Below are 57,671 nucleotides of genomic sequence, written 5' to 3'. Positions count from 1 at the left end.
CGGGGTACCTTGTCGCAGCTTTTGGCCCCCTGCTGCTCGGCGCGGACTTCGCCCTTAACGCCGCAGGAATGATTGCTGTGATCGCGTGTGTTTTCCAGGGAATCTCCATGATATTTGCCCCAGACCATGGCAAACTGGGCCGGGTTCTGAAACAACGTCATGCCCTGAAGATGAAACAGAACCTGCCCTGAAAAATTGAGGAGCAGGCTTTTCTCTATTTCAGAACACCTTCGATCACGTCCAGTGCCTTGTTTGTCAGAATGTCGATCAGCACAACATCATCATCGACTCTGACAAATTTTGTATTCTTCCGTTTTGGTAAACGACTGAGCAGATCATCAGGCAAGTCACGTTTTGCCAGACCCGGAGGCAGAGTTCCATTTTCATCGAGGTGTTTTTGCAAACCCGGAGGCAAGTTCCCCTTTTTTGCCAGCCCCGGTGGCAGACCTTTCTGCTTCTCCTTTTGCTTTTTGGATTTGCTATAGGTCGTATCCTCTTTGCCGAAATAGCGGTTGATGATTGCTTTTTCGACTTCCTGTACCACGTCCTCCAGCACATCGCTCTGGCTTTGTGATGCCTGGGCCACTCCCCCGCTTTCGCCTGATGGCAGGACAAGATAACCCGCCCCTGCCACGAAGAATGCCACGGCCCAAATTACAGATTTCCTGATCATCATCTGGCTTCTTTCTTGATGGAATAAATCTACTGCCAGAAGTATAGAACAAATAAGGCAAAGGTGAGATTGGGAATACCCCTGAGCAGCCAGGTTCGCCTAGAAGTTTACACTGGGCCCGGCTCATCGGGGTGGGAGACGGCACTTTCCTTGCCAGGAAGCTTGCGCTCTGACAAGGGAGTACAGCCAAAGAAATTGCGGTAACATCTTGAGAAATGTGCGGAAGAATTAAATCCGCAAGCCAGGGCTATTTCAATAATCCGCATCTTTGTCTGCATGATCAGCTGGCGGCTGCGATAAAGCCTGAGCTCGCTGTAGTAGCGCGCAGGAGATTTATTGAACTGCTTGCTGAACATACGCTCAAGCTGGCGACGGGATGCGCCAGCGACTTTAGCCAGTTGCTCAAGCTCAAGCGGCTCTTCCAGATGCTCTTCCATGATCTTGATGACCCGGAGCAACCGTTGATCCTGGATTGAATAACGGGCGGAAAGGCCAAAATACTGAAACTCGCGGCGGTCTCTGATCCGTTCATGCACGAACTGGTCTGCCACCATCCGGGCCAGTTCAAAGCCATGCAGGTCGGCAATGAAATTCAGCATCATGTCAAGACCAGCCGTGCCGCCGACACAGGTAAAGCGCTTGTTTCCAACTTCAAAAAGCTCATTCGACGTTTCAAGATCCGGGAAGTTTTCATTAAAAGCAGAAAGATATTCCCAATGAACCGCACACTTGCAATCATCGATCAAGCGGGCTTCAGCCAGATAATGAGATGCGGTATAGAGAGCCCCGATGACCTTGCTTTGTCGACCAAGCATCCGAAGCCAGGCAAGCAGTTCTCCCGAGGGGAAAGCCTTGATGTCATGGCCGCCACAAAGGATAATATTCTCCGGCAGTGCTGCGGCTTTCAGGTCCCCGAGAACTTCAAGACGGAGCCCGTTCGAGGCCTCCACCGTCTCGCCGTTGATTGAGAAAACCGGGCAGGCATAGAGTGGTTTTCGCGCAACCTTGTTGGCGACCCGGAGCGGCTCCATGGCAAAGGTAAAGGAATTCATCGAAAACCCAGGCAGGAGAACAAACCCTACCTGTCGGGTAATACCTTCTTTTGGCTCTGGAAACACCGCTTGCTTCTCCCCGACTCGATCATGAAGATGTCGCTTTGCCTCCAAAACGACATCTTCCTGTTCTAAGCCCAGTCAGGGAAAGACTCAAGCGTTGTTAAAGAAGCACCTCTTTGAGGTCGTCAGCTATTCTTCCGCCAGTACTCAACCGCAGCACCGACACCTTTGCCCGGCTCAATCGCCATTCCCATATCACGCATGACCATTTCTGCTCCTCCAAGAGCACTGAACAGCATACATTCGTTCAGGTCTCCCAGATGCCCGATCCGGAACAGCTTTCCGGCCATCCGGGCCAGGCCTGCCCCTAGGGACAGGTTGAAGTCATTGTACGCACGTTTAATCAATTCCTGACCATCGATCTGCTCGGGTACCATAATCGCTGTCACAGTATCGGATTGCCATTGGGCTTTCTTGGCACAGGTTTTAAGCTCCCAGGCTCGTACTGCCCGACGGACACCCTCGGCCAGATGATGATGACGATCCCAGACATTCTCCATACCTTCTTCCAGCAACATGTCGGTCGAGGCGCGCAATCCTCGCAGCAACCCCATCGCCGGTGTATAGGGACCGTAACCGGTCCGGTTCTGATTGATCATCATCCTGAAATCAAAATAAAACCTCGGGCAAGTTGCCGTTTTCCCTGCATCGAGTGCTTTCTGACTCACCCCCACCAGGCCAAGCCCGGCGGGTAGCATGAAGCCCTTCTGTGATCCGGCAACAGCGAGATCAACACCCCAGGCATCCATCTCGAATTCAATCGCCCCGATGGAGCTGATCCCGTCGACGTACAAAAGAGCCGGGTGGTTACTGGCATCCATCGCCTGACGCACCCCTTTGATATCCGAGGTGACCCCTGTTGCCGTTTCATTGTGGCAAACAATCACACCCTTGATTTCATGCTTTTTGTCTGCGGCCAGACGTTCGGCGATAATCTCAACGGGGACACCCTCGCCCCACTCGACATCAATGTCTTCAACAATAATTCCCAGTGCCCGACAGGAATCAACCCATAGGCTCGAAAACTGACCGATTTTGGCCGTCAGAACCCTGTCACCTGGAGACAGCGTATTGGTAATGGCCGCCTCCCAGCCGCCTGTTCCGGAAGAGGGGAAAACAATAATCTCACCCGTTTTGGTTCGGAATACTTTTTTCAGATCCTCAAATAGCGGCATCATGAATTCAGGTGCCGAACCGGCCCTGTGGTCTTCCGTATAGATATCCATTGCCAGGCGAACCCGCTCTGGCATGTTGGTAGGCCCAGGAATAAAGAGTGAATTACGACCAGCCATGACTAACAATCCCGACAAAAGTTTCCAGTAAATAAACTGGAACGAGCTTATCCGAGCCGATATATCATAAAAATACGGAATAATTATCAGGATTTATTCCATTTGAGAATAAATAAGATACATACTCTGCCAAACGCTCACCAGTCCTGAAGGGATCTGGTCCGGAATATCCGTGATATCCCCTCGGCGTTGCCCGGACGTTATCCCGTAGATTACTCGGGCATCACCCGGCTGGCATCGTCACCCGTATAATAAGCCTTGTTCTTGCCCGAAGCGGCGAGAAGTATGCGACGCAGATCAGCAGGTGAAATCGGTTTTGAGAGATAATCATCCATTCCTGCAGCCAGATAACGTTCTTTATCCCCGGCCATAGCATTCGCCGTTAAGGCAACAATAAACATGCCGGATGAATCCAGCTCACTACTGCGAATTTTTTTCGTAGCTTCAACACCATCCATTTCCGGCATCTGGATATCCATAAAGACCAGATCGTAACTTCGGTGCGTCACTGCATTCACGGCTTCAAGGCCGTTGGTCACCAGATCTACATCATGACCGGCCTTTTTCAGCATGGCGCTCAAGACAAAGCGATTGATCTCGTTATCCTCGACAACCAGCACCCGGAGTGAGGAAATCTGGTCCTGCGGTTGCAGAAGATAGCTGATATTGCCGTCAAGAGAATCATCGATTTCAGCAGGATTTCCTAACGCACAGGGCAAGAGCAGTGAAAAGGTACTTCCCTTTCCTTCCTGGCTTTCGACCAGAATATCTCCCCCCATTAGTCTTGAAAGCTCTTTACAGATCGCAAGTCCAAGTCCGGTGCCGCCAAAACGCCGGGCATGCTGTGCACGCTGTGCACTCCCTTGAGTGAACTTGTCAAACAGACGGGTCAGTTCCTCCTTGGCAATGCCGGGGCCTGTATCCTGGACCGAGAGCAGAAGATCGATCCGGCCATCAATCCTATTTTGAAAGCCGATGGATATTTTTACGGCCCCCTGATCGGTGTAATTAATCGCGTTACTGATCAGGTTGTAAAGAATCTGTCGTATACGTACAGGATCGGCCTTGAGGACCCGGGGCATATCAGGGGCGACAACAAGATCGAGCTCCAGCGATTTACTTGCCGCCCGCGGCTTCCAGAGGTTGTAGGCCGCCTTGACCAGATCCAGAAAATCAAAGTCATGCTCTTCCACCCGTAAAAGCTTTGCCTCGATCTTGGAGATATCAAGTATATCGTTCAGTAGTCCCATCAGGATCGAGCCTGATTCCCGAATAATCTCCAACTGATCCTTTAATTTGGAATGCGGTTCTTCGGCCAAAAGAACATGGGTCATCCCCAGAATACCGTTCATCGGGGTTCGGATCTCGTGGCTCATCGTGGCCAGGAATTCTCCCATCGCCAGATTGGCACGATCAGCCTCTTCTTTTGATCTCTGGATCGTCTGCATTTGCCGGATCATGAGGAAAAACATGAAAGCAAGAACCCCGAACAACAGAACAAAAGAAACAAGAACCCAGCCATATAACTGAGCTACCTTGGCCCGACCTTTGTAGTTGTTCTGGTTGAGGATACGACGACTGTCAGAGACAAAACCGCGAACAACACCATCATAGGCAGTCAATTCACGAAGCATGATCTCAAGATACTCGTCTATAGGAAGGGTTTCATCATTTGATACCGGATCAAGATTCCTGATCAGTTCATCAAACCGGCTGATCGCATCCTTAAAAAAAACTTCGTCTTGCAGACTGCGGGAAACCGTGCCCCGTTTTATGTCATCTACCCGGCTATAGAACACATCAAATCGGGTTTTGATCGTCTCACGGGCGTCAGTCCGCCGATGTTCAGCTTCATGTAATGCATCCAGCAGCCGGTAATACTCCGACTGGACCGTATAGATATCCCATCCCGTATTCTGATAGCCCGACTCTTCCAATTGCCGCAGCGACAGTACCGAGGACACCAAAAGCCCCCCCGCAAGAACGGCCAAAAGCAAGGAAGCGACCAGTGCCAGAGCCACGCGTCGCTCGATAACTACTAACTGCCGCATCCATCCCCCAGCGCTCTGTTGTCTCAACAAGCCTGAAATTCTTTTACTGAAAAGAAGGCCAGGAATTCAACTTATAGCACAAATTCAAAGGAACCACCTTGTACGTCACGCAAAACGCGCAAACAACAGGCACAACACTACCCTGATTTGGTAATGTTTTTATTAAGCACCATTGTTAGAAATTTTGCTCGACAGCCCCAGCGCCTGAAGTATTTTCGATGCAAATCAACCCAGCAGATACAATCTACCACCCCATCCGGTCAGCAAAATCATGCCAGCGAATCATAAAAGGCATAAACCACGGATTTCCATTATAGAGCGGCCGGCTCTTGAACGAGAGATCATCCAGCGCCGTTCGTCCCTCGGGAGAGCCAAGAATTTTAAGCGCCGCTTTCCGTCCAAAATACACAGCTCGTCCAACGCCTGAGCCACAATAGCCAATCGCGTAATGAACCCCCTCGACCTCGCCGACATGGGGGGCATGATCAAAGGTATAGGCCACAACGCCGGACCAGCCATATTCAACAGACGCATCGCCAAGCTGGGGGAAAACCCGACGCATGGATTTGCTCAGATAACTGACATACTCAGCCGGATTTTCCTTCAGCGATTGTGCCCGCCCGCCAAAAATCATCCGTCGGCCATCAGCAGAAGGTCGATAATAGAACACCAGTCGATGCGTGTCCCCATGCCCCCTTAACTTAGGAGAAAGTTCACGAATTTTTTCTTCACTCAAAGCCTCCGTCGCAATAATGGCCGAGCGGATCGGGATCAATCGACGCCGGAACCATTTCAGATTTTTGGATGTATAGCCATTGGTTGCCACAACCACATTCCTGGCTTTAACCGTCTGGCTGGCAGTACGAACTTCCAGCGCACCGGTCTGTCCGCTGATATCCAGCACAGCCTGTTTGCTATAAACTTTTGCACCTGCGGCGACGGCCCGCTCCAACAACCCCTGAACCAGCAATCCCGGCTGCAGGCTTCCGTCATCCTCGTATACAGCTCCGCCATGATAGAGATCAGAGCCAATTTCCTGATGCTGATTAGCCTTCGAGACCATATAGGCATTTAGCCCAAGGTCTTTCTGTAAGCTCTCAACCTGTCGGGCCAGAGAATCATAATGTCCAGGATGCGCAACACCCCGAAACCGCCCCACCATGTTCAGTTCGCAATCAATCTTCTCGTCCCGGATAAAGGAAACCAGAGAGTGCATACTCTCCATACTCTCACGCATGATTGCACGGGCCTTCTCGGCACCATAGGCCTGGGACAGACCCGCCAGACCCAGTTTATGAAAGCTCGGTCCCAACAGACCGCCATTGCGCGCCGAACACCCCCACCCTGGACGTTCCGCATCCAGAACCACGACAGAACGCCCCGCCCGCGCCAGCGTCAAAGCTGCTGACAAGCCTGTATAACCAGCTCCGACAATGACAACATCGGCCTGCACTGGCGGCAGTCCTTTTTCAGAAAAACGGTCTGGTTCAAAACGGGCATCTGCCCACCAATAAGGGCGATGTGTAAAAGACTTCACTTCAGTCATTTCTCTTCTCTCATCAGCGGAATGGCTATGGGGGGATGAAGTGATCGCATGCTGCCATGGGCAGTGGGATAGAGGAAGGGAATTCTGGTCCTTCAGCGGCTATCTTTTATCCAGCGGAATCTCTGTTGTTTCCTTGATCCGCTCCATGGAAAAATAGGAAGTCACATCATGTAATGGCACTGTACGGATAATTTTTTTATAGACCCGGTCGTAATCAGCAATGCTTGAAACAATAATTTTCAGCAGATAATCAACATTTCCATTCAGGCGGTGAAATTCAACCACTTCATCAATCTGACTGACCCCTTTAGAGAAACGCTCCAACCAGGCTTCATCATGTTGGGATGTCCGGATTTCGACAAAGACAGTCAACCCCATATCGACCTTCTCGGCATCGACCAGCGCGACCTGTTTTCGGATAATCCCTTCTTCTTGCAGAAGCTTGATCCGGCGCCAACAGGCATTGGTCGACAGATTGACGATCTCTGCAATCTCTGATGCCGGTCGCCCCGCATCCCTCTGCAACTCTTTTAGAATGCGTCGATCCGTTGCATCAAGCTTCATAAAACCCTCATTTATTGTGAAATAATCTCAATAATTTTATAATAGTGATGATATTATGAGAAAATATTTCCCTGTCATCAAGTTATACCATTAGGAGTCAATAATAAAAAACAGGGAGGCTGTTATGACCAGCTTGTGGAGCAAACTATTTATCACTCACCCTTTATCTGTCCATGAAAGCTATCTGGAACACATGGGCCAGGCGCTTTATTTTTCCTTCTACCTCGGACTGGGGTGTTTCGTCTGTTTCTGCCACGCCCTCGTTCCCGGGGCTTTTGAAAAAACCGGAAGCCGCCTGGTCGAGAAACTGCATGACCGGATGATCAAAAATCGCCTGCGACACCAGCCAGTACAGGAAAAAAGCAGAACCTTTTCGACTCTGGGTATTCAGAACACCCCTGAATAAAACACCACCTTCACTATTGAATAGATCTTTTGCGTTCTTGCCGACTATACTCGCGCCAGTTCCGAATTTCTATTCAACCCACTTGATTCCAGAGTAAGCCATGTCTCTTCTTGCCTCAGGCGCAGCGCGTTTCCCCCTGATTACAGGCAGAATTCCCGGTGTGATATTAGCTCTGGTGCTCGCCTTTGCCGCCACCTTCATCTCCGATCATCATGGCGGGCCAACTTTACTCTATGCTCTCCTTCTAGGCATGAGCCTGAACTCTCTGATTGAAGGCTCATCGGCAAAAGCAGGGATCGACTATACCAGCCGATCAATCTTGCGCATCGGGGTTGCGCTTCTCGGGATCAGGATCGGCTTTGAACAGATCGCCCAGCTGGGCCTAGACGCAGCCCTGATCCTGGTTCTGGCGGTGGTGATCACAATTATTGCTGGCGTTCTTCTTGCCGGTTTTTTTGGTTTCAACAAACGGTTCGGCTTGTTGACCGGAGGGGCAACAGCCATTTGCGGGGCCTCCGCGGCTTTAGCAATCTCTGCTGCAATGCCAAATTCTGATGATTCTGAACGGACCACACTGTTTGCCGTCGTTGCAGTGACCACCCTCAGTACCATCGCCATGGTCCTCTATCCCCCCGTTGCCCTCTGGCTTGGCATGTCCGACACAGAGGCTGGTTTTTTCCTTGGGGGCACCATTCATGATGTCGCCCAGGTTGTGGGTGCGGGCTATTCCATCTCGCCAGAATCAGGAGACGCCGCCACTGTTGCCAAACTGTTCCGCGTGGCTTTGCTTGTGCCGATTACACTATTCGTCACGGCAATATTCAGGCAGGCAGGCCCGGCCAAAGCCTCTACCTATCTGCCGCCACTTTTTTTGATCGGTTTTGTCTTTTTTACCGGGCTCCGTTCTACAGGCCTGCTGCCAGAGCTGATCATCAGCAGTCTCTCAGAGCTTTCCCGCTGGTGCCTGGTTACAGCCATCGCAGCCGTTGGCCTCAAGACATCTCTGCGCGACGTCTTGAAAATTGGCCATCAGGCCCTGTTCCTGGTCGTCATCGAAACCCTGATTATCGCCGGTTTGATTATCGCGAGCGTTTTTTTCCTGCGCTGACATTCAGGACTGTTCAAGAGCAGAAATAACAGGAGGGGCAGAATAAACTCCCGCCCCTCCTGTTTTTCAGAACACAACAGAGTTCTCTGTAACGCACGTCTTAACGCGACAGGGCCTCAATAATCCGAACCCAGGAGCGAATGCCTTTGTGGAAGGATTTCAAATCATATTTTTCATTGGGGCTGTGTATCCGGTCATCATCCAGAGCGAAACCAACCAGCAAGGTTTCCATTTCCAGAACCCGGCGGAATTCTGTGGTAATGGGAATTGAACCGCCAGAGCCGATCAAGGCGGCTTCTTTCTGCCATTCATCAGACAGGGCCTGCTTGACCTTCTGCATAAAGGGCATATCGGTATCCACACTCAAGGGACCAAATTCGCCGCCAACAGATTCATATTCAACACTGCAATCTGCCGGCAAGCGGGCCTCGACAAACGTCCGGAAAGCCGCACGGATTTTTGCCGGATCCTGCGTGCCAACAAGGCGAAACGTCAACTTCGCATTTGCCTCAGCTGGAATAACAGTCTTTGAGCCCTGACCGGTATATCCCCCCCAGATGCCATTGACTTCACAGGTCGGCCTTGCAGTCAGTTGTTCAAGAACATTATAGCCCTCTTCGCCAGCAGGAATGGACAACCCCACTTCCTTGAGATAGGCGGCACCATCAAAGCCGAGGCCGTCCCACTGCTGTTTCATCTCCGGCGACAGTTCTTCGACGCCATCATAGAAACCGGGAATCTGCACGCGCCCTTTGTCATCACGCAGATCTGCAAGAATTCTGGACAACACATGAATAGGATTGCGCGCCGAGGAGCCATAGGCACCAGAGTGCAGATCCCGGCTGGCGGCCTTGATAACCAGGTTTTCTTTCATCATCCCGCGCAGCTGGACCGTGATCGCGGGGGTATCGCGATCCCACATGGTTGTATCACAAACCAGCGCCAGATCCGCGCGCAGCTCATCCCTGTTTGCTGCCAGAAAAGCATCCAGACTCGGGCTCCCGGTTTCCTCTTCTCCTTCAAACAGGATCGAAGCATTCAGCGGCAACTTGCCCGTCACGGCCCGCCAGGCTCGGCAAGCTTCAACAAAGGTAAGCAGTTGGCCCTTATCATCTGAGGTGCCGCGCCCCTTGAGTTGCTTGGAACCATCAGGCTGCTCGGAAATATAAGGTTCAAACGGCGGTTCATCCCACAGCTCGAGTGGGTCAACCGGTTGCACATCATAATGTCCATAAAACAGAACATGCGGCCCTTCGCTCTGATCCGGCGTATGCGCCACCACCATCGGGTGTCCCGGGGTTGGGCGAACCGATGCGTCAAACTGCAGGCCTTTCAGCTCACGTTCCAGCCATTGGGCCGCCTTGAGACATTCTGCCTTGTAGGCCGGATCTGTAGAAATACTCTCGATCCGGACAAGATCAAAAAGTCTCTCGATACTCTCTTCCAAGTGATTATCAACATGAGAGAGCACCTGCTCCAGAGCACTCATTCCTAGCTCCTTACTTTTCTTTGGTTATTTTTATAGGCCTCCCGCCGTGGCAGAGCTGTTCAGCTCAAACCTGAAATTTATCCTGAAACGGGGACAAAATCTGCGGGCTGGAAATTGAGAATACACGCTAGCAGAACCTAACTGAGATAGGCAACATATGTTTACTATTCCTGTATTTGCAAAATATTCCAAACGTATCACAGGCAGAATCAAGACTGGTCGCGAAGCCCAAGAGCGATATAGACTGAAACACCAGTTACCTGTCGCCCCCCACCTCCGATCTTGTCAGGACGAGACCATGCCCAAACCCGCCTCTCCTCCTTCCCAGCAAACCGCCAATCTCCTCCGACAGGATCTTCATCCCGCCTTGCCTGTTTTGGGAATTCTGGGCGTGGGACACTTTGCCAGCTACACCCTTGCAGGATTACGCCGTGGTGGCTTTTCCGGACAGGTCGTCCTGTCACCACGCAATGCAGAAGTCGCGCGAACACTGGCAAAAGAACAGAGCTGTCTTGTTGCAGGCAGTAATCAGGAAGTCATTGACCGCGCCAGCATGCTGCTGCTTTCCGTTCGGCCTCACCAGCTGGCTGATCTGCTGAAAGATCTTACCTTCCGGTCAGACCAGATTGTAATTTCAGCAATCGCAGGTATCTCTTTGGATGAACATCGTGCTGCAGGGCCCTTGCCGGAGCAACTGGTTCGCATGATCCCGGTTTGCTCAATTGAAGCTGGCGAAGGCATCATCCCGATTTTCCCTTCCCACCCTCTCGTCGAGGCGCTGGCCCGTTTCACCGGAACGCCTGTCGCCCTCGAAAGTGAAGAACAGTTTGACCTCGCCCTGGTTGCTTCTTGCATGAACGGCTGGCTCTATGAGTTTTTTGGCGATCTGGCAGACTGGCTTACAAACAAGGGTCTGCCCGAGGACAAAACCCGTGAGATGATCCTGCACAACATCCGCGGCGCGACTGCCTATGGTTTGTTAAAAAAGAACGAGACGCTACAAGACATCACCCAGGGCATCGCCACCCCCGGCACCTTCACCCTCGACGGGCTGAAACAGCTCCGCAACCAGCAGGGGATCAGCGCCTGGACCAAAGCGATGGACGGAGTATTGGGGAAGCTGAAAGCATAAATTCTAAGGTCCCCTTCAAAAACACTCCATTATCAAGCATATTTCTGCATTGCTACGGGTTTACAATGTTCGTGATGCCACGCCTGTAACATCAAGACATCCCACAAAAGATACTGCCAGTTCCGTCGCCCAGAGAGATGCTCTTGCCACTTCTTCTGGACAGGTGCTGATTCCAGCAAGCCCGTACTCTGAAGGGCAGCCGGCGACAATAGCTCCTCAGCCCATTCACGCAGTGGTCCGCGTAACCAGGCATCAATCGGCACACCAAAGCCCATCTTGGGACGCTCAACCATTTCTTTTGGGACATATTTGTAAAGAACCTGACGCAACAACCATTTCCCCTGTCCGTTTCGGATCTTCATATGGCGGGGAAGCCTCCAGGCAAAATCTACAACCCTGTGATCCAGCAGTGGAACCCGGGCCTCAAGAGAGACAGCCATAGAAGCACGATCCACCTTGGTCAGAATATCATCAGGCAGATAGGTCATGGTGTCGAGATACTGCATCCGGTCAATGAAGTCGGGGACTCTCTGCTTGACCGCTTCATCCCAGACCAGGCCTCGTGGCTCGACGCCACCGATAACCAGATCATCTGGATTGTGCCAATGACTAATCAATCCACGATAAAAATCGTCTCGTTCACCATTCAGCAAATTTGCTAGCTTATAGAGCTTATCACCAAACAGGGAAGGACGACGACTGGCCGGAATAATATTGCTTAAACTATCCCAGGTTGATGGCGATAAACTTCGGATAGCGTACGCCTCTAAATTCCGCAACGCTTGCGGCTGCCCAAACAGCGACCTGCCGTATTTCTCTGCCGTAAAATACCGCGTATAACCACCAAACAGTTCATCCCCCCCATCGCCTGACAAGGCAACGGTGACATGTCCTCTCGTCATCTTGGAAACGAGATACGTCGGTATCTGCGAAGAATCAGAAAAGGGCTCGTCAAAATAGAATGGAAGTTGAGGAATCACATCCCGCGCTTCCGATGGAGAAACATAAAGTTCCGTATGATCTGTTTTCAGATGACGCGCCACTTCGGCTGCATGCCTGGCCTCGTTATACCCTTCTTCATTAAACCCGATAGAAAAGGTTTTGACTGCTCTCTCACTCTGAGCTTGCATCAAGGCAACAACGGTTGAAGAATCGATTCCTCCGGACAGAAATGCCCCCAGTGGCACATCTGCCATCATTCTTCGACCAGTAGCATCCATCAAAAGGTCATGAAGCGCGTCAACGGCCTCTGTGTCACTACCCGTAAAAGGCTTGGCCTGAGCCTCGGCGACAACATCATCCAGTGACCAGTACCGTTCCAGAACGGGTTCTTCCCCTGCTCGCACGCTTAACATCCATCCGGGTTCAAGTTTATTGACCCCCTGGTATATGCTGTTCGCTCCACCGATATAGTTGTGCCGAAGAAAACCCGCAACAGAATTACGGTTAATTTCTCCAGGACAGTCAGGATGTGACCTCAGGGCCTTGAGCTCGGAACCAAACAAAAAGCTTTTTGAGGTTTGTGCCCAGTAAAGAGGCTTGATTCCCAAACGATCGCGGACAAGTGTCAAACGCCTTTCATGGCGATCCCACAAAGCAAAGGCAAACATGCCAATCAACTTCCGAACTGTGGCCTTAATACCCCAACGCGCACAGCCTTCGAGAATTACCTCTGTGTCGGAATGTCCACGAAATTTGATTCCGTTTTCTTCCAGTTCTGGGCGAATATCATTGTGATTATAAACTTCGCCGTTATAGGCAAGAACATAACGGCCACAGGCAGAAACCATTGGCTGAGCCCCGGCCGAAGACAGATCAACAATAGCCAGCCGCCGATGCGACAGCGCAATACCGGTTGATGCTTCCGCCCAGGCATCACCACTATCCGGCCCACGATGCAACAGTGCGTTTGCCATTGCCATGGCCAGCCGGGACAGACCTTCGTCACTACGATCCGCAGCGTTTTCTAGAAACCCGGCAATGCCACACATGGGTTATACTCCTGATAGCCTATCACCTCACTTTTATAGAGGTAACTTGCCTATAAATTCAGATCATTAGGCCAAACACATAAAGCTATCGAGCCATTCTAAGAATACTTTATAAGTAGCTGTTTTCCACTAAAAAGGCAACTTTCGTTCAAATTGTGACGTTCACAACATGAACGAAAGTTGACCCCCTCAAAAAATGTCGATAGATTGAATCTATATTCTACTAGGAAGTACCCGTATGCCACCTAAGTCGGACATCAAAACAGACATCGAATTTCTTCACTCTCTTGAGGAAGGCGAAGTTATGTCACAGATGACCTTGTCAAAACGGATAGGGGTTTCGATCGGCTTTACAAACGCCCTTTTAAAACGAGCCATCAACAAGGGTTATGTCAAAGCAAAATCTGCACCTTACAAAAGATTTGCTTACTACCTGACACCGAGGGGTTTTAGTGAAAAAAGTCGACTCGTTGTGGAATATCTGGACAGCTCACTCGGGTTTTTCAAAAATGCCCGTAGACAGTATGTTGAAATATTCGAACAAGCTCATATTCGCGGCCAAAACAGGATCATATTGCTTGGCGCAGGAGAGTTGGCAGAAATAGCCATTATGGCGGCTTGGGATTCAAAAATTGAACTAGTTGCCATCATTGATGCAAAATCTCAGCGCGAGGCTATTGGAAACTTAGTTGTACTAAAAACACTGGATGAAGCCACCTCATACGATGCTCTTGTTCTCACAGATTCAGATGAACCTCAGGCAACTTTCGAGAAAGCCCGCCGACTTAAGGTCAACGCTCAATTAATTGTTCCGGATTTTCTCCGCGTCCATTCTCCTGATATCTTGGGCAAGGAAAACTCATGAAAAAGTGGTACGTGGTCAACACTCAAGCTAATCAAGAAATCAGAGCTGAAATAAACCTTGCCCGGCAAGGATATCAGGTGTTTCTGCCTTACTTCATGAAGTCCCGCAAACATGCCAGGAAAATTGACATCGTCAAAAAGCCTCTATTCCCCGGATATATATTTGTAGCACTAGATGTGACAATTGACAGTTGGAGTCCTATAAATAACACTTTTGGCGTTCGCCGCCTTGTTGCGAATGGCAACCATCTGCCGAGTCTACCCGATCAATTTGTTTCCTGCTTAAAAGATACAAGTAACACCCCAGAGCATGCTGACCCAGATTTGCGAATAGGCACCAAAGTGAAATTTCTAACCGGCCCATTTGCAAATGTAATCGGGACTCTATCACAAATGATTGACAAAGAACGAATTAGCATCTTATTGGATTTACTTGGTAGAGAAGTTACTGCAACGACCTCACGTCTCAATGTAACACCTGCTACCTAGGCAGCAAATGTTGGCAGCAAAGATAACCGGGCAGAATAGTAATTCACCCGAAGTGCGGTAGCATGAAGATATCGAGCATGAACAACACGAAATATAACTTCTATGAAGCATCCTTTTAAATGACACAAACATTTGCCCTGATTGGTGCAGCTGGATATATCGCCCCGCGCCACATGAAAGCCATCAAAGAAACAGAAAATAACTTAATCGCCGCACTGGATCCCAGCGATAGCGTAGGCATTATTGATAGCTACTTTCCACAAGCTCGTTTTTTTACAGAATTTGAGAGATTTGATCGACATATAGACAAGTTAAGACGACGTGGGGATTGTGTTGATTATGTGAGCATTTGTTCACCCAATTACTTGCATGATGCCCATTGTCGTTTTGCGCTGAGATCTGGTGCTCACGCTATATGCGAGAAGCCCTTAGTATTAAACCCATGGAATATAGACGGCTTACGAGAGATTGAGAAACAAACAGGCCGCAAGATTTATTCCATCTTACAGTTGCGTCTCCACCCTGCCATTATTGCCTTAAAAGAAAAAGTCGCTGCCAACCCAAACGAGATCTATGATGTTGACCTCAGCTATATTACATCTAGAGGAAAGTGGTATCATGTTTCTTGGAAAGGTGCTGACGAGAAATCTGGTGGAATTGCAACAAATATAGGTGTACATTTTTACGATATGCTCGGCTTCATATTTGGCCCGCTACAACAAAATCAAGTTCATATCCGAACAGGAGAGCGTGCTGCTGGATACCTTGAGTTCAAGCAAGCACGGGTCCGGTGGTTCTTGTCAGTAGACCAAGCAGATTTACCCCACCAAGTTAGGGGACAGCAGCCCACCTTTAGGTCAATCACCATTAATGGTGATGAAATAGAGTTCTCGGGGGGCTTTACTAATCTTCACACGGATAGCTACACACATATCCTTGAAGGTGGTGGCTTTGGGTTGGAAGAAGCCCAAACATCCATTGAACTTGTATCAACAATCCGATCACTGCCCATTACTCCCCATCTCGGCGAACACCATCCCCTCACATACTCACATACTTAAAAGCCCCCAAACATGCCCGCTCCATCATCAACCTATATTCATGAAAGTTCATACATTGATGCCAATGTTAAAATTGGCGAAGGTACAAAAATATGGCATTTCAGTCACATCCTTGGTGATGTAACGATCGGGAAAAATTGTACTTTAGGACAAAATGTTATGATTGGGCCGTCTGTAAAAATCGGGGACAATTGTAAAATTCAAAACAACGTAAGTATCTACAAAGGAATTACAATTGAAGACGGTGTATTTTGTGGACCTTCTTGTGTTTTTACGAACGTCAACAATCCGAGGGCGGAAATAGAGCGAAAGGAAGAGTTTCTGGATACGACGGTTCGCAGAGGCGCCACAATAGGAGCTAATGCGACGATTGTATGTGGCCACGAACTTGGGGAATACAGTTTTATTGCCGCTGGTGCGGTTGTGACAAAAAACGTCAAACCATTTGCCCTGATGGCTGGCGTTCCAGCAAAGCAGATCGGCTGGATGAGTAAAGCCGGATCAAAACTAGAGAAAAATCTCGTATGCCCAATTGACAATACAGAATACGAAGAAAACCTAGACGGCTATCTTGTGATCAAAGTCAATTTTACAGAAGTTCCGATATGAAAAGCATCCCCTTTATCAACCTAGATGCGCAACGTTTGAACTTAAATGGCGCAATAGAAGCTGCAATTCAGAAAGTAATACATCACGGCCAATTTATTATGGGCCCCGAAGTCCGTGAATTCGAGATCGCTTTAGAAAAATACACAGGGGCACATTACGCCATAAGCTGTGCAAATGGAACCGATGCACTTTCTCTCGCCCTGATGGCTATGGATATTCAGCCTAATGATATTATTTTCGTACCAGCCTTTACTTTTGCTGCCTCCGCAGAAGCGGTCGCCCTTTTAGGAGCTGTACCGTACTTCGTTGACGTTGATGAAAAATCATTTTTATTGGACCAGACGAGCTTAAAGCGCTCAATTCTTGACGCCAAAACCCGAGGCTTTCGGCCACGCGGTATAATAGCTGTAGACCTCTTCGGCTCCGTCCCTGATTACGAAACAATTCAAACTATCGCAAAAGAAAACAATCTTTTTGTAATAGCAGATGCAGCTCAAAGTATTGGCGGTGCTCGTGGCAGCAAACAAGTCGGCACGATGGCAGACATAACAACAACGAGCTTCTTCCCCAGTAAACCGTTGGGCGCATATGGTGACGGTGGTGCAGTTCTGACCGATAATGCAGAAATTGCCGAAAGTATCAAATCTTTACGTATTCATGGCAAAGGAAAAAATAAGTACGATAATATACGGATTGGCATGAACAGCCGCCTAGATACGCTACAGGCATCTATACTTATAGAGAAAATCCAGATCCTTTCTGTTGAAATATTAGCCCGGCAGAAAATTGCTGATTATTATTCTACAAGGCTTCCTCTCGCGCTTACAAGACAAGCGATACCTACCTGTGTAAGATCAGCATGGGCGCAATACACTTTATGCTGCAAAAATCGTAACAGGATTAGAGATCACCTAGACCAAAAGGGTATTCCAACAGCAGTATACTATCCAACGCCTCTTAATAAGCTTCAGGCTTATAAACATTTTCCCATGGACTCTGCTGGTCTTAGCACATCTGAAAAGCTTTCGTCTCAAGTGTTCAGCTTGCCTATGCACCCCTATTTAGCAGAGGCAGATCAGAATAATATCTGTGCTGCAATAGAAGAAACATTTCCATATCAATGAAAAATAAATTTTTAAATTTACTCAGTCTGCTTGACCCTCAGACAAGACGATTAACCCCTTTGATAGTCCTTTCAGGGGCAACGTTGTCTGCTCTTGAAGTATTAGGCTTAGGCCTGGTTTTCCCACTTATACTCATGCTACTAGATGATGATGGCTTGGATAAAAACTCTATAGTGAAAATTATTTACGTTTTTTTCTCAGGCTATGATCGTGAACAAATTTCAATTTTTTTAGCAATTTCTATTTTTGGGCTCATTGTATTCAAAAATATCGGGTCCTTAGCGATTTATCATTGGCAAAACAATACGTTAGTACGATTCGAGGCATCTCTCGTATCATCTATATTCTCCAGTCACCTCAAAGCTCCATATTCTAAGGTAAAAGTACGAAGCACGTCAGAACTCATAAGAAATGTTTATGCATTGAGTCGACAAATAGTTTCAATGATCATTCTTCCTGCTACAGCGATTGTAATTGAACTCATTACAGTCCTCCTTGCCCTGATTGTACTAGTAGCAATTGATCCCCTTTCCTCTGGCATTGCCTTTGTTGTTTTAGGAGGCGGAGGCTTTGTTTTTTATCTGTTGCTGCATAAAAGACTTGGAATTTTAGCGAAATCTTATCAAAGCATTAACATCAAGCAATTGACTTGGATTAGACAAGGATATGGCGCCCTGAAAGAATTGCACATTCTCAATAGACAAAAATATATAATTAATCTTGTTGATAACTATACCAAAAATCTTACAAAAATCTCAGCGGAACAGAGATTATATCAAATAGCCCCTAGGTTTATTCTTGAGATACTCATCGCTGTTAGCCTTGCTCTAATTATTCTAATCCTTTCAACACAACGGTCTTCTAGTGAAATTATTGCCAGCTTAGCATTGCTTGGCGCTGCAAGTTTAAGAGTGGCATCCTCAACTAACAGAATGTTAGTAGCGGCTCAGCAAATCCGGGCTGGAGCAGTCGCGATAGATTGCTTAACTGAAGAAATTAAATTCATTAAAACGGTACAAACTCCAACAGCCTTCACTACTAATAATAAACTTAGCTATAATGCTTCTATTAAATTCAATTCCGTTTGGTATAGACATCCCAAACAAGAAAGCGGGCAGATCGAAAACATAAACCTTACCCTTAATAAGGGAGAGAACATTGCTATTGTAGGCAGCTCGGGGGCTGGAAAATCAACGCTAGTTGATTTATTGCTGGGTTTCCAATGCCCCCAAAAAGGTGAAATTCTTTGCGATACGAACAATATTTTTTTCGATTTACCCTCCTGGCGAAAAATGATCGGATATGTTCCACAAAAAATTTATATTAATGACGATAGTATACGCCGTAACATAGCCTTAGGGATAACCGACGAGGAGATTGATTCGGCAGCCGTGAACCATGCAGTCCTCAATGCTGGTTTAACAGAATTTATCGCTGCCTTACCTGACGGTTTAGATACAATTGTAGGAGATGAAGGTTCTCAACTTTCTGGCGGACAAGCTCAGCGAATTGGAGTTGCAAGGGCACTCTACAATAGGCCAGAAATTCTGATCTTCGACGAAGCAACTTCAGCATTAGACTTAAAGATTGAAAAATTCATTATCGATGAACTACTATCCCAGCACTCAACAAGTACGCTAATATTTGTTACTCATAGGCTAGGCGCTCTAAAGTCTTTTGATAAAATTGTATATATGGAGCATGGAAAGGTTGTTGATTGTGGCCACTTTTCAGATATTATTTCACGAAATGCTTCGTTTCGAGATCTCGCGATTACTGGTAACGTGATGACATAATCCGAACTTACAGAAGAGTATGCAAAAGCTGCACCGCTTACGTATAAAGCCGGTTCTTTAGAAAACAGCAATTTATTAAGCAACAATCACAGAAAATCTTTCTCACACGATAAAAAGATTGAATGAAAACTCAATGAAATGGTTAATTACCGGCGCCAGTGGCTTGTTGGGCAGCGCTCTATGTGCCGAATTAAATAATAAACATTCAGTAGCTATAGGGCTTATCAATCACCACAAAATAAAAATAGACAAGGCACTTATAAAGAAATGCGACATTACAGACAAAAATGCCATAAGCCATGTATTAGAAAGCGCTGCCCCTACGATAATAATCCACTGTGCTGCCCTTACAAATATTGATCAATGCGAAACAAATCTTAACTTGGCTACAGAGTTGCACGTTACAGCTCCCACACTGATGGCCAAATGGGCTTATAACAATTCTTGCAAGATGGTTTATATATCTACCGACCATTTATGGGACGGCACACAGAAATACGTTCCAGAAACCTTACAACCCGTTCCCCTGAACAATTATGCGGAAACGAAAAGCAACGGGGAACAACAGGTACTTGCAGCAAACCCCAAGGCTCTCATTGCTCGCACGAATTTTTATGGTAAAGGCCTCGAATGGCGCCCCTCGTTCTCTGACTGGATCATAAGCTCACTGCAGAAGAGGGAAGATCTAAACGGCTATACTGATATACATTTCACCCCTCTCCACAGGAAGCAACTCATTAATCTTTTACTAGATCTGATCTCACTTGATGCGAGGGGAATTTACAACGTCGTCAGTAGTGAGAGAATTTCCAAATACGACTTCATCAAAAAAGTAGCCACTAAATTTGGTTTACCCGAAGAGAAGGTTAAGGGTATAAAAAGCTGTGAAACAAAATCGCAAACACCACGGCCTAAAGATATGTCATTGAGCTCACAAAAAATTTCGACGTTCCTTGGCCGAAAGATGCCTTCAATTGATGAAGGTATAGACGATTTATATACAGAAATGAATGGTTAGCAATATGAGCATTTTTAATGAAAAGTCGATACTTGTAACAGGTGGCACAGGCTCCTTTGGTAAAGTTTTTATTTCAAAATTACTGAAAGATCATAACCCAAAACGCCTGATAGTCTTCTCACGGGATGAGCTCAAGCAGTTTGAAATGGCACAGACAATATCTCATCCAAATCTTCGTTACTTCCTCGGAGATATCAGGGATGAGGCTCGGCTAGAAAGAGCTTTTAAGGGTGTTGACTATGTCATTCACGCAGCAGCTTTAAAACAGGTGCCCGCGGCAGAATACAACCCTATTGAATGTATTAAGACTAATGTTTTGGGTGCTGAAAACATAATTAACGCCGCGATTAATACCGGAGTAAAAAAAGTTATCGCCCTATCAACAGATAAGGCGGTAAACCCCCTCAACTTGTACGGCGCAACAAAGCTTTGTTCAGACAAATTATTTGTTGCAGCAAATCACCTCTCAGATATTGGCGGAACCAGATTTTCAGTCGTTAGATACGGGAACGTCATCGGATCTCGGGGAAGCGTCATTCCCTTCTTTAGGGAGAGGGCAAAAGAAGGAGTACTCCCTATTACGGATCCCCGAATGACTCGTTTCTGGATTACTCTTACCAGCGGTGTACAGTTTGTAATCGATTCAGCAGAGCGTATGAGAGGGGGAGAAATTTTTGTCCCCAAAATTCCATCAATGAAAATTACAGATCTCGCCTCTGCAATCGATCCGAACTGTAGGCAAGATATCGTTGGCATTCGCCCAGGCGAAAAGCTGCATGAGATGATGATTCCAAAAGATGAAGCTCGCAATACCCTTGAATTTAAAGATCACTACATTATTAGGCCACAATCTACGTTCTGGGATTACGATGAAAGCCCCGTATTCAATGGCGAAGAAGGTAAACCCGTTAGACAAAATTTTGAATATGCCAGCGACACAAACACAGAGTGGTTTAATACTGAACAGTTACGCTCAGTAATTGAATCCGACGTATAATATACTCAAAAATCTTATATTTGAAGAAGATCAACGGACACTAAGCAATGAACATTTCAATTGGGAAAAATACTATTGGTATGGAGTACCCAACTTATTTTATTGCTGATATCGCTGCAAATCATGATGGATCTCTTGAAAGGGCTAAGGAACTAATATTTCTTGCAGCTGAAGCCGGTGCAAACGCTGCAAAATTTCAAAATTTTATAGCTGAAACAATTGTGTCCAATTATGGCTTCGCCAATTTAGATACTGGTCTCGGGCATCAATCAAAATGGAAAAAATCAGTTGTCGAGGTATATAGAGAAGCATCTCTACCAATCGAATGGACAGAAGAACTCAAAAAATCATGCCTAGAAGCAAAAATTGACTATTTCACGACCCCTTATGACCTTGGATTAGTCGATTATTTAAGCGAACACGTTTGTGCATGGAAGCTTGGTTCTGGTGACATAACATGGCATGAAATGATTTCAAAACTAGCCTCAGATGACAAACCACTCTTGCTGGCAACTGGCGCGACAACTATGAACGAAGTTGTTTTGGCGATGGATGTTGCAAATAAAGAAACAGATAAACTTGTTCTAATGCAATGCAATACTAACTACACTGGTAACATTGATAATATAAGTTATTCTGCCCTTAACGTCTTAAAAACCTATAAAAAATTCTTCCCAAATACAGTTCTCGGACTTTCCGATCATACCCCAGGAGACATGACTGTTCTTGGTGCCGTTTCTTTGGGGGCACGTGTTATTGAGAAACACTTCACTGATGATAATAATCGTGAAGGACCCGATCACCTATTCGCAATGGATCCTAAATCATGGTCCTTAATGGTTGAGCGAACAAGATGGTTAGAGGCAGCACTAGGTAGTCATGAAAAGACTATAATGCCGAATGAACTGGAAACCGTTGTCGTACAAAGACGCGCAATACGCACAGCCAAAAACCTAACAGCTGGATCAATTATCAAACCAGAGGATTTGGTTGTTCTGCGCCCTTGTCCAAAGGATGCTCTAGAACCTTATAAAATACATACCCTAATTGGCCAAAGATTAACCCGAGATATCCCTGAAGGGGATTGTGTACGTAGCAAAGATATCGAATGCCCAAAGTAGCAATAATCATCCCGGCTCTCAATGAAGCCAATACAATATATGATATTGTAAAAGGCCTAACAGGAATAGGTTTGGTTATTGTTGTTGATGATGGCTCTATAGACGGAACATCGACAGAAGCGCTACGTGGAGGTGCAACTGTAATCAAGCATGACAAGAACCGTGGATATGATAAAGCTCTCGCTGCTGGCTTTGTCGCAGCGATTGAACGAGACGCACAAATCCTGTTAACCTGCGATGCAGATGGACAACACAGTTTAGAATCCGTTCATAGCGTTCTAAAAGCAATGTCAGACGACAATACTTCTATAGCTATCGGTGCACGAAATTATTTTCCACGGTTTTCCGAGTATCTTTTTGGTTATTATACAAAAAAACGTTTTTCAATTCCAGACCCTCTGTGTGGATTGAAAGCGATAAAATCAGATGTATATAAAAAATATAACAACCCCAAGACCAGAAAAACTATCAATACAGGCCTCTTGCTAGATGTTGCCAGGGACGGGGGAAAGATATCAAGTGTACCGATTAATATAATTTCCCGCCAAGACAATCAGGCTCGAATTGGTGGGGTACTCAAGGCGAATTATCGTATTTTACGTGCTTGGGCAAAGTGTATCGCGAACGACCTTAGATTTTATTATTTATAACAAAAGCTTGGGGTAAGAATGGTACAGCCAACAGTATTAATATCCGGCCTAGGCTCCATTGGCCTTCGGCACGCCAGAAATTTAAAGTCCTGCGGAATCACCGATATTATCGGGTATGATCCTAACGCTGAAAGGCGGGCATCTTTTGAAGCAGAGATGGATTCAGATAGCAGTGATGACTTCGAAAACTGTTTAAAAAAAAAACCCGATCTGGTTGTAATTGCAAGCCCTAATTCATTTCATATTCAGCAATCCATACTTGCAGCAAGACATGGTTGCAATCTGCTCATCGAAAAGCCATTAGGAACCAATAATACCAACGTGCCCCAGTTAATCAGAACAATCGAAGAAAAGAAGCTGTTTGTACACGTAGGCTCGAATTGGAAATTTCACCCTGCATTTATAAAGATGAAACAACTCATTAATGATGGAGATATTGGCAATATCTTCTCTTCAAGAGTACATGGGGGATATTGGCTACCCGACTGGCATCCTTGGGAAGATTATCGCAAAACTTATTCCGCTCGTAAAGATTTAGGGGGAGGCATCGAGTTCGATGCACACGAACTTGATGCTATCGCTTGGCTTTTAAGTCCTATCAAGTCGATTAAATCCATGGCAAAGAATACCGGAAATCTTGAAATCGATACCAACGATATAGCTATTGCCTGCCTGCATCATGAGAACGGAAACTTCACAACACTCCAGATGGATTATCTTTATCCCGTTTACCGTCGGAGATATGAAATCGCAGGAACGAAAGGTGTTATAGAGTGGGATTTCCATGATGGACTTAAACTCATTAGAAAAAATAATGAAACCGTTAATTTTCCTGAAGGAAAATTAGATGATCTCAATGAAATGTATGTTTTACAAACACAACATGTTCTTGATGGGATTAAAGGTCTCTCCTCCCCGGTTACTTCTGTAAAAGATGCTAATCGAATAATGAACCTCCAGATTGAGATATCAGAAACGTGACGAGTTTAAAAATCATCGCCGAAGCTGCACAGGGTTATGAAGGTAGCGTTGACTTAGCGAAGCTGCTTATACGTAGTGCAAAGGAAGCAGAAGCTGATGCTGTAAAGTTCCAAATAGTTTTTGTCGATGAACTGGCTGCTCCGGGAAATATCCACTATGATATATTTAAGTCTTTGGAAATGCCTCTCGAAAGCTGGCAAGAGGTAAAAGACTATGCAGCAGAGCTTGGCATTGAATTTTATGCCGATGTTTTTGGGGATAGATCTTTTAGTATTGCAAAAAAAATCAATGTTGATGGCTTTAAACTCCACACCACAACATTTTTCGATAAGGATCTTACTCAAAAAGTCCTAAACGAATGCAAACCCGTATTGATTGCTTTTGGCGGAATTACTCTCGAGGAATTACAAGAATATACTCATTATTATAATCTAAAAACTCGTCCAGATGTGACCTTGATGTACGGGTTTCAGTCGGAACCAACCCCTCTTAATTTAACCAATCTTGCCCGTATTCCAGCCCTATCACATTCTTTAGATACTGAAATAGGCTTTTTAGATCATGTTGATGGAGCATCAGAAGATGCAGCAGCAATAACTGCCATGTCACTCATACTGGGTTGCCGGATCATAGAAAAGCACATCACCCTAGATAGACTTCTAAAAATAGAGGACTATGTCTCTGCGCTAGCCCCCAAAGAATTCAAGGCTTATGTCCATTCAATTAAACGTTCGTTATCCGCCATTGGCAGTAGTGATATAGTACCCACACCACAAGAACTAGAGTATCGCAATAAAGCGGTTAAAAAAATTGTCCTAATCCATGACTTGCCTGCAGGTCACACTCTTCAGACCTCAGATATAACCCTCATTCGCCCGAATATACCATTGGGGATGGAGAATCCTGATCTTGTCATCGGTAAAAAATTAACTACAGCAGTAAAAAAATCTCAGCCCTTAAAACAAAGTGATATTGAGTAATAGAAGTGAAAACCAACCTACCTGCAATAAAAGAACAACGTCTTGTAGCTGCTCTCGCTTGCAGGGCTGGGGGCTCCCGGCTTTTCGGAAAACCCCTTCAAAATTTGGATCAAGGAATCACAATTCTTGATCACATTATTGAAGAAATGAAATCCACAAATGAAATAGACGCCATCGTGCTCGGTATTTCAGAAGGCATAGAAAACCAAATATTTGTAGACGTAGCCAAGCATCATGAGATTAGTTACATACTTGGTGATCAAAAAGATGTGTTAAAGCGCCTAGTACAATGTGGTCGCCATGAAGCAGCCACTGATGTTTTCAGGATTACAAGCGAGTGCCCTTTTACGTCTTGGGAGATGCTTCCTGAAGCTTGGCGAGAGCATAAAAAGAATAATAATGATATTACAGTTACAGAATTTTTGCCTGAGGGTTTGAATTTTGAGATTTATTCTTTAGCTGCGCTTGTAAAGTCTCATCAAAAAGGAAATGACAACGAAAGAAGCGAGTTCTGTTCTGCCTATGCAAGACGTTGTCACGATCAATTTAAGATCCAAGTAATTCCGTGTCAAAAAGACTGGGCGCGTCTTGACATACGGCTAACTGTAGACAATCCAGAGGATTTAATCCTATGCCGCGCGGTATATAAAAACCTAAAGGGCACAAAACCTCATATACCAACAGGGGCAATATTGAAATTTGTCGATCAGCACCCAGAACTCCACAAATTAGTAGAACCCTACGTTGATATGACACCTCTATGGGCTCATTGCCAAAAAGAAGTTCACGACCATGAAAAATAGTAAACTGTCTTTTAAAAAATCACATGAATTCACTAAGCGTATAGAAAGGGTAATTCCTGGGGGAGCACATACCTATTCAAAGGGCAGTGATCAATATCCGGAATTATCATCATCAGGGATAGTCAGAGGTTTAGGAACACACCTTTGGGATGCGGATGGGAATGAAATCATTGACTGGTCTATGGGCTTGGCATCTGTTTCTATTGGGCATGCTACGCCTGATGTTAATCAAGCTGTAATTAACACTCTTTCACAGGGCGTGAACTTATCCAGACCAAGTAGCATTGAGCTTGAAGCAGCAGAAGTATTCCTGGAGACGACAGGAACTGACATGGTGAAATTTGCTCGCCATGGCTCCTCCGTTACCACAGCAGCAGTTAAATTATCCCGTGCCTTTACTGGTAGAAAGATTGTTGCTGTTCCCAAAGAACATCCCTTTTTCTCCTTTGATGACTGGTTTATAGGCGTCACCGCCGCCAATTATGGTATCCCGGATGAACTGAAGAAATTTACGATAACATTTTCCTATAATGATCTTGATTCATTGAAGGCACTATTTACTCAGTACCCCGGTCAAATTGCTTGTGTTCTAATGGAGCCTGTAAAATTTGACCCTCCGAAAGAAGGTTTCTTGGAGGGTATACGAGAGCTTTGCGATCGAAATGGAACCTTGTGGATCCTAGATGAGATGATAACTGGTCTAAAAATGGGAATTCCTGGCGCTTCTAGTTATTACGCCGTAGTTCCAGACCTGAATACTTATGGAAAAGGCTTTGCCAATGGTTTCCCGTTCGCAGCACTAACTGGTCGTTCAGAAATTATGGAACTTGGGGGGATCTCAAGAACGGGTGACCCAAAGTTGTTTCTATTATCCAGTACTCATGGGGCAGAATCTGTAGGATTAGCTGCTATGATGAGCACGATTAAGCTATTTAAACAGAAAAATTACATTTCAAAAATTTGGGATACAGGAATACTCCTAAAAAATAGCCTTTCAAATATTATTGTAGATAAAGGATTAAACGATTATCTCCAAATAAGTGGATATCCTTGTAATATGTTGCTCAATATTTTAGGGCCAGACAAGAAACTCGACTGGACTTTCAGGACCTTATTCATGCAAGAAATGGCTTCTTACGGAATATTATTCCAAGGTGTCTTTATAGTTACACCTAGCCACTCAGAGCGGGATATAAGGTTGACATGCCAGGCCTTTGAAAATGCATGCGATATATATTTAATGGCTTTGGATAATCGGAATGCAAAAAATTTATTAGTAGGTCCAGAAATTAAGCCTGTATTTAGAGCGATTATCTAACGATGACAATATCATCACAAAATTTCCATAAAACCAGCGTTCCGATCTTATATATTAATGAGGATGTATTACTACGGCCTCTAAAAATCGAAGATATTCATCAGAATTATATAGATAGTTTAAACCATCCTCACGTTAGAAAATACCTAGCAGCTCATACGGGGAGTCAATATACCCGTAAAAATGTCACTCAATTTGTACTAGAGAACGATGAGGATCGTAGCGCTATACTGTTTGGATTTTTTGTCCGAGGAAAGCACTCTGGCACCTGTCGATTACATGACATTACACAAAACTGTGCATGGCTAGGTTTGGCTATTTTTGACATATCACTTTGGGGGCAAGGGTGGGGGAACAAAATTATTACTACTGTTAGTAATTATGCGCTACTCCAACTCAATATAGAACAAATCAGAGCCGCAATAGATCCTCTAAATATTGGATCAAAAAGTGCTTTTACAAAATCAGGATTCCATATTCTCCCTGACGAAAAATTGGAAAGAGAGGACGGAGTTCTTACTGATATTTGGCAACGAAGAGGGGATCCGGGGTACTTATGGAATTCAAATTAAATATTGGGCAAATAGCTCAAGGGTGCGCAATCAGCAGTAATACCTTAACGAGCCTGTATTCGTCTCCATACTTCAGCGCCGAAGGAAATGGCGCAACCTCAATCTCTACCTTAGCCGGTGATAAGTTATTTTGCTTTGGTAACATTCTTGGATGGCGAGACAAAACACACAAGCTACACCCGTACCCTACAACTATGTCTGCTCTTCAGGATATAAGTGGGAAAACTGAGATTAATATTCAGGAGCACCTTGAAGGGCGGTTTTTACTGGTTTGGGTTCAAGCGAATGGCAAAACTAATATTTACCGAGATCAATTTGGAAAAATAGACGTCTATCTTCAGCGATCAAACGAAATCGTAACTGCAGCAAGTGATTTGTCGCTTTTACCTGAAAATCCAGCTAGAGACGGGTACGACCAATGCGCATTAGCGCACACACTAACTTATTACGGACATCGACCGCCCAAAAAGCATACCATATATAAATCAGTAACCCGTTTAGGTGTTGGGGAAACTATTTCTATCAATCATAACAATTTCAAAATACACCACAGGCCTATGTATGCCAAAAAACAACAAGAAGACTTTGGTATACATGAAGAGAAAAATTATGTTGATTCTTTTCTGGACCATCTCGAAGCGAGTTCTTCTTCAGATGGCAATGCGATATTCCTCTCCTCGGGATGGGATTCCACTTCGATATTAGCTGGCTTGGTCCATTTACGAGGTCCCCAAAAGGTACGTGGCGTAATCGGGCAAATGAAATATTCGGAACGTAGTGGTATTTGCAACAGATATGAGATCGAACGAGCAAAGAAATTTTCTGAACATTATGGGGTTAAAATCGACATCGTCGATCTCGATCATTTAAATAATGCCCCACAGACTATTAGTGACGCTAAACCTATATTTAAAAAACACAACTTTCAAAGTATTACCGGTCTAAACCACTATTTATTAGCACAAAAAATTAAAGACACTGCATGTGGGGAAGAGACAAGTTATATTGGAGAGATTAGTGATGGTGCTCACAATCTAGGCTTCAGTCAATACGCTACAATTTTCCACCCCTCATACGATTTTCGCGAATATGCAGATAAGATGGCCTCTTATTTATTTGGGCCAACTTTCATAAAACAAATAAAAAATAAATCCTATAACCAAGACCCTATCTTTCAACTATTCAAGTCAAAGGCCGGCGCAACCAATTTTGATGATCCCGACAGCACCTATGGCGGTCAGATGCGCCAAATGCTCACGAGTTTTTTCCTTCGCAATGGGCGGATGCCTTTTTGGTCAATAACGAACTCAAAGCTGTTAAAGCCATCAGGAGCAGAAAAATACACCAGGAACATGCAAGAATGCTATTTTCAAGGCATAGAAAACTCAGTGGAAGAGGAAATTTATTCTTGGTACCTTGATCTTTACAATAGCTTTCACTGGCAAGGATCAACAGTTTTAACAGCCCACATTATGTCCGACCATTTTGGTGCAAAATCTGATATGCCTTATTGGGATGGTCAAATACAAAATTTACTCAAAGTCATGCCTGAAAGTTACGGCAGAGGCTTGGACTTCAAATCGACTAAATACCTTTTAAAATCTATGCTAGGAACCCGTATTCCTTACCCCAAGGACCTACAAACAGGGCCACATTCCTACACTTATGACACTGACCATAACTTTAACCATAACTTTGAGTTACTTTATCACTCATCAATGAGAAACCTCGCCATTGACACTCTAAAAGCCAAACCCTATGAAGAAATTCTCCACCCAGACACATTTAATTTGGGTTATGCTTCTGAATTAGTAGACCGATATATTGTCGGTGAAAAACTTGAAGGATCAGAGCTAAGTGATATTGTTTCCCTGTACCTTATTTGCCAAACAGGCTGGTATAGTTAACGTCAGGGTTTCCATGCATTGCAATCTTCTGATGTGAGTAAACTTATTTTTATTTGGTTAATTACTTTATGCCCCTGAAAAAATACACTCTACTATTTATCTTCCCTCCTAAATGGGCTTTTACGATTTTAATCGCACTAACAAAAATTGGGTTTACTGTAGCATTTTTAGATCGCAAGGGCATGCGGCGCCACCCGCAATGGAAAAATGCAATTGAAAAAAAAATATTGATCCAAATCACTCAACAACCCATGAAGCCATTCCATAGCATGGGAATAGCACAAGCCGAACATATCATTACACAACTCTCTAATACGCGCGAGATAAGATTCCTAAAAAAGGCAACAGATGATAAAAAAGCAGACGTAATACCCAAGCGGTTATTAGCTGAGAAATTTCTAATACTGTTCTACGCTTTAAGTACTGCTAAAAAATTATCACATCAATCGTACGTCGTATCTTTTGAAGCCATCCGTTTAAACCAGCTATGTCAGAAGTGGGGCACAGCAGAAAAAATATCAATCGAGAAAGACGCGATAATTGGCGCAGATTCATCAACTCTGCTCGCTACATTACGCTTAATATCATTAAGCAAGAAAATAATACAAACCATAAATCGATTAATATATCTATGTTATAATATTTTATTTACATCGAAGAAAACAACACCACGAGCACCTCAAAAAATTGCTATATCCCTAGGCTTTCCCTGGCAATTAAAATTTAACGGGCCCAGAGCTTTTCATTTTCTTGTTGATGATCAAGTTTTAAAAAAAGAAGATGTTTTATTTTGTGACGAAATAAACATTAGCAAAAATACATTAAATGAACATAGGAGCCACGGCTGGAATTTTCACGAATACTACCAAAATAGCACATCAATATTATCAAAAAAACAAGTCCTCCTATTAAATTCAGAACTAAAAATAATTTTTAATTTATGGATTAAATCCGCTTTTGCCTCACTTGATGAAATATCTCTTAGTTTAATAATTTTAGGCGATGAATTCATTTCTGCTATTTATCTTAAACAATCTACACACACGAAAGTGTACGTATATACCAATAAGGATTATGCAAACCAATTCGCAAAAAATTTAGCACTCCGTTATGTAGGCATTTCCTCAATTTGGTACCCCTTGTTTATAGGATCACCTGCTATTTTTGATAAGACTGACTCCCCTCATGATAAAAAAGAAATACTATGGTACGGTCAAAATCCCACCCATATGTTCCTCTATTCAAAAGCAGCTGCAGATTCACACATAACTCACAATCAAGGAACTCAACATTACCATTATCACGGACCGATATTCGCTGAATTAATAATAAATAAAATTCTTTCGCACACGACTAACGACACACCAGAAAGTAAAGAACACAGCCTTAAAATATCAGTATTTGACACTACCTATATTAACTCTCAAATTTGCCCCACCAACTACCAACACGCAATAACATTCCTTGAAGATATCTATGACTTGGCCCAAACATTTCCAATGTATGGATTCAATATTAAACCTTCAAAACCAGATAGTTATTTCTTATCGGATACAAGTCTCTGGGCCTCCCCTAAATTAGGAAAAAAAATTGTAGGAAACCGAAAAAAACTATCTACATTACATAATGTTTATCTTTTTTCGGATAATAAAGATCCAATAGAGTTAATAGCTGAATCTGATGTCATAATTACTGATGGACTGTCCTCCCCTACAGCCGACGCCCTTTCCGTTGGGAAGAAAGCTTTCTGGTACGACCCAACACATTCTCATCATGGATATCCTTTTGACCAAGCAGGTTTCGTTGCTCATGGAAGAAATGAATTAAAAAATAAAATTCAGGACTTATTAAACCAACCACACGAAGAATATAAAACCGAATTAAGAAATAATATTTATTTTAAAAACTTCATATCACCACGTATTAACCCCGGCAGCCTTAATAAACTCAGACGCACCATCAAGGAAGAAACTTATTAAGGGTATACATTATTGGGCTCTACCAGATAATGCCAAAGAGAAAAAGTCATTTAAGCTAGGCGAAACTAGACCGAGGAATCAATTATTTGGTAGTAAGAACGACGACTAGGTGTGCGGCTTTATTGAAAAAATTAGTATATTATTATCAACGCTTATGTGAATTAATTGCCCCTGAATTGGACAATGAAACCTTGGCGACGAAATTGATGTCGATAAATGTAACTTTGGGTGTAAGCGTAAAGGTCCTTCAGGTCATCCGAAGTGTGAACTGGTCCTAGAAAAACGGACAGTCTGTTAAGGTGTATCCCACGATGACATAAGGGATAGAGAAATGGCTAGGCGCCGGAACTTCAGCGATCAATTCGAAGCCAAAGCGCTCTTGAGACACTGCGTGGCGATAAGACAATCTAGGAAATCGCAGTCAGGTATCAGGTGCATCTAAACCAAGTGAGCACCTGGAAACGCTAGGCGATAGGCGGGATGACAAATCTGTTTTTATAGGGAAACAAACCGGTAGGGCTGAGCGAAGCCGAGATCAAAGAAGCTACATGCCAGGATCCAGAGGCTGACCATCGAGAATGATTTTTTAGCGCAAGGGCACAAGAAATGAGCCTGGCTAAGAAGAGAGGAATGATCTGCCGCGATCATCCGGATTTGAGCACCCGTCGGCAATACAAACTCGTGCGTTTGAGCCGCTCCGCCATTTATTACAACCCCGTAGGGATTGATGCAGACACGCTGACGGTGATGAAGGCCGGCGACCAGGTCTTCACCGGATATCTGTTCTTCGGCAGTCGTCAGATCGCGACCAGTTTGCGCCGAAGGGGGTGTCGATATCACCCCGCGTCCCAGCGCTTGATGCGTCTGATGGGACTGCAAGAGCGGATCTACTAACGGCCAAGAACCAGCCAGCAGCACCCGCAGCACCGTATTTAACCCTATCTATTCAGGAAACTGGAGATCGACCAGCTCTACCAAGTCCGGGTGTAGGATATCACGTTTATACCGGTCAAACATGGCTTCTTGTATCTGGTGGCGATCATTGACTGGCACAGTCGCATGATTCTGAGTTGGCTTATCAAACACCATGCATGCCGAATTTTGCGTCGAAGCTTTGCAAGAGGCAGCCTATCTGGAAGAACTCACCGACGGCTTCAGGGCCAGACGCGTGATCAAAAACTGGATAAACTTCCGACCCCATTCAGCACCTGAACATCAGACACTCGGCGAAGCATATTGGTAAGCAGAGCAAACAAAACTGGCGGTATAAAACCTAAACCGGATAGACCTTACAAACACCACTAAACAGTCCGGAATAAATAACCCGAAGCTCTTTGCGGACAAGAAAAATCATATCAATGGCATTGATAATTTCTGGCACTAGGCGAAATGAAAGACGCAAAAATAGAACCAGATCAAAATGGGTTACGTCTACTAGTTTCATAAGGGCGTCAAAATTGGCGTTATGATAATTCGCTGTATCGCTATCGCCCTAATATGGTAGATTTACGGCGGTTAACCTCTAGCTGTTATGGGCCTGTTAATTTGTTGCAAAGGTGTTTATCTACTTAAGGGTGGGAAGATTTCACGAAAAATATGATCTGGTTTTCACAAGTATAGGATCCTTCCTCTTCTGTGTTTCCAAGAGCCCAAGAGTAAATTACTAGCTTTCATATCTTTTTAAGGCTCCTATCACGCGTCACTAACTGCACCCAAATATGGAACTATATCGTTGCACCAGTACTACCAAAAATTAAACCTCTTGTTTTATGAGTTATGACATACCGTGAAATAACAGCTATTTATATTTTCCTATTTATCACCAACTTCTCCATCACACATTAAGGTACGTTACTTTCTATGAAAATTGAAAATGGAATTATTTGGGTTTCTGGATATTCAGCTTCTGGAAAAACTACAATCGGCAGGAAAGTTGAGAATAAGCTCAAAGAGCATGGATATTCCTGTATTTTCCTAGACGGAGACGATTTGCGCGCAATTCTTGCAAATAAATGGGGGTATAATAAAAGTGACAGAGTCGAATTAGCGAAAGTATATTTTCACCTGTCAAGTCACCTAGCCGCACAAGGCTTTATAGTTATAATTTCAGCGGTAGCAATGTATGATGAAGTAAGGATCTGGCTGAAAGAGAATGTATCTCATTCAATTGAAGTCTTTCTAGATGTCCCTGATAAAGAACGACGGCGTAGAGATGGCCTTACTAAGGGTATTTATACGGATAACACTGATTTTGAAAGCCTCTATGATTTTCCACAGAGTCCAGATTTAACCATAGAAAATCACGGGGATATTAATCCCGAGTTAGCTGCTTCCCAGATTGTAGATCATTTTCTATCCCTAGATGAACAAATTACATCAGACCGAGGACGGAAAAAGCATTGGAATAGTTATTATTCGCAAAAAGATGCTCCTAATACTCCATCGGCATTCGCCCTGCATGTAAATTCACAACTTACTTCAAGGAGTAAGATCCTTGAAATTGGCTGTGGGAATGGTCGAGATGCGTCTTTTTTTGCAGATAGTGGGCATAACGTTTTTGCTTTGGATGCATCTGAAGCAGCTATTGATTATTGTCTTCATAATTATTCAGGGCAGAATATCAATTTTTCTACTGGCACAATAAACCTGTTATCAAAAGATAAAAACACTCAGTTTGATGTAATTTTCAGTAGATTCTGTCTTCATGCAATGACCCTTTCTGAAGAAATAGAGTTTTGGGATATTGCGGCTAAATTACTGTCAAAGAATGGAAGTGTATTTATTGAGTGCAGATCAATAAATGACCCCCTTGCCCGAGAAGGCGAGGTATTAAGTCCTACAGAACGAATAGCGGGGCATTACCGTCGCTTCATCGTTTTAGATGAGCTAACACAAAGAGTTAAAAATACTGGATTACAAATCACTCAATCAATTGAGAGTGACGGACTGGCAAAGTACAAAGATGAAAATCCTGTCATCATTAGACTAACTGCCCATAAGAGCTAAAGGAGAAGAACAATCCTACATCACCCAGAACAAGTAAATGCAACTTTATAAAGTTCTCTAAAAAATGAAATCGAAATTTAAAAATTTTGCAACAGATTGGCTACTCCCACCTGGGATAAAACGGCTTATAAGCCCATCCGGTCAACGCATTTCCACTCAAAAATTTTGGACGAATGAATCATTTGAAATCCCTCATTTCGAAAAACAATATTTCAAAGACTTGGGTGGCCATCAACAAACCATAACAAGAGGCGACGATACACGTAGTTGCTTAACCACTTCAGGTGAAACCCTTCTCTCATTACCATTGGGCAACAGAGCCACACATTTACAAATTGGTGTAACTGCTGACAATTGGCAGCCAAACAGTGTATTGAAAATAACAATCGGCGATTATACTGTTGAACAAACGCACCTTAAATCGATACACTGGCAATCACAAAAAGGAAGGTGGCTAGATTTACGCCTCCCAGTACCCCCAAAAGCCACAAAAATTATTATTCAATGCAATGAGGTCATCCATATAACAATGCCGAGATGGGTAAATATCAAAGGTCGTACCCCCCCCCCTCAGGCTAAAGAGATCAAGCACATTCTCATTCTAGTATTAGACGGAGGATGTAAACGAATACTAGGCAAAGCTCACCCTACTTTACATGGAGTAGAGTTAACGCCAAACATTAATCATTTTTTTAAAAATGGCTTTAAAGCAAATAATTGTTTTTCGTCTAGCGAATGGACCTTCCCGTCTGTAACCAGTTTTTTTACAGGATTACGAACATCCCGTCACCATGCATTTCACCCCACTAGAAATTATAAACTACCTTTAAACAATCTCCTTTTGGCAGAAACATTTCAAAGCAATGGATTTCATACCACATGTTATTCCGCAGCGAACCGTGTCACACCAAGCTACGGATTCAATAGGGGATTTGATCGTTTTGTATATAATTGGGCTTTAGAGGGTAGAACTGAAAATAACTACGATACCAGTAAATGGATTTCCGATGTTATTGGACAACTCTCAACACATCGCCATGATAGAACGTTCACTTATTTACAACTGCCAGACCCCCATCCACCATGGAACATTCCGCCACTATCACGAAGCTATAATTTAAGCAGAGAAGGATCATCAACTGGGTTAGATTTTTTTGAAATAAAAAACCATCCCAATATCTTTTCTCAGAGTAAACAGCTTGAACAACTCCGTGTACATGACTTAGACCGTGAACTTGGTTCACTTTTCTCGTTTATTGAAAAGAACATTCCTGACAACACTCTGGTAGTGCTAACCGCCGACCATGGAAGTGCTTGGGAAGCGTTTAGACCAAGTCACAAAATGGTTTCAGAGCCCACGCTGGTAGATGATCGAGTTAAGATCGACTTTTTCATTAAAGGGCCTGGCATACCTAATATAGATTATACCGAACTGTGCTCGCCCAATATTGATTTGCGACCAACGTTACATAATCTAATGGGTTTTTCTAACGAAGAATCATTCGATGGGATTGATATACTATCGAACCATACGCCGAGGAAGTGTGTAATCTCTGAAAGTGTATACAATGGAATTTATGAAATTTCTGCCCGAAATACTAACCACTGCCTTATAAAACAATTTTCATTTGACGATGCCAAACTTAAAATTGCAGGCTCAGAAATTTATTCCAACACATTCCGCGCAGGAGCTACAGATTATAGTGAACCACTTGACACCACTGACATTGAGCTTGAGACAGCTATAAGAGAACACATCGAAAGCCCAACTTTCTTTTCTCATAGTTAATAACCCACATCTCAAAAAGAATATTATAAATTACGCTTATACTTTGAAGGGCCCTAATTTATGTGTAACTTATTGATTTCCGAAATAAAAGATTGGATTTATTCCATCAGCCGTTCAATACCAGGCCAATCTGGATTCTGGATCAGAAAAAAATTACTCCAATATTCTGGCTTAAAGTTTGGTGATAATACGGGAATTAATGTTGGTTTTTTCATTTCGGGTATCCCAAACATCACGTTAGGAAACAACGTTTCTTTTGGTCGAAACTGCTGCTTAGAATCCTCCAAGGGCGTCATTAAAATTGGAAACAACTGCGCACTAAACCACAACGTCACATTATCTTCTGACTTTGGGGAGATTATAATTGATAGTGGGGCGCTTATCGGCCCGAATACATTTATCAGCTCCTCAAACCACATTATTAAAGGGAGAAGGGAAATTAGAGAACAAGGGCACAAGAAAGGTAACGTACGAATAGGAACTGAAACTTGGATAGGAGCAAATGTAACAATTCTTTCTGGAGCAAAAATAGGTGAAGGAGCCGTTATTGCAGCTGGTTCTCTTGTTCGCGGAAGAATACCTCCCTTCGCAATAGCCGCGGGCATCCCCGCGGTAGTTAAGAAATATCGTTAAGACTCAATTTAAGTACCTCCTAAAATGAACTCTCTTAATCAAACCAAAGCCCATCACAAAACCAATTTTGACTGGTTATTTCTCGTCAGCTCAAATACTTCGCGCATCCGCGAGAGTGATGTCCAAGACTTATTTGAGGCATATACCCATCATACAGAAAGCCCAATAACAGCCTTCATTAACTTATTAGGGACTCTTTCTGTCATAAACCATGCCCACCCATTATGGTGGGCAACAGATATAGCTTCTCGTAACCGAATTAATGCACTAACAATAACTGAAGCAGATAACTGGATCACTATTTCCAAAATATTATCTTTTGCAGAAAAACAACAATTCGGTATAAGGATTTCATCAAACGCCCCCCCTTTACTAGCGAGAGCCACATATATTTATGCCAAGGAAAAGGGCATATCGACGGAATATAAATCTATAAACATGAGTATAAAACGCTTAGGGCAAATACAAAAATTACTTAAAGAATCCCTACGCTCTACTAAGTGGATTTTGATGACTAAGCTACTTTACGGTCACTATACTCCTTCAAAAAAACCTGTACACATAATAAAAAGTTTCACTTATAAATCCGCATTCCAAAAAAAAGAAAAATACAATGATCCGTTTTTTGGAACCCTGTCATATCACATTGAAAATATGAATAAAAATTCTATAACTATTATTCAAGGCTTTTCTGATAGACTAGATTGTTATGCCCTCATTTCCCCTAATCAAAGAGGAAAAATTATTCCTTTTGAAATATTTCAAAGTATACTAGACCCTATAACACATTTATTTTCTGTTGTTTTTACGGGAATTTTTAACCCGCTAAAGTTTCCGAGAAAACTCTACCTACAACAAGAACTCTTACCCAGCCCCAACACGTCTTTAACCAAAATCAACTGGGCACCATTGGCCCAAGTCGCCCTTGAGGATGCAATCTGGACCATACAATTACCCCAACTTATGGCCGAAGTGGCGGGTCGACGAATTGCGTCTAGATATAACATAGAGAGCTTATTAATGACCTGTGAAGCAAACCCTTGGGAGTTCATGTTCATCAAAGGATTGAGAAGTGTTACCGCTAATTTATCCATAAAAGGATATCAACATTCAGTCGTCCCGCCAGCAGCACTCGGAATGTTTACGACTAAAGAAGAACAAACACTCAGGCCATCACCAGATATAATTTTCACCACAGGAATAGCCCCAATGCGTATGCTTGAACGCTATGGCAACGGGAACCGCGGAAGAACTCGCCCGGCTTGCGCTTTGAGATATGAGTACCTCTTTAAATCCCCTCCTAAAAAGCACAGACAACAGCCAATCAAAAAAATACTTGTCGCCCTAGAAGGTCTGATAGAAGTGGCAGACTTAGTAACATACCTCTTTAAGGAAGCGCCAAAGAACCCAACGGTTAATTTTATTATCAGAAGTCATCCCGTACTTCCACTAAAACAAATTCTTACCCATTTACAGTTTTCCAACCAAATTCCTGATAATATTATGATAAGTAATTATATTTCAGTAGAAGAAGATTTACAAAATTGCGATGCGGTTCTTTATTGGGGAACAACTGTCTCACTTGAATCTATACTATATGGAAAACCAATAATTCACTTCAGTAAAGGCGGAATATTTAACTACGACCCACTTGTTGAGTTGAAAAATTTCAAGCTTTGCACGGACTCACACAAACCCCTTAAAGAGTCTATTACAACACTAGATTCTTGGTCTCAAAAAATCTTTGAACGAGAGAAGTCTGCTGCTCAAAAATATGTTTATGACTACTTTCACCCCGTCAACACAGAAACGATGTCTCTTTTCATGCATTAACACCCAAGCGCATCGCAAATATTCAAATGTATATCCTCCTGAGGTCCCCTAAAGTAAAGCGTTTGAATTTTCTTGAATCAGAACATGAAGAGCTTATCGCAATAAAAATTCTGGATATAGCCATTTTTAAATTAACTCAGAGGAGTAATTTCTAAAGCTAGAGCATCGGGCCTTTAAATAGACTCTTATGGGATTCCCTTTTTTGGCAAGAGTTATTCAGGGGGGATCTTCGCAGTCGGATTATTGGGTATGCGCTCTCGAGGCATTCTCGCCGTCCCGCGGCCCGCTTATTTGGGGTGAGCGAGAGTTATGCCATCAAGGCTTTACAGCCGGTTGAGCAGTCAGGGGGACTCTCATGGCTCACAACCTTGTCGTAACCCCTCGGGCAGTGGTAAGCTCTCCCTACGATGATTTTTTTTGACAACTGTTGTTGAGGAACGCCCAGAGATCACCATGCCTGAGCTGGTCGCCTGTCTGAAGGAACCCCATAGAATTCGGGCTTGGCCAGCCTCTTTGTCCCGGCTTTTACGCATACTGGGCTTCAGCTATAAAAAAACACTGATGGCCAAGGAACAAGAACGCGCAGAAGCCCATAAACAGCGACATATCAGGGTTGCACAACGACAGCTGCGCATGCGACTTAAACCGCATCGATTGATTTTTATTAATGAGACCTCGATCAACACCAAGATGATACGGTTACGGGGGCGGTCACTGCGGGGGACACGCTTGTATTCAACAGCCCTTTTGGGCATTGGAAGACGCAACCCCTCATCACCGTGCTTCGTTGTAATCGCCTGATCGCCTCTTGGGTTCTCAAATGCCCGATGAACAGAAAGACCTTTGATACTTATATCGAAACCCAGTTGGCACCAACCCTGCAACGAGGAGGTGCCGTGATCATTGACAACTTAAGCCTCACAAAAGTGAAAATACTGCTGAAATCCCTAGGGCATGGCTCCTCTTCTTACCACCCTATAGTCCCGATCTCAGCCCAATCAAAAACCGACTCTTCGAAAAAATGATCTTCTTCAAAGAGTTGGGCTGGAGCATTCTAAGAAATAGCAACGAAATTACAGCTAAAACTGATTGATGTTATGGTCTATTGCTAGGTCGTAGATTCCATTAGAGACTTTACTAAAACTATTTCCAAAACTTAAACTATTACAGGAAATATTTTATCGAATAAACTATTGTTAAAAAAATAATATTTGGAATTTTCCCGCAAAATAGCCCTTAAGTTGCTCAAATTTCAATACGATATTTACGCTTAATATTTTTTGACAGCTTACAGTTATTTAACTAGGATCGGCGGGTAATATGGACGCCAAAGATGAAGCTATCTTAACCCTGATGAATAAGTATCTTTCCGACCGTAAAATAAATCACTTCCCGCTCCAAACAACGATCACTTATGTTAGTCGGTTCTTCAATCCATATCCTCAAAAAACACCAACTTTTATAATTGGCACATAATTTAAAAGGGCTAACTACAATATGAAAAGCCAAATCTATACCTGTGGCATCATTGGTTTTGGCTACATGGGTGAAATCAGAAAAAGGGTCGCAGATCAATTTGACGAACTAAACGTGATTGGAGTTAGCGAAGTATCAGCTGAAAAAAGAGCACGGATAAAGGGTTGCCCTGCATTCGAAACTTACGAAGAACTAATGGAACTTGATCCAGATATTCTTTTTGTCTGCACACCAAACGTGTACTCACCAGAATTATGTATTCGCAGCATGCAGGCAGGTAAGCATGTTTTCTGTGAGAAGCCTCCGGGGCGAAATCTACAAGACATTCAAAACATAGTTAATGCTCAGCTTCCAGGCACTAAGTTAATGTTTGGGTTCAATCATAGATTCCACCCTGCTGTCCTAAAAGCCAAGGCCGTGATTGATGCTGGGCGCCTGGGTAATGTAATATCTCTAAGAGGCATTTACGGTAAATCAGGCGGACAGGATTTCAAATCATCATGGAGAAACGAAAAAGATATATCTGGAGGTGGAATACTTTTAGACCAAGGCATCCACATGCTTGATATCTTCAGATTTCTTGGCGGTGATTTCCCTGTCGTAAAATGCATAACAAGCAAATCATATTGGAACTTTCCAGTAGAGGATAATGCTTGCGTAATACTTATGAATGAACAAGGGAAACTGGCTTCGCTCCATTCCTCCGCAACTCTCTGGAAGCATACCTTTAGATTTGATGTGACCCTTGAAGAGGGATACCTTTCTGTACAAGGCTTACTTTCAAAAAGTGGTAGCTATGGACGTGAACAGATTATCATCGCAAGAAGGCAGTTTGAAAACGAAACAGAAGCAGTTGGTAATCCAGCCGAAGAACTAACTTACTTTGATAAAGACCTTTCTTGGGAGCTTGAAATGAAGGAATTTATTTCCTGCATTAGCGAAAATAAAGAAGTTACAATAAGCTCAGCTTATGATGCATTAAAAGTTATGGAAATCATTGATACAGCTTATAAAGATGCCGGGACAGAAAAGGCTGAAGTATAATGAGAAGTATTTTACTAACCAATAGTTACGATAAATCTGATATAAAACCCACTATACTTATACAGGAATATCAAAAGCTTCTCACACAAGATATTCAAGATTTCTTTAAAAAACCTACACGCAAAAATCAAGCTTGTAACGCCTGTAATGCACCAACAACAGAACCAGCATTTTCACGGCTAAAACTACAATATAATGAGTGCTTAAGTTGCGGATCGCTTCAAGTCGATGATAGACCAACAACAGAGCAGCTATCAGCATTCATAAAGTATTCAAAAGCTATACCTTATTGGAATGAAAAATTAGCTACTTCGACGGCACCTGAGCGCTTCAAACACATTATTCAGCCTCGTTTAGATTGGATTGCTCAAGGCATCAGTGAGTACAAAAATGCTTCATCCAAAATAGGAATTATTGATGCGCAGCCTGATTACACTGAAGCACTAAAAGCACTTCCAAACCTATTCTCTCCTCAAAACATTCACTCCCTTCATTCCCCTGATAAAAACTCCATATCAATTTCATCCCTAAAAGGAAATTGTCTTGATGCCTGCCTTGCTTTTGAAAGTTTTGATGCCAGTTTACATCCTCGCGATGATTTAGGAAAAGTAGCTAAAGCTCTTAATAAAGGAGGCCTCTTGTTCATAACGTCAATACTAGGCTCTGGATTTGATATCCGGGTCCTGAGAGAGAGATGTGAAAGCATCCTTCCTCCGGACAGGATGAACCTATTTACGGTCGAGGGTTGGAAAATCCTTCTTCAAGATTCAGGTTTTGAAGTATTAGAATTCAGTACTCCTGGCTCGTTCGACACCAACAATGTTAAAAGTGAAATCAACACCAATAAAGAGTTCTTACAGGACAAATTTGTAAGCTATCTTTTTAGTAATAGAGAACAAAAAGACCTCGACGCATTTCAGAACTTCTTACAGGAAGCCTTATTAAGCTCCTACGGACGAATTCTAGCGCGAAAAGTCTAAACTTAATAAAAGAAAGGGTTAGCATATGCAATTTGTCAACCGTTACATCGAAGATGCAATCGACATTTTAAAAAAAATAGACCAGTCACAAGTGGAAAAGATGATCCAAATTCTTCTCGACACTAGAGAAAATAAAGGACGCCTATTCCTTATTGGTGTTGGTGGGAGTGCGGCAAATTGTTCTCATGCGGTTAATGATTTCCGTAAACTTGCAGGCATCGAGACCTATAGCCCTGTCGATAATGTTGCTGAACTTACAGCCCGTACCAATGATGAAGGCTGGGAAACAGTTTTCTCATCTTGGTTAGAAACCAGCCACATCAATAGTAAAGACGTTGTAATGGTCTTCTCAGTTGGTGGTGGCAGTAAAGAAAAGAATGTCAGCGCAAATATCGTTCATGCCTTAGACAAAGCCAAAGAAGTGAACGCAAGAGTAATGGGCATAGTGGGTAGAGACGGCGGCCACACAGCAAGGGTAGCTGATGCTTGTGTCATTGTTCCAACAGTAAACCCGGACACGATCACTCCACACGCAGAAGCATTCCAAGGCGTCATCTGGCATCTTATAGTTGCGGATCCGCGCTTGATGCAGATTAAGAACAAATGGGAATCTCTCGCAGTTTAATAAGCGCGCTAATATTAGGAATAACACTCATGGCCATTTTCATTGATACTGGCAAGATCGAAGACATTAAAGAATTCCACCGAATGGGTATCATTCGGGGGGTGACGACTAACCCAACAATCCTCTTGAAAGAGGGGGTAACCGGGGGTTGGGACGGTATAAAGGAGCGCATGACTGAGATTGCAGCTATTATCAATCCTTTGCCTCTATCTGTTGAAGTCACAACAAATGACCCAGATGGGATGATCGCAGAAGCAAAAGAGTTATCAGCCTTGGCTGATAATATTAATATCAAAATTACTATACATGGACCTGAAGGTGAAATTGAAAACCTGCAAGTTATTCATGAATTAGAAAACGTTCATGATATTCGTGTTAATGTAACTGCTATGATGAGTGCGCAGCAGTGTTTCCTCGCAGCCATGGCGGGGGCCAGTTATGTTTCAATATTTGGGGGGCGCGTCAACAACATGGGATATGATTCCTGTGACGAGATTGCACGCCTCCGTCGTCTTCTAGATAAATTTGAATTAAAATCAGAGATTATTGTCGGCTCAACTCGCGAAGTTCTCAACATTATAGAATGGCTTGATTCCGGAGCTCATATTGTTACGGCAACACCTTCCTTGATCAAAGGCATGATTGTTCACCCATACACAAAAGAAACCGTCCAAATGTTCTTAAGAGACGGCGCAAAACTAAGGAAATAATCAGCTATGTGCCTGACGAACCGCCGTAAAGAATTGAAGCATGCTTTACGCACTCGAAAACGAGTACTAGCTGCTTGGACTTCGCTTTCTCACCCCTCAATTACAGAGATCTTCACGCGAGCTGATGTCGATTTCGTAGGCATCGACATTGAACATAGCACCATTTCTCTAGAGCAATCTCGAGATATTATTGCAACCAGCCAGGCTGGGGGGAGTTTATGCTTACCCCGGATTGCATCTCACGACATGGAGTCAATAAAACGATTACTGGATTCTGGTGCTGACGGGATTATAGCCCCGATGGTTTCAAACGTAGAAGAAGCACAACAACTCATCGATTGGATTAAGTTTTCCCCTCGTGGAAAGCGGAGTTTTGGTGTCGCTCGTGCACACGGCTATGGATTCGATTTTCAAGAATACACTTCAAGTTGGAATGATGTTTCATCTTTTATCGTTCAAATTGAAAATGTCGAAGGCATCAATAACATCGATGAAATTGCCCGATTAAACGAAGTTGATGGTTGTATGGCAGGACCATATGATCTTTCGGGTTCCCTCGGCGTTCCTGGGCAAATAGATAGCCCTGAAGTTAAGGCCGCCTGTCAGAAGGTAATTGATGCATGCAAAGCAGCTGGAAAGGCGTGTGGGACACAAATTGTAAGCCCAACAGTTGAAAACGTAACCGAAGCTTTCGAGGCAGGATTTACTTTTATTGTGCTTTCTTCTGACGTCTTTTTGCTTTGGAAATGGGCCGAACAACAACAAGCCTTAGTCAAGCAAGTTCGCGCTAATTAAATCTCATGCAACAAATCCTAACAACAATTTTTCTGGACCTTGATGGTACACTAATTGAATCCGTAGGGATAAAGGATCGTGCTTTTCATGAGCTTTTTTCCGACATGCCGGAATTTTTACCCGCCATTATGGACTATCATCTATCTCATAATGCGACAGTACGGTTTGATAAGTTTAAGTACATCTACAAGAACATACTTAAAACAAATTTATCACCAGAAGCTGAAGAAAATTTAGCGACACGTTTCAGTAAAATTGTTGTAAATAAAATACTCGCTACGGAAAACACACCCGGTGCGGATGCCTTTTTAAATTACTTTGTAGATCGTGTTCAACTCGTTCTTATATCCGTCACCCCAGACCAAGAGCTTGAAAAAATAGTACAAGGCAGAGGTCTTTCCAATTACTTCCATACAGTTTATGGAGCAAGCTGGAAAAAAGATGATGCAATGCGTCATTTTATGGAATTAAACAACGTTAAATCTGAAAGTTGTGCCTTCGTAGGTGATACCGCCGAAGATTATTCCTATGCACAAAAGGTCTCTATCCAATTTGTGGGGCGTGATAGCGGGAAAACTTTCCCCCAGAAACCGGATCATTTATACAAAGATATGAATGATATTACGATTCTTCTTCAGAAAAAATACGATCTAGAAGCGAGACAAGCAGAAAAATGAGTAATTATCTTGAAGGCCTCTTTAATCTCAAGGGGAAAACCGCTGCCGTGATTGGGGGGGGAGGGCATCTCTGTGGAGAAATGGCTCGAGCATTTGGTCGCGCAGGGGTATCCGTCGCTGTTCTGGATCTCCGCCTTTCAAAGGCGGAAGATGTTGCTGAACAAATAAAAGCGGAAGGCGGCAAAGCACTTGCTTTGGAAATTGATGCCACTGACGGAGAATCTCACAAAGTTAACCTCGCAAAAATTATTGAACAATTCGGCCAAGTTGACATTCTTATCAATGGTGCGGGAATTAATGCGCCGACACCTGTATTAGATATTCCGAAACAAGAATATCTTGATATTATTGACTCACATTTTGGGTCTACTCTCATTGGTTCGCAAATTTTTGGTACCCATATGCTGGATAATGGGAAGGGGTCGATAATCAACCTTTCTTCTGCCTCTGCAAACCCTCCTCTTTCGAAAGCCTTTAGCTATTCAGCCGCCAAAGCTGCAGTGTTAAACATAACAAAAAACCTTGCACGCGAGTGGGGGCAAAAAGGAGTTAGGGTAAATGCGCTTCGTCCAGGTTTTTTCCCTACTGAATGGAGCCAAGAGCATTTCATCGATGAGGCAAGAGAGAAAGCTATCCATGGACACACGCCGATGGCGCGTTATGGACAACCAAATGAACTCGTCGGCGCGGTACTTTGGCTGGCTTCTGATGCTGCCGGTTTTGTTACAGGCGCAGAGATTGCCGTTGATGGTGGTTTCTCATGTATGACAATATAATCACTTACTATTCCCAACACTTGGAAAAAAAATGACTTTAAGAACAGCGATTGTCACAGGCGGATCAAAAGGAATTGGTTTTTCTATTTCCAAAAAATTTTTACAAGCTGGGTGGCGTGTCCTTAGTTGTGCAAGAACTGCAAGCGATGAACTAAAGAGTCTTCAAGCAGAAAATCCAAGCATCAAGTTCCATACTATGGATGTGCAAAAAAGAGATGATCACACTAAGGCAATCGAAGAAGCCTTAACTTGGTCAGGATCGTTCAATACATATATAAATTGTGCAGGTTTTTCACAATGGAAAAAACTTGAAGATTATGATGATTTATTTCTCAATCGTATTTTCGACACCAATATAAAAGGTGTAATATGGGGTTGCCAGGCGGCTGCTGTTCATTTATCGAATGAAGGCACGATCATCAACATCTCCAGCTTAGCTGGCAAACGAGGTAGTGCTCAAAACGGCGCTTATTGTGCATCAAAGTTTGCCGTAAATGGCATCACTCAATCTTTAGCAAAAGAACTCGGGCCAAAAAATATTCGCGTAAATGCTGTGTGTCCCGTGTACGTTAAAACACCTAGTGTTCTCGAAGCTCTAGAAGATGATATCTCTCCCGCACAGGGAAAAAATGTCGATTGTTACCTTGAAGAATTCACTCATCAACAAACCGCATTGAAGCGATTACCTACAGGAGAAGAGGTTGGATCGACTTGTGTATTCCTTGCTTCAAGCGAGGCGTCTGCGATTACCGGTCAATGCATCAATGTCGATTGCGGTGTCCTCCCCCAATAAAATTCGGACTCTTATGCCAATAAGGATTTCCTGATTATGTCACAACGTAAAGTGATAGCTGTAATACCGGCTCGGATGGGCTCATCACGTTTCCCAGGGAAACCCCTCGCCCAAATTCTTGACTTACCGATGATAGAGCATGTACGCCGTAGAGTAATGCTGTGTAAAGCCATCGATGAGGTCGTCGTTGCGACATGCGACCAAGAAATTGTTGATACGGTCCGGGAAGCAGGTGGGAAAGCAGTAATGACTGCCGATAGTCATGAACGTTGTACTGACCGTGTTGCAGAAGCCATGCAGGAGCTTAATGGGGATATCGTGGTTATCGTGCAAGGTGATGAGCCTTTGTTAATGCCAATAGCACTAAATCATCTGGTAAATCCATTCACACAAGATCCAACGATTAACTGCGTAAATCTGATTTCAAAAATTACAACACCGGAAGATTTGGCAGATGTTGATATTGTCAAAGCAATACTTGCAGAAACAGGAGATGTTATGTACTTCACAAGAGCAGCTGCACCATATCAGCGTGTTGAAGGTCAACGCCCCATGTTTCGGCAAACAGGGTTATCCGCATTTAGCCACTCATTTTTAACAGAATTTACAGCGCTAACTCCTACCCAATTGGAAATTATTGAATCCGTCGATTTCCTGAGGATTTTAGGGCATGGTTACAAGATACGCGCAAGTATCTATGGCAATCGCACAATCGGAGTTGACCGTCCAGACGACGTTCTTACTGTTGAGAATGAGATTCGAGATAACCCGGAACAATCCGAAATTTATAACCGAATCATGGTTCTATAACAAATGAACGCACGACCATCTCTTAAAAAAATAGCTGTCGCGTCTAGGACTTTCTCGCAACACCCAACCCTGAGAAAAGAGCTTCTAGAAAAATATCCCCAGGCTAAATTCAATGATGCCGGGATCAGTCTTAAGGGTAAGGGTTTAATCGATTACTTAGAAGATGCTGATGGTGCAATTCTTGCGCTTGAACCAATTGATAATGATATATTATCAGCCTTACCTAATTTAAAGGTGATTGGAAAGTTTGGCGTCGGCTTTGATAAAATTGATCTCCAAGCCCTTATTAATCACAAAGTTCATCTTGGATGGACTGGTGGTGTCAACAAACGAGCAGTATCAGAACTTGCACTATGCATGATGATTTCACTTTTGCGACATGTTGATATTTCAGGACGAGAAATTCGTTCTGGAGACTGGAAATTACGACCAGGTCGTGAATTGAGTTCTCAAACTGTTGGTATTATTGGGTGTGGACATGTTGGAAAAGATCTCGTTTACCTTCTAAAGGCTTTTGGCTGTCGGATATTGGTGACTGATATAAATCCTGATCATGATTTTTACACACACCATAAAATTACTCACGTTGACCTCGATACTCTTGTAAAATCAGCAGACATCATTAGCCTGCACACACCGTTAAATGAGAATACACGGAACCTAATTTCTGCCGAGAAGCTCAAATTAATGAAAGAAAGCTCTATATTAATAAATACAGCTCGGGGCGGGCTTGTCGATGAAGATGCCCTCAAAATTTCTCTTCAGAGAAACCAGATAGCTGGAGCGGCTTTCGATGTTTTCGCCAGTGAGCCACCAGAAGATATAGAACTACTACAATTGAGTAATTTCCTTGTAACGCCACATATCGGTGGTAGTGCCGCTGATGCTATATTGGCAATGGGCCGTGGTGCGATTGATGGATTAGAGAATAATAGAGTACCCGAAATTGGGGTTTACCCAGTATGATTGACTTCTGCCCTGCCTGTGGAAATCCCTCATTAAATAATCAGCAAAAGTATATGGGGAAAAGTGATTTTTTCTTGCCGGACACTATTCTGAATTGCACTCATTGCGGGTTAGGTATTGCTAGTCCAATGCCAAGCTCTTTAGAGTTAAATATGTACTACGCTGGTCAATATTGGACAGATCCAGGCCTCCCATTCACTCCTAGCTACTACCCCACAACCTATACCTTAGCCCTGTCTCGCTGGAAACAACTCACCCCCCTTATTGAAAAATCACCTGAAAGTGCTCATGGTTTAAAGATATTAGATATTGGATCTGGACATTCTTTTTTTGGTACTATCGCCTCAGAATCATCGATCATGATGGGCGGCGGTTATTATGCCGTTGAGCCTGATAATAACTATCGAGAAATCGCCAAAAAAAATTGGAAAAGTACTGACTGCAGTTCTTTTTTTTATAATTCCTTGGATGAAGTCTGTGATCAATTTGATTTAATAACAATCTCACACGTACTTGAACACGTAACAGACCCTATTGATTTTATAAAGAATATTACAACTTATTTAAAACCAGATGGGATACTTTTTATCGAAATTCCACATAGAGATGATCGTTTTAAAAAAAATGTATTCCCACACCTTCTTTTCTTTACAAAAGATGCTTTAAATGAATTGCTAATTTCCTGTGATCTTTTACCAATTTCAATAGAAATCAGAGGGGTTGATGCTTCTTCTTCGGTCCTATCTCAATACGGGAAAGGCCTCCGACATTATCTTCCGAAAATTTGGCAACGCGTAGGGAGATATTTTCCTAATTCATTAAATCTAATATTTTACAATTGGTTACTAGCTCCCGAACTACAACACCCTCAAGGGACATGGCTTAGAGGAATAGCAAAAAGGAAGGTTTCTCTTTTTGAAGACTGATTTTCTTAAAATCGCTTACGTCATTCCGACAAAAGACCGTCCTAATGATCTACAAGTATTACTCAATAGCTTTGAAAAACAGAGTGTCCCGCCAGAGCAAATTGTTATATGTGACGGATCATCACCCTCAATAGAGGGCCTTTGCAAGAAGCACCCTAAGCTCCCAATCACATATGTTCGCTGTTTCCCTCCTTCATTATCCAAACAACGCAATGCTGGAATGGCCGCGGTCAAACCAAATATTACTATTGCTGGCTATCTGGATGATGACATTGAGTTAGCACCAGATGCTAATGAAAGAATGCTCTCCTTCTGGCAGACCACGTCTAAGGATACTGGTGGCGCATCTCTAGGGGTGGTCAATCAACCGATACCTGTCAGAAAAAAATTGTATAGTTTTTTCGGCATCGACGGCTCTGACCCAGGAAAAGTACTAACCTCTGGCTTCGCCACATCGATTCCATACCCTGCTCAAACAATTGAAACACAATGGCTTTATGGCGGTGCTACTCTATGGAAAAGGGAGATATTTGAAAAAATACAATATGATGAGTGGTATATAGGACACGGTTATTTGGAAGATCTCGATTATAGCTACCGCGTTTCCAGATCACATCGACTTTATGTTGTAGCAGATAGTAAATGTTGGCACTACCCCAGCGAGATTCCTGATAGCAAACGTTTTGTATTTGGTCGGCAGCAAATTTTCAACCGCCTCTATTTCACAAGAAAAATGGCAACCTTTTCAAAACCAGCAATTGCTTGGGCAATTTTTGGCCTTTTTTTAATCGCCTTTTTGGGTTTTCTCCGACATATGGACGCTCCAAGGAAAAATCATCTGTTTGGGATGCTTTCAGGCTTGCTATCTGTATTTAGAAAGCGTCAGGAAGGGTTCGATGGCTCATGGAAAGAGTAAATACCGTTCCGAATATTCTTTGGATAACACAGGGTTGGCCTTCTGATGTTGCTCCTTCCGCCGGAGCTTTTCACTGTGAAACAGTATCAATTTTAAAGCAAGAATTCACTTCATTAACAATTGCAAATCCTATCCCATGGGTACCTTACCCTTTAGAAAAATTCTCTACACATTGGAAAAACTTAAGTGCCATACCAAAATATCAAAAAGACGGAAATACTGAAATTTATCGCCCCAGGTATTTGACCACTCCAAAGGAAAATCATCTTTTCCTAGCGCATTTGTTCCAACACTACAGCTTATCAAAAATAATAAATAAAGTATCTCCTAGCCTGATACATGCTCATTTTGCTTATTCAAGTGGAGCAACTGCCTTATGGATCAAGAGAAAAAGGGGAATACCTTATGTACTTACGCTTCATGGAGATGACGTAACTGTTTATCCATATAGAAATAAACGAGCATATAAATTATTTAAAAAGACAGTACTTGGCGCTTCAAAAGTACTTGCCGTTAGCCATGCCTTGGCAGAAGAAGCTAAATCATTAGTTAGTGTAGATATCGACGTGCTCCCAAATGGAATAGACACGACGAAATTTTTTACAAAAAAAACAAAAGAAGAAGCAAGAAACTCATTAGGCTTACCTCTCGATGCCGATATAACTATTTATGTAGGAAATTTAACTGAAGAAAAAGGAATTTTGGATTTAAAACAATCATTAATGTCTCTGAAATGGGATAAGCGGGTCTCTATATTTATTGGAGATGGGCCAGAACTAAGTAATCTACAATCAGATCCAAGAAACGTTTGTCTCGGAGCTATTCCTCGCCTGAACATCCCCGTATGGCTAAAAGCTGCTGATTATTTTTTATTGCCTTCCTACCACGAAGGATTGGGACAAGCTGCTGTTGAAGCAGGGGCCGTGAATCTTCCGGTAATCGGTGGCAATGTTGGAGGTTTGGCTGGTTTGTTAAAAGACCAGCGCGGTATATTAGTCACCCCTGGAAACACGGCAGAAATAACTCAAGCATTAGAACTCTTAAAAGGAACACCTCAATACGCAAGAAAAATCGCAAATAACTTAGCTTCTTACATAATTAAAAACCATGATGCACACCACTGTGCCAAATACCTAGAAAAACTATATATACATTTAACCGCAAAAAATTAATCAATTCAGCAAAACAAATATATAGGAACACGTTAATATGTGCGGTATTGCAGGCTATATAAAGATATCTTCAGCAGAACTGGATACTGTAAAAGTTCTTAACGATGCATCCAAAAGCATTCAGCATCGAGGCCCTGATGCTACAGGTTTTGGTATCTGGGCTAAGGGGCAGGGAATAGAAATTAACAATCATACCTCTGCCGATTTCGCCACAAAATCTCCTGATGTAGCATTTATTCATAAGCGTTTGGCTATTATTGATACCTCCACGAATGGTGACCAGCCGATCAAGAGTCAAGACAACAGATATCTACTGATCCAAAACGGAGAAATTTATAATTATATTGAGCTAAGAGAAGAACTCAAAAAACTTGGGCATGTTTTTCATACAGAATCAGATACAGAAGTTCTCTTAAAAAGCTATATACAATGGAATTGTAATGCATTTGAACGCTTTATAGGTATGTTTGCCGTAGCGATTCTCGACACTGAAAGTAACGAAATCATACTCGCACGAGATTTTTTTGGAATTAAACCACTCTTCTATACTCAAACGAATAACAATTTCTTTTTTGGATCAGAGATAAAATCATTATTAAAATTCCCAGGTGTTCGCAATAAACCAAACCTTTCTTCTGTTAGAGACTATCTCTCCCTTGGCTTGGTAAATCATAATCAAGATAGCTTTTATGCTTCAATTAAATCCATCAATCCGGGACATTACTTAAAAATAAATCTAAATACTCCTCAGAACGTTCAGATTTATAAATATTACAACAGGCAAACAGCCAAACTCACAACAAAAGAAATTTCTTTTCAGGACGCCGCTCAACACTTGAGAAAGTTGTTCTTAGAAAGTGTACAGCTTCATATGCGTAGCGATGTTCCTTACGGAGCTGCTTTATCAGGCGGAGTTGATTCAAGTGCCATTACTGCAGCTATGAGGATAATAGGTGGAAGTAAAGCGAACTTACAAACGTTTACCTACAGCACGAAAAATACGACATTTGATGAAGAATCTTATGCTGACATTATGATACAACGTGCGAAAACAACCTCTCACAAAATCACATTAAAGCCGCAAAACTTACTCGCCGATTTAGACAAAATTTTACACACACAAGATGAACCATTTGGCAGTACAAGTATTTATGCACAGTACAAGGTTTTTGAGGAAGCAAACAACGCTGGGATAAAAGTAATTCTAGGTGGGCAAGGAGCTGATGAAATTCTTGCTGGTTATAGATCCTATTATACAGCAGCTGTAGCGGGCCTAATTAAATCCGGCCAAATCGTCAAAGCTCTTAACTTAACTCATTCACTTTCTAAACAGGGCAAGGTATCCCTCTCAAATTTTTTATTTCGTGTTATTACACGTCTTTGCCCCCCAGTGATTAGTAAAGAAATACACCGGATCTATGCCGAAACTGGAATAAATTCAACAATAAGCTGGAAATGGTTCGAAGATAACGGAGTTATCGGTGAATACACCGATCTACCAGGCACTGCAAAGAGCCTCCACCAGGCATTAGAAGGAGATCTTTCCTATTTCAATCTGCCAGGCCTCCTCCGTTACGAAGATCGAAACAGTATGGCTCATTCTTTGGAAAGTAGGGTACCCTTTGTAACGCCTACAATTGTCGACTTTGTATCTTCTTTGCCGGATGAATATCTCATTGACAAGAATGGGCAAGATAAAGCCGTATTTCGTGCAGCAATGCGCTCTCTCGTCCCAGACGAAATACTTGATCGTACAGATAAAATAGGTTTCCAAACCCCAGAAACAGATTGGTTTCGTGAAATTACTCCTTGGATAAGACAGACTCTAAAAAGTGATTATTTTCAAGATCTTCCATTTTTCAAAACGAAAGATGTCAAACAATGTTGGCAATCTTTTGAAGAAGGACATATAGAATTTCCCAGATCAATATGGCGTTGGGTTAATCTTGCCAAATGGGCTGAAATGAACGGGCTTCACTTTAATGAATAACAAAAATTCCCGTTCCCTCACCTACGTATCATTTGAACCACTGCGTCAAGGCCATGCATCCTACACGCATGTGATTGAAATAATCGAAGGACTAAAGAAACAAGGCTGGGATATCAACCTCATAGCTCCGGCGTATAATTCCACAAATCTGCCAGGAATAATCTCACGGCTTCTCGCGTTTGCAAAATTGTGGTTCAGAACCCTGCTTTCTCCCAGAACAGATATCTATTACACCAGAATGCATTTTGCAGGATTTTTCGTTTCCCTGATAGGAAAGTTGAGAAAAATCCCTACAGTTGTCGAAGTAAACGGCCCTTTCGATGATCTTTATATTGCCTGGCCATCCGTCAAGAGATTTGCTTTTTTCTTTGACAAGCTAATGCTGGGGCAAATGGAAATGGCTTCAGCAATTATCACTGTTACAGAAGGATTGAAAAAATATTCCGAAACAAAACTGGAGAGGTCAAAAAAAAGGTCATTATTTGAAGTGGTGCCCAATGGGGCCAATACCTCAATATTTAAACCAATTAAACAGCTTCCAAAGCGCAAGGATGTTGCCATCACACCAGACCTTAGGGACTATGCTTCTTTCTACGGAACCTTCGCTCATTGGCAGGGATTAGATAAACTTCTAGATGCGGCAACTTCCTCTGAGTGGCCACCAGAACTCGACCTAAGGCTGGCTGGTGACGGCGCGTTAAGACAAAAAGTAGAAAAAGCGGCAGAAGACCATTCACACATCCACTATCTAGGGCGCATAAACTACCAGGACATGCCTTATTTCGTGGCCAGCTCAAAATTATCATTCGTCCTGACCCAGGATATATCAGGAAGAGGTCAGTACGGTTTATACCCGTTAAAAATGTTTGAAGCTCTCGCCGCAGGCATCCCAGTGATTACAACTCAAATGCCCGAGCAAGCCGACATCATTATCAATCATGAATGCGGGCTTGTTTTAGACAATCCCTCTCCAGAATCCCTTTGTCATGCAGTCAAGCTTCTCTACAACGATGATCTCATGAGAGAAAAATACGGGCAAAACGGCCGCAAGATTACGGAAGAATATTATTCCTGGGAAAAGCTAGCAAGCAAAACACATCTGATTTTGTGCAAAGTTCTTTCAGACGAGGTACATGTCAAGCAGTAACGCCTGAGCCTCCTTATTCCAGTACCACACGTTGCTAACTTCACGAGCAATGATATGAAGACCATGACAACAGCATAAGGGCGGGCCAGAGATCTCCTTCCCGATTAGCCCCCTTTTGATGTTCGCTCCAAGCTCTCTGTATCATCTTCATATCCAGCAACGGCTCCACTCCATCTGACGGTGAGTAAACCAAGGCTTGTCCCCACTCTTTCAAGTCGTTTCTAAGCCAGTCTCGCAAAGGTACATCAAAGCCTTTCTTCGGACGATCAACCAGTTGTCGCGGCACGTATTTATATAGAATTTCACGCAACAAGCATTTCAATCCGTCCTGTGAATTGGCGTGCCATTCTGCTGGAAATGACCAGCAAAGCTTGGCGAGATCCTGGTTGAGAAATGGCGTACGTACCTCTAAAGAGGTCGCCATACTCGCCCGATCCACCTTTACCATCAAATCTTCTGGTAAATAGACTAAACTATCAGAAACCATTAGTGACTTAAGATCACCAAGCTCAGACATTTTTAGAGAATCAAGTGGCCATGCTCGTTCATAGTCCCAGTTTTCAGTATTTGAAACACCTTTGACAGGAATGGCATCACGCCAAAAGCTGGTATGGTGCTGCGAGATTTCACCGAGAGACCGCGCGCAACTCTTCATCAGACCTTTACGAATTTTGGCGCCGTATCTGCTTGGGCGCTTTCGAAATACCCCCATAGCAAGATCCAGCTCCCCCCAAGGCAATTCCGCCAAAGCCTTTGACAGAACGCGGCTTCCGCCAAAACTCTTCTTCCCCTGAAAATTTTGTAAAATTTTCAGGTAGCGTGAATAGCCCGCAAACATCTCATCTCCACCATCACCGGAAAGAGCAACTGTCACGTGTTTCTTGGCCAATTGGCAAAGAAGCATCGTCGGCAACTGAGACGGATCGGCGAAGGGCTCGTCATAAACCTGTGGTATCCTGTCCACCAAATTCAGAGCATCCTGTTCAGTGACAGTCATCTCTGTGTGATCCGTCCCCAGATAGCGGGCGATAGCCTGTGCCTCATCCGCCTCGTTAAAACGCTCGTCTTCAAAACGAATAGTATACGACGATATAGAGGCGTTCTTTTGTGATTGGGCCAAGGCTGTTACCAGAGACGAATCAATACCACCCGAAAGGAAAGTTCCCAAAGGGGCGTCTGAAGCCAACCGCCTCTGAACAAGAGAATTAAGCAGTTCATCAATCTCGTTCAGAGCATTATTTCTAGTACCCTTATAGTCAACACTATTGGATAACTGTGCCTGAGAAAATCCATCCCAATAAATATCTGAATGTAGATCATCTGTTAATTCTAATATCTCACCAGCTTTTAATTTTTTTACGTTCGTATAGATTGACCCTGGAGCAGGAATATACCGCAATCTGAAAAAGGTAATAAGCGCCTCACGATCAATTTGTCCCAGCGATACTCCCAGCTCTGGAAGTGCCTTGATCTCCGACGCAAAGTACAGCACCTGGTTCTGATAAACATAATATAGTGGTTTCTCACCAAACCGGTCACGTAACAAACTCATTTTCTTGAGTTTTTTATCCCATAACGCAATTGCGAACATTCCATCCAGAAACTCAAGAACACGCCTTAATCCCCAGCGTGATATCCCCACCAAGAGCGTCTCTGTATCGGAATGTCCTAGCCAGTCAACAGCATCTTCAGCCTCAAGGGCACTTCTCAATTCCTCATGATTGTATATTTCACCATTGAAGGCGATAACATATCGGCCACATTTCGACGTCATAGGCTGACGTCCTGCGACCGACAGATCTCGGATAGACAGCCGACGAAAACCAAGGCCAGCTCTGCCTTCCTCACAGACCCACTCATCGGAATCGTCAGGACCTCTGTGGGAAATCATTTCTGAGCTACGTTTCAGGCGTCGCACTAACCCCTCTCTATTCTCACAATTCATCAGATGAGCGACACCCACAAACCCGCACATATTTTATGCCCTATAGTTATTTTTACACTTGATACATGATAGGTAATCTCAGCTTGTTCAGCATCGTATTAAACGCTACCCTTTGACTAAAGCTTTAATTAAACTACATATTTGACGTTCTGGAGATTATCTTTGGCAATCAAGAAAGTAATCTATACGACCATTGTCGGAGGATATGACGCACTCTTGGAACAGCCTTGTTACCCCGGGTGGGATTATATTTGCTTTACTGATTGCAAATCTAAAAATTTACGCTCCCTAACAGGCTTTTCTAATTGGAAACAGATTATCTATGACAACCCTGGTGTGGACAATACCAGATATTCGCGAATGCCGAAGCTTCTCCCACATCGCTTCCTTCCCGATTATGAATACTCAGTTTATATCGATGGGAATGCGCGTCTGATCGCAAACCCCGAACATTTACTAGATGAACTCTCCTGGCCCGATTTTGGTGCCGCGTATCATCCTTTTAGAGATAATGTTTACGATGAGTTTACAGAGTGTTCTATTTTAAAAATGGACGACCCTGATATTTTTCAAAAACAACGTGAGAAATATTTTCAAAACGGTCTCCCAGATCCCTCGCAGCTTATCGAGAACAACTTCTTGATCAGGCGCCATAACCTTCCTGACATTCAGAACATTCATGAGCAGTGGTGGCAAGAGTTGCTCTGTCACAGTAAACGTGACCAGCTTTGTTTGCCTTACGTATGCTGGAAAAACAACGTTCAGCCCACCTTGATGACGCAACAGTTAAAACATGAGTATTTCCGTAAAAAAGCTCATTACCGATCACTCATGGCGCGACTTGTCCGATCTATTGGCAAGCGTCTCAAGTAGGTCTCGCCCCATTTCCTGTGTTTTTCCGTGGAACAAAAAACCCCCTTAGTCATTCCTGACTAAGGGGGTTTTTTAATTGGTTGCGGGGGCAGGATTTGAACCTGCGACCTTCAGGTTATGAGCCTGACGAGCTACCGGGCTGCTCCACCCCGC

General features: G+C 43.4%; 52 protein-coding genes (1 of these 52 running past the window's edge). 42 read left to right on the top strand and 10 right to left on the bottom strand.

Features of this window, described 5'->3' with window-relative positions:
• Positions 1-191, top strand: the final stretch of a protein-coding gene (locus tag O4H49_RS16390) for a metal ABC transporter permease (protein WP_269424523.1). Its footprint begins 778 nt before the window's first position; 191 of the gene's 969 nt are visible here — the last part of the coding sequence; the start codon falls outside the window, past its left edge; its stop codon occupies positions 189-191.
• Positions 192-214: 23 nt separating this feature from the next.
• On the opposite strand, the gene O4H49_RS16385 is transcribed toward O4H49_RS16390, so the two are convergent.
• From O4H49_RS16385 to O4H49_RS16360, 6 genes are all read right to left on the bottom strand, one after another.
• The gene (locus tag O4H49_RS16385) at positions 215-676 is read right to left on the bottom strand and encodes a hypothetical protein (RefSeq protein WP_269424522.1); all 462 of its coding nucleotides are present in this window, start codon (positions 674-676) and stop codon (positions 215-217) included.
• A 104-nt stretch (positions 677-780) separates the two neighbouring features.
• Positions 781-1,791: a GlxA family transcriptional regulator gene (locus O4H49_RS16380; protein ID WP_269424521.1), complete on the bottom strand. Its 1,011-nt coding sequence runs from the start codon at positions 1,789-1,791 to the stop codon at positions 781-783.
• Between the two features lie 122 nt (positions 1,792-1,913).
• The gene (locus O4H49_RS16375; RefSeq protein WP_269424520.1) at positions 1,914-3,080 is read right to left on the bottom strand and encodes an aminotransferase class V-fold PLP-dependent enzyme; all 1,167 of its coding nucleotides are present in this window, start codon (positions 3,078-3,080) and stop codon (positions 1,914-1,916) included.
• A 212-nt stretch (positions 3,081-3,292) separates the two neighbouring features.
• Positions 3,293-5,131 carry an ATP-binding protein gene (locus O4H49_RS16370; protein ID WP_269424519.1) on the bottom strand — a complete coding sequence of 613 codons (1,839 nt, stop codon included), beginning with the start codon at positions 5,129-5,131 and terminating at the stop codon, positions 3,293-3,295.
• Between the two features lie 244 nt (positions 5,132-5,375).
• Positions 5,376-6,677, bottom strand: a complete 1,302-nt coding sequence (locus O4H49_RS16365; RefSeq protein WP_269424518.1) for an NAD(P)/FAD-dependent oxidoreductase — start codon at positions 6,675-6,677, stop codon at positions 5,376-5,378.
• 99 nt (positions 6,678-6,776) lie between these two features.
• Positions 6,777-7,241, bottom strand: coding sequence for an Lrp/AsnC family transcriptional regulator (locus tag O4H49_RS16360; RefSeq protein WP_269424517.1), 465 nt, complete (start codon positions 7,239-7,241; stop codon positions 6,777-6,779).
• Positions 7,242-7,365: 124 nt separating this feature from the next.
• On the opposite strand from O4H49_RS16360, the gene O4H49_RS16355 reads away from it, so the two are divergent.
• Together O4H49_RS16355 and O4H49_RS16350 are read left to right on the top strand one after the other, a co-directional pair.
• The gene (locus O4H49_RS16355; RefSeq protein WP_269424516.1) at positions 7,366-7,647 is read left to right on the top strand and encodes a DUF6356 family protein; all 282 of its coding nucleotides are present in this window, start codon (positions 7,366-7,368) and stop codon (positions 7,645-7,647) included.
• A 100-nt stretch (positions 7,648-7,747) separates the two neighbouring features.
• Complete coding sequence (locus O4H49_RS16350) at positions 7,748-8,755, top strand: YeiH family protein (protein ID WP_269424515.1); 1,008 nt, start codon at positions 7,748-7,750, stop codon at positions 8,753-8,755.
• Between the two features lie 100 nt (positions 8,756-8,855).
• Here the strand turns inward: O4H49_RS16350 and O4H49_RS16345 are convergent, their stop codons facing one another.
• Positions 8,856-10,244 (bottom strand): dipeptidase, encoded by a 1,389-nt coding sequence (locus tag O4H49_RS16345; protein ID WP_269424514.1) that lies wholly within the window; start codon positions 10,242-10,244, stop codon positions 8,856-8,858.
• Positions 10,245-10,542: 298 nt separating this feature from the next.
• On the opposite strand from O4H49_RS16345, the gene O4H49_RS16340 reads away from it, so the two are divergent.
• Positions 10,543-11,376 (top strand): NAD(P)-binding domain-containing protein, encoded by an 834-nt coding sequence (locus tag O4H49_RS16340; protein WP_269424513.1) that lies wholly within the window; start codon positions 10,543-10,545, stop codon positions 11,374-11,376.
• 32 nt (positions 11,377-11,408) lie between these two features.
• On the opposite strand, the gene asnB (O4H49_RS16335) is transcribed toward O4H49_RS16340, so the two are convergent.
• Positions 11,409-13,367, bottom strand: a complete 1,959-nt coding sequence (gene asnB / locus O4H49_RS16335; protein ID WP_269424512.1) for an asparagine synthase (glutamine-hydrolyzing) — start codon at positions 13,365-13,367, stop codon at positions 11,409-11,411.
• 238 nt (positions 13,368-13,605) lie between these two features.
• On the opposite strand from asnB (O4H49_RS16335), the gene O4H49_RS16330 reads away from it, so the two are divergent.
• The 18 genes from O4H49_RS16330 to O4H49_RS16245 all read left to right on the top strand — a co-directional run bounded on the left by O4H49_RS16330 (position 13,606) and on the right by O4H49_RS16245 (position 32,530).
• On the top strand, positions 13,606-14,232 hold the full coding sequence (locus tag O4H49_RS16330; RefSeq protein WP_269424511.1) for a hypothetical protein: 627 nt from the start codon (positions 13,606-13,608) through the stop codon (positions 14,230-14,232).
• A complete protein-coding gene (gene nusG / locus O4H49_RS16325; RefSeq protein WP_269424510.1) occupies positions 14,229-14,720 on the top strand; it encodes a transcription termination/antitermination protein NusG in 492 nt (163 codons plus the stop codon). The genes O4H49_RS16330 and nusG overlap by 4 nt, the downstream gene beginning before the upstream one ends.
• Before the next feature lie 119 nt (positions 14,721-14,839).
• On the top strand, positions 14,840-15,781 hold the full coding sequence (locus tag O4H49_RS16320) for a Gfo/Idh/MocA family oxidoreductase (protein WP_269424509.1): 942 nt from the start codon (positions 14,840-14,842) through the stop codon (positions 15,779-15,781).
• A gap of 12 nt (positions 15,782-15,793) precedes the next feature.
• Positions 15,794-16,390: a DapH/DapD/GlmU-related protein gene (locus O4H49_RS16315; protein WP_269424508.1), complete on the top strand. Its 597-nt coding sequence runs from the start codon at positions 15,794-15,796 to the stop codon at positions 16,388-16,390.
• A complete protein-coding gene (locus O4H49_RS16310) occupies positions 16,387-17,514 on the top strand; it encodes a DegT/DnrJ/EryC1/StrS family aminotransferase (protein WP_269424507.1) in 1,128 nt (375 codons plus the stop codon). The genes O4H49_RS16315 and O4H49_RS16310 overlap by 4 nt, the downstream gene beginning before the upstream one ends.
• Positions 17,511-19,310 (top strand): ABC transporter ATP-binding protein, encoded by a 1,800-nt coding sequence (locus O4H49_RS16305; protein WP_269424506.1) that lies wholly within the window; start codon positions 17,511-17,513, stop codon positions 19,308-19,310. The genes O4H49_RS16310 and O4H49_RS16305 overlap by 4 nt, the downstream gene beginning before the upstream one ends.
• 133 nt (positions 19,311-19,443) lie before the next feature.
• Positions 19,444-20,328 (top strand): SDR family oxidoreductase, encoded by an 885-nt coding sequence (locus O4H49_RS16300; protein ID WP_269424505.1) that lies wholly within the window; start codon positions 19,444-19,446, stop codon positions 20,326-20,328.
• A gap of 4 nt (positions 20,329-20,332) precedes the next feature.
• Positions 20,333-21,325: a UDP-N-acetylglucosamine 4,6-dehydratase (inverting) gene (pseB, locus tag O4H49_RS16295; RefSeq protein ID WP_269424504.1), complete on the top strand. Its 993-nt coding sequence runs from the start codon at positions 20,333-20,335 to the stop codon at positions 21,323-21,325.
• 47 nt (positions 21,326-21,372) lie between these two features.
• Positions 21,373-22,446, top strand: coding sequence for an N-acetylneuraminate synthase family protein (locus tag O4H49_RS16290; RefSeq protein WP_269424503.1), 1,074 nt, complete (start codon positions 21,373-21,375; stop codon positions 22,444-22,446).
• On the top strand, positions 22,434-23,096 hold the full coding sequence (locus O4H49_RS16285) for a glycosyltransferase family 2 protein (RefSeq protein ID WP_269424502.1): 663 nt from the start codon (positions 22,434-22,436) through the stop codon (positions 23,094-23,096). Before O4H49_RS16290 ends, O4H49_RS16285 begins: the two co-directional genes overlap by 13 nt.
• Before the next feature lie 18 nt (positions 23,097-23,114).
• Positions 23,115-24,077: a Gfo/Idh/MocA family protein gene (locus O4H49_RS16280; RefSeq protein ID WP_269424501.1), complete on the top strand. Its 963-nt coding sequence runs from the start codon at positions 23,115-23,117 to the stop codon at positions 24,075-24,077.
• Positions 24,074-25,057 (top strand): N-acetylneuraminate synthase family protein, encoded by a 984-nt coding sequence (locus O4H49_RS16275; RefSeq protein ID WP_269424500.1) that lies wholly within the window; start codon positions 24,074-24,076, stop codon positions 25,055-25,057. Before O4H49_RS16280 ends, O4H49_RS16275 begins: the two co-directional genes overlap by 4 nt.
• Positions 25,058-25,062: 5 nt before the next feature.
• Positions 25,063-25,860 carry a cytidylyltransferase domain-containing protein gene (locus O4H49_RS16270; RefSeq protein ID WP_269424499.1) on the top strand — a complete coding sequence of 266 codons (798 nt, stop codon included), beginning with the start codon at positions 25,063-25,065 and terminating at the stop codon, positions 25,858-25,860.
• On the top strand, positions 25,850-27,178 hold the full coding sequence (locus O4H49_RS16265; protein ID WP_269424498.1) for a glutamate-1-semialdehyde 2,1-aminomutase: 1,329 nt from the start codon (positions 25,850-25,852) through the stop codon (positions 27,176-27,178). Before O4H49_RS16270 ends, O4H49_RS16265 begins: the two co-directional genes overlap by 11 nt.
• 2 nt (positions 27,179-27,180) lie before the next feature.
• Positions 27,181-27,750 carry a GNAT family N-acetyltransferase gene (locus O4H49_RS16260; protein ID WP_269424497.1) on the top strand — a complete coding sequence of 190 codons (570 nt, stop codon included), beginning with the start codon at positions 27,181-27,183 and terminating at the stop codon, positions 27,748-27,750.
• A complete protein-coding gene (locus O4H49_RS16255; RefSeq protein WP_269424496.1) occupies positions 27,735-29,657 on the top strand; it encodes a hypothetical protein in 1,923 nt (640 codons plus the stop codon). The genes O4H49_RS16260 and O4H49_RS16255 overlap by 16 nt, the downstream gene beginning before the upstream one ends.
• A 68-nt stretch (positions 29,658-29,725) precedes the next feature.
• Positions 29,726-31,636: a hypothetical protein gene (locus O4H49_RS16250; protein ID WP_269424495.1), complete on the top strand. Its 1,911-nt coding sequence runs from the start codon at positions 29,726-29,728 to the stop codon at positions 31,634-31,636.
• A gap of 606 nt (positions 31,637-32,242) precedes the next feature.
• The gene (locus O4H49_RS16245) at positions 32,243-32,530 is read left to right on the top strand and encodes a hypothetical protein (RefSeq protein WP_269424494.1); all 288 of its coding nucleotides are present in this window, start codon (positions 32,243-32,245) and stop codon (positions 32,528-32,530) included.
• Between the two features lie 379 nt (positions 32,531-32,909).
• On the opposite strand, the gene O4H49_RS16240 is transcribed toward O4H49_RS16245, so the two are convergent.
• Positions 32,910-33,080 carry a hypothetical protein gene (locus tag O4H49_RS16240; RefSeq protein ID WP_269424493.1) on the bottom strand — a complete coding sequence of 57 codons (171 nt, stop codon included), beginning with the start codon at positions 33,078-33,080 and terminating at the stop codon, positions 32,910-32,912.
• Between the two features lie 416 nt (positions 33,081-33,496).
• Between O4H49_RS16240 and O4H49_RS16235 the strand changes: the two genes are divergently transcribed.
• The 19 genes from O4H49_RS16235 (at position 33,497) to O4H49_RS16145 (ending at position 54,700) form a co-directional block, all read left to right on the top strand.
• The gene (locus tag O4H49_RS16235) at positions 33,497-34,642 is read left to right on the top strand and encodes an adenylyl-sulfate kinase (protein ID WP_269424492.1); all 1,146 of its coding nucleotides are present in this window, start codon (positions 33,497-33,499) and stop codon (positions 34,640-34,642) included.
• A gap of 64 nt (positions 34,643-34,706) precedes the next feature.
• The gene (locus O4H49_RS16230; protein WP_269424491.1) at positions 34,707-36,431 is read left to right on the top strand and encodes a sulfatase-like hydrolase/transferase; all 1,725 of its coding nucleotides are present in this window, start codon (positions 34,707-34,709) and stop codon (positions 36,429-36,431) included.
• A 60-nt stretch (positions 36,432-36,491) separates the two neighbouring features.
• Positions 36,492-37,064 carry an acyltransferase gene (locus O4H49_RS16225; protein WP_269424490.1) on the top strand — a complete coding sequence of 191 codons (573 nt, stop codon included), beginning with the start codon at positions 36,492-36,494 and terminating at the stop codon, positions 37,062-37,064.
• 24 nt (positions 37,065-37,088) lie between these two features.
• Entirely contained in the window at positions 37,089-38,897 is a 1,809-nt protein-coding gene (locus tag O4H49_RS16220; protein WP_269424489.1) for a hypothetical protein, read from the top strand.
• Between the two features lie 1,497 nt (positions 38,898-40,394).
• Positions 40,395-41,417 carry a Gfo/Idh/MocA family protein gene (locus O4H49_RS16215; protein WP_269424488.1) on the top strand — a complete coding sequence of 341 codons (1,023 nt, stop codon included), beginning with the start codon at positions 40,395-40,397 and terminating at the stop codon, positions 41,415-41,417.
• Positions 41,417-42,397, top strand: coding sequence for a hypothetical protein (locus tag O4H49_RS16210; protein WP_269424487.1), 981 nt, complete (start codon positions 41,417-41,419; stop codon positions 42,395-42,397). The genes O4H49_RS16215 and O4H49_RS16210 overlap by 1 nt, the downstream gene beginning before the upstream one ends.
• Before the next feature lie 25 nt (positions 42,398-42,422).
• Positions 42,423-43,022: an SIS domain-containing protein gene (locus tag O4H49_RS16205; protein ID WP_269424486.1), complete on the top strand. Its 600-nt coding sequence runs from the start codon at positions 42,423-42,425 to the stop codon at positions 43,020-43,022.
• A gap of 29 nt (positions 43,023-43,051) precedes the next feature.
• Complete coding sequence (locus O4H49_RS16200) at positions 43,052-43,732, top strand: transaldolase family protein (RefSeq protein ID WP_269424485.1); 681 nt, start codon at positions 43,052-43,054, stop codon at positions 43,730-43,732.
• A gap of 6 nt (positions 43,733-43,738) precedes the next feature.
• Positions 43,739-44,527 carry an HpcH/HpaI aldolase family protein gene (locus O4H49_RS16195; RefSeq protein WP_269424484.1) on the top strand — a complete coding sequence of 263 codons (789 nt, stop codon included), beginning with the start codon at positions 43,739-43,741 and terminating at the stop codon, positions 44,525-44,527.
• 5 nt (positions 44,528-44,532) lie between these two features.
• Positions 44,533-45,204 carry an HAD family hydrolase gene (locus O4H49_RS16190; protein WP_269424483.1) on the top strand — a complete coding sequence of 224 codons (672 nt, stop codon included), beginning with the start codon at positions 44,533-44,535 and terminating at the stop codon, positions 45,202-45,204.
• Positions 45,201-45,980, top strand: a complete 780-nt coding sequence (locus O4H49_RS16185) for an SDR family oxidoreductase (RefSeq protein WP_269424482.1) — start codon at positions 45,201-45,203, stop codon at positions 45,978-45,980. The genes O4H49_RS16190 and O4H49_RS16185 overlap by 4 nt, the downstream gene beginning before the upstream one ends.
• 31 nt (positions 45,981-46,011) lie before the next feature.
• A complete protein-coding gene (locus tag O4H49_RS16180; RefSeq protein ID WP_269424481.1) occupies positions 46,012-46,773 on the top strand; it encodes an SDR family NAD(P)-dependent oxidoreductase in 762 nt (253 codons plus the stop codon).
• A 36-nt stretch (positions 46,774-46,809) separates the two neighbouring features.
• Positions 46,810-47,583, top strand: a complete 774-nt coding sequence (gene kdsB, locus O4H49_RS16175) for a 3-deoxy-manno-octulosonate cytidylyltransferase (RefSeq protein ID WP_269424480.1) — start codon at positions 46,810-46,812, stop codon at positions 47,581-47,583.
• 3 nt (positions 47,584-47,586) lie between these two features.
• Entirely contained in the window at positions 47,587-48,549 is a 963-nt protein-coding gene (locus tag O4H49_RS16170; protein WP_269424479.1) for a phosphoglycerate dehydrogenase, read from the top strand.
• Positions 48,546-49,475 (top strand): class I SAM-dependent methyltransferase, encoded by a 930-nt coding sequence (locus O4H49_RS16165; protein WP_269424478.1) that lies wholly within the window; start codon positions 48,546-48,548, stop codon positions 49,473-49,475. Before O4H49_RS16170 ends, O4H49_RS16165 begins: the two co-directional genes overlap by 4 nt.
• Positions 49,465-50,391, top strand: coding sequence for a glycosyltransferase family 2 protein (locus O4H49_RS16160; RefSeq protein ID WP_269424477.1), 927 nt, complete (start codon positions 49,465-49,467; stop codon positions 50,389-50,391). The genes O4H49_RS16165 and O4H49_RS16160 overlap by 11 nt, the downstream gene beginning before the upstream one ends.
• Positions 50,379-51,563: a glycosyltransferase gene (locus O4H49_RS16155; RefSeq protein WP_269424476.1), complete on the top strand. Its 1,185-nt coding sequence runs from the start codon at positions 50,379-50,381 to the stop codon at positions 51,561-51,563. The genes O4H49_RS16160 and O4H49_RS16155 overlap by 13 nt, the downstream gene beginning before the upstream one ends.
• A gap of 37 nt (positions 51,564-51,600) precedes the next feature.
• Complete coding sequence (gene asnB / locus O4H49_RS16150; RefSeq protein ID WP_269424475.1) at positions 51,601-53,553, top strand: asparagine synthase (glutamine-hydrolyzing); 1,953 nt, start codon at positions 51,601-51,603, stop codon at positions 53,551-53,553.
• Complete coding sequence (locus O4H49_RS16145; protein ID WP_269424474.1) at positions 53,546-54,700, top strand: glycosyltransferase family 4 protein; 1,155 nt, start codon at positions 53,546-53,548, stop codon at positions 54,698-54,700. The genes asnB (O4H49_RS16150) and O4H49_RS16145 overlap by 8 nt, the downstream gene beginning before the upstream one ends.
• A gap of 40 nt (positions 54,701-54,740) precedes the next feature.
• Here the strand turns inward: O4H49_RS16145 and asnB (O4H49_RS16140) are convergent, their stop codons facing one another.
• Positions 54,741-56,675 (bottom strand): asparagine synthase (glutamine-hydrolyzing), encoded by a 1,935-nt coding sequence (gene asnB / locus O4H49_RS16140; protein ID WP_269424473.1) that lies wholly within the window; start codon positions 56,673-56,675, stop codon positions 54,741-54,743.
• Positions 56,676-56,807: 132 nt separating this feature from the next.
• Between asnB (O4H49_RS16140) and O4H49_RS16135 the strand changes: the two genes are divergently transcribed.
• A complete protein-coding gene (locus O4H49_RS16135) occupies positions 56,808-57,518 on the top strand; it encodes a glycosyltransferase domain-containing protein (RefSeq protein ID WP_269424472.1) in 711 nt (236 codons plus the stop codon).
• Positions 57,519-57,671: the final 153 nt, after the last annotated feature.

This window comes from Kiloniella laminariae (genome assembly GCF_027214005.1).
In the GTDB taxonomy this organism is placed as follows: domain Bacteria; phylum Pseudomonadota; class Alphaproteobacteria; order Kiloniellales; family Kiloniellaceae; genus Kiloniella; species Kiloniella laminariae_A.
The sequence above is the reverse complement of the archived record's forward strand: the minus strand, read 5'-3'. Positions and strand labels throughout refer to the sequence as shown.

Bases quoted from the DNA above. Each gene is read 5' to 3' on its own strand.
- asnB (WP_269424473.1), bottom strand. From the start codon at position 56,675: ATGTGCGGGTTTGTGGGTGTCGCTCATCTGATGAATTGTGAGAATAGA.
- O4H49_RS16230 (WP_269424491.1), top strand. From the start codon at position 34,707: ATGAAATCGAAATTTAAAAATTTTGCAACAGATTGGCTACTCCCACCT.
- O4H49_RS16315 (WP_269424508.1), top strand. From the start codon at position 15,794: ATGCCCGCTCCATCATCAACCTATATTCATGAAAGTTCATACATTGAT.
- O4H49_RS16235 (WP_269424492.1), top strand. From the start codon at position 33,497: ATGAAAATTGAAAATGGAATTATTTGGGTTTCTGGATATTCAGCTTCT.
- O4H49_RS16195 (WP_269424484.1), top strand. From the start codon at position 43,739: ATGTGCCTGACGAACCGCCGTAAAGAATTGAAGCATGCTTTACGCACT.
- O4H49_RS16355 (WP_269424516.1), top strand. From the start codon at position 7,366: ATGACCAGCTTGTGGAGCAAACTATTTATCACTCACCCTTTATCTGTC.
- O4H49_RS16210 (WP_269424487.1), top strand. From the start codon at position 41,417: ATGAGAAGTATTTTACTAACCAATAGTTACGATAAATCTGATATAAAA.
- O4H49_RS16280 (WP_269424501.1), top strand. From the start codon at position 23,115: ATGGTACAGCCAACAGTATTAATATCCGGCCTAGGCTCCATTGGCCTT.
- O4H49_RS16200 (WP_269424485.1), top strand. From the start codon at position 43,052: ATGGCCATTTTCATTGATACTGGCAAGATCGAAGACATTAAAGAATTC.
- O4H49_RS16370 (WP_269424519.1), bottom strand. From the start codon at position 5,131: ATGCGGCAGTTAGTAGTTATCGAGCGACGCGTGGCTCTGGCACTGGTC.
- O4H49_RS16350 (WP_269424515.1), top strand. From the start codon at position 7,748: ATGTCTCTTCTTGCCTCAGGCGCAGCGCGTTTCCCCCTGATTACAGGC.
- O4H49_RS16300 (WP_269424505.1), top strand. From the start codon at position 19,444: ATGAAATGGTTAATTACCGGCGCCAGTGGCTTGTTGGGCAGCGCTCTA.
- O4H49_RS16385 (WP_269424522.1), bottom strand. From the start codon at position 676: ATGATGATCAGGAAATCTGTAATTTGGGCCGTGGCATTCTTCGTGGCA.
- O4H49_RS16250 (WP_269424495.1), top strand. From the start codon at position 29,726: ATGCCCCTGAAAAAATACACTCTACTATTTATCTTCCCTCCTAAATGG.
- O4H49_RS16165 (WP_269424478.1), top strand. From the start codon at position 48,546: ATGATTGACTTCTGCCCTGCCTGTGGAAATCCCTCATTAAATAATCAG.
- O4H49_RS16290 (WP_269424503.1), top strand. From the start codon at position 21,373: ATGAACATTTCAATTGGGAAAAATACTATTGGTATGGAGTACCCAACT.
- nusG (WP_269424510.1), top strand. From the start codon at position 14,229: ATGAAAAAGTGGTACGTGGTCAACACTCAAGCTAATCAAGAAATCAGA.
- O4H49_RS16220 (WP_269424489.1), top strand. From the start codon at position 37,089: ATGAACTCTCTTAATCAAACCAAAGCCCATCACAAAACCAATTTTGAC.
- O4H49_RS16185 (WP_269424482.1), top strand. From the start codon at position 45,201: ATGAGTAATTATCTTGAAGGCCTCTTTAATCTCAAGGGGAAAACCGCT.
- O4H49_RS16265 (WP_269424498.1), top strand. From the start codon at position 25,850: ATGAAAAATAGTAAACTGTCTTTTAAAAAATCACATGAATTCACTAAG.
- O4H49_RS16145 (WP_269424474.1), top strand. From the start codon at position 53,546: ATGAATAACAAAAATTCCCGTTCCCTCACCTACGTATCATTTGAACCA.
- O4H49_RS16360 (WP_269424517.1), bottom strand. From the start codon at position 7,241: ATGAAGCTTGATGCAACGGATCGACGCATTCTAAAAGAGTTGCAGAGG.
- O4H49_RS16365 (WP_269424518.1), bottom strand. From the start codon at position 6,677: ATGACTGAAGTGAAGTCTTTTACACATCGCCCTTATTGGTGGGCAGAT.
- O4H49_RS16310 (WP_269424507.1), top strand. From the start codon at position 16,387: ATGAAAAGCATCCCCTTTATCAACCTAGATGCGCAACGTTTGAACTTA.
- asnB (WP_269424512.1), bottom strand. From the start codon at position 13,367: ATGTGTGGCATTGCCGGGTTTCTAGAAAACGCTGCGGATCGTAGTGAC.
- O4H49_RS16375 (WP_269424520.1), bottom strand. From the start codon at position 3,080: ATGGCTGGTCGTAATTCACTCTTTATTCCTGGGCCTACCAACATGCCA.
- kdsB (WP_269424480.1), top strand. From the start codon at position 46,810: ATGTCACAACGTAAAGTGATAGCTGTAATACCGGCTCGGATGGGCTCA.
- O4H49_RS16340 (WP_269424513.1), top strand. From the start codon at position 10,543: ATGCCCAAACCCGCCTCTCCTCCTTCCCAGCAAACCGCCAATCTCCTC.
- O4H49_RS16170 (WP_269424479.1), top strand. From the start codon at position 47,587: ATGAACGCACGACCATCTCTTAAAAAAATAGCTGTCGCGTCTAGGACT.
- O4H49_RS16215 (WP_269424488.1), top strand. From the start codon at position 40,395: ATGAAAAGCCAAATCTATACCTGTGGCATCATTGGTTTTGGCTACATG.
- O4H49_RS16255 (WP_269424496.1), top strand. From the start codon at position 27,735: ATGGAATTCAAATTAAATATTGGGCAAATAGCTCAAGGGTGCGCAATC.
- O4H49_RS16225 (WP_269424490.1), top strand. From the start codon at position 36,492: ATGTGTAACTTATTGATTTCCGAAATAAAAGATTGGATTTATTCCATC.
- O4H49_RS16330 (WP_269424511.1), top strand. From the start codon at position 13,606: ATGCCACCTAAGTCGGACATCAAAACAGACATCGAATTTCTTCACTCT.
- O4H49_RS16190 (WP_269424483.1), top strand. From the start codon at position 44,533: ATGCAACAAATCCTAACAACAATTTTTCTGGACCTTGATGGTACACTA.
- O4H49_RS16180 (WP_269424481.1), top strand. From the start codon at position 46,012: ATGACTTTAAGAACAGCGATTGTCACAGGCGGATCAAAAGGAATTGGT.
- O4H49_RS16285 (WP_269424502.1), top strand. From the start codon at position 22,434: ATGCCCAAAGTAGCAATAATCATCCCGGCTCTCAATGAAGCCAATACA.
- pseB (WP_269424504.1), top strand. From the start codon at position 20,333: ATGAGCATTTTTAATGAAAAGTCGATACTTGTAACAGGTGGCACAGGC.
- O4H49_RS16155 (WP_269424476.1), top strand. From the start codon at position 50,379: ATGGAAAGAGTAAATACCGTTCCGAATATTCTTTGGATAACACAGGGT.
- O4H49_RS16305 (WP_269424506.1), top strand. From the start codon at position 17,511: ATGAAAAATAAATTTTTAAATTTACTCAGTCTGCTTGACCCTCAGACA.
- O4H49_RS16245 (WP_269424494.1), top strand. From the start codon at position 32,243: ATGAGCCTGGCTAAGAAGAGAGGAATGATCTGCCGCGATCATCCGGAT.
- O4H49_RS16205 (WP_269424486.1), top strand. From the start codon at position 42,423: ATGCAATTTGTCAACCGTTACATCGAAGATGCAATCGACATTTTAAAA.
- asnB (WP_269424475.1), top strand. From the start codon at position 51,601: ATGTGCGGTATTGCAGGCTATATAAAGATATCTTCAGCAGAACTGGAT.
- O4H49_RS16345 (WP_269424514.1), bottom strand. From the start codon at position 10,244: ATGAGTGCTCTGGAGCAGGTGCTCTCTCATGTTGATAATCACTTGGAA.
- O4H49_RS16260 (WP_269424497.1), top strand. From the start codon at position 27,181: ATGACAATATCATCACAAAATTTCCATAAAACCAGCGTTCCGATCTTA.
- O4H49_RS16320 (WP_269424509.1), top strand. From the start codon at position 14,840: ATGACACAAACATTTGCCCTGATTGGTGCAGCTGGATATATCGCCCCG.
- O4H49_RS16240 (WP_269424493.1), bottom strand. From the start codon at position 33,080: ATGAAACTAGTAGACGTAACCCATTTTGATCTGGTTCTATTTTTGCGT.